The organism is Sutcliffiella horikoshii, assembly GCF_020524325.1.
GTDB lineage: Bacteria > Bacillota > Bacilli > Bacillales > Bacillaceae_I > Sutcliffiella_A > Sutcliffiella_A horikoshii_D.
On record NZ_JAIVKY010000007.1, the window covers coordinates 230,686 to 288,356 of the forward strand.

The 57,671-nt window shown below is 44.7% G+C and carries 51 protein-coding genes (1 of these 51 running past the window's edge); 44 read left to right on the top strand and 7 right to left on the bottom strand.

The features are described 5' to 3' along the window. From LC091_RS10075 to LC091_RS10215, 29 genes are all read left to right on the top strand, one after another. A protein-coding gene (locus LC091_RS10075; RefSeq protein WP_226681883.1) for a F0F1 ATP synthase subunit delta crosses the window boundary here: on the top strand, nt 1-45 show its end. The gene continues 498 nt to the left of window position 1, outside the view; only the last 45 of its 543 coding nucleotides appear in the window; its start codon lies beyond the left edge, outside the window; the stop codon is at nt 43-45. An 18-nt stretch (nt 46-63) separates the two neighbouring features. After that, nucleotides 64-1,575: a F0F1 ATP synthase subunit alpha gene (gene atpA, locus LC091_RS10080; protein WP_148987220.1), complete on the top strand. Its 1,512-nt coding sequence runs from the start codon at nt 64-66 to the stop codon at nt 1,573-1,575. A 113-nt stretch (nt 1,576-1,688) separates the two neighbouring features. Continuing rightward, nucleotides 1,689-2,549: a F0F1 ATP synthase subunit gamma gene (locus LC091_RS10085; RefSeq protein WP_060664611.1), complete on the top strand. Its 861-nt coding sequence runs from the start codon at nt 1,689-1,691 to the stop codon at nt 2,547-2,549. Nucleotides 2,550-2,597: 48 nt separating this feature from the next. Next, the gene (gene atpD / locus LC091_RS10090) at nt 2,598-4,016 is read left to right on the top strand and encodes a F0F1 ATP synthase subunit beta (RefSeq protein WP_226681884.1); all 1,419 of its coding nucleotides are present in this window, start codon (nt 2,598-2,600) and stop codon (nt 4,014-4,016) included. A 25-nt stretch (nt 4,017-4,041) separates the two neighbouring features. Then, complete coding sequence (locus LC091_RS10095) at nt 4,042-4,443, top strand: F0F1 ATP synthase subunit epsilon (RefSeq protein ID WP_060664609.1); 402 nt, start codon at nt 4,042-4,044, stop codon at nt 4,441-4,443. Between the two features lie 797 nt (nt 4,444-5,240). Further along, nucleotides 5,241-5,615 carry an NADH-quinone oxidoreductase subunit A gene (locus LC091_RS10100; protein WP_010200369.1) on the top strand — a complete coding sequence of 125 codons (375 nt, stop codon included), beginning with the start codon at nt 5,241-5,243 and terminating at the stop codon, nt 5,613-5,615. After that, nucleotides 5,606-6,118 carry a NuoB/complex I 20 kDa subunit family protein gene (locus LC091_RS10105; RefSeq protein WP_010200368.1) on the top strand — a complete coding sequence of 171 codons (513 nt, stop codon included), beginning with the start codon at nt 5,606-5,608 and terminating at the stop codon, nt 6,116-6,118. Before LC091_RS10100 ends, LC091_RS10105 begins: the two co-directional genes overlap by 10 nt. 2 nt (nt 6,119-6,120) lie before the next feature. Then, entirely contained in the window at nt 6,121-7,401 is a 1,281-nt protein-coding gene (locus LC091_RS10110; RefSeq protein WP_226681885.1) for an NADH-quinone oxidoreductase subunit C, read from the top strand. A 3-nt stretch (nt 7,402-7,404) separates the two neighbouring features. Next, nucleotides 7,405-8,505, top strand: a complete 1,101-nt coding sequence (locus LC091_RS10115) for an NADH-quinone oxidoreductase subunit D (protein ID WP_226681886.1) — start codon at nt 7,405-7,407, stop codon at nt 8,503-8,505. Next, nucleotides 8,505-9,512 (top strand): NADH-quinone oxidoreductase subunit NuoH, encoded by a 1,008-nt coding sequence (gene nuoH, locus LC091_RS10120; protein WP_226681887.1) that lies wholly within the window; start codon nt 8,505-8,507, stop codon nt 9,510-9,512. The genes LC091_RS10115 and nuoH overlap by 1 nt, the downstream gene beginning before the upstream one ends. A gap of 223 nt (nt 9,513-9,735) precedes the next feature. Next, nucleotides 9,736-10,155 carry an NADH-quinone oxidoreductase subunit NuoI gene (gene nuoI, locus LC091_RS10125; RefSeq protein ID WP_226681888.1) on the top strand — a complete coding sequence of 140 codons (420 nt, stop codon included), beginning with the start codon at nt 9,736-9,738 and terminating at the stop codon, nt 10,153-10,155. Then, nucleotides 10,152-10,691 carry an NADH-quinone oxidoreductase subunit J gene (locus LC091_RS10130; protein WP_226681889.1) on the top strand — a complete coding sequence of 180 codons (540 nt, stop codon included), beginning with the start codon at nt 10,152-10,154 and terminating at the stop codon, nt 10,689-10,691. The genes nuoI and LC091_RS10130 overlap by 4 nt, the downstream gene beginning before the upstream one ends. Beyond that, nucleotides 10,688-11,002: an NADH-quinone oxidoreductase subunit NuoK gene (gene nuoK / locus LC091_RS10135; RefSeq protein ID WP_010200357.1), complete on the top strand. Its 315-nt coding sequence runs from the start codon at nt 10,688-10,690 to the stop codon at nt 11,000-11,002. Before LC091_RS10130 ends, nuoK begins: the two co-directional genes overlap by 4 nt. Nucleotides 11,003-11,022: 20 nt before the next feature. Then, on the top strand, nt 11,023-12,891 hold the full coding sequence (nuoL, locus tag LC091_RS10140) for an NADH-quinone oxidoreductase subunit L (protein WP_226681890.1): 1,869 nt from the start codon (nt 11,023-11,025) through the stop codon (nt 12,889-12,891). Continuing rightward, nucleotides 12,888-14,426, top strand: a complete 1,539-nt coding sequence (locus LC091_RS10145) for a complex I subunit 4 family protein (RefSeq protein ID WP_226681891.1) — start codon at nt 12,888-12,890, stop codon at nt 14,424-14,426. The genes nuoL and LC091_RS10145 overlap by 4 nt, the downstream gene beginning before the upstream one ends. A gap of 7 nt (nt 14,427-14,433) precedes the next feature. Continuing rightward, a complete protein-coding gene (gene nuoN, locus LC091_RS10150; RefSeq protein WP_226681892.1) occupies nt 14,434-15,963 on the top strand; it encodes an NADH-quinone oxidoreductase subunit NuoN in 1,530 nt (509 codons plus the stop codon). Nucleotides 15,964-16,232: 269 nt separating this feature from the next. Further along, entirely contained in the window at nt 16,233-16,463 is a 231-nt protein-coding gene (locus tag LC091_RS10155) for a DUF1146 family protein (protein ID WP_226681893.1), read from the top strand. A 466-nt stretch (nt 16,464-16,929) separates the two neighbouring features. Continuing rightward, nucleotides 16,930-17,754 (top strand): YwmB family TATA-box binding protein, encoded by an 825-nt coding sequence (locus tag LC091_RS10160; RefSeq protein WP_226681894.1) that lies wholly within the window; start codon nt 16,930-16,932, stop codon nt 17,752-17,754. A gap of 32 nt (nt 17,755-17,786) precedes the next feature. Further along, on the top strand, nt 17,787-19,091 hold the full coding sequence (gene murA / locus LC091_RS10165; RefSeq protein ID WP_223491480.1) for a UDP-N-acetylglucosamine 1-carboxyvinyltransferase: 1,305 nt from the start codon (nt 17,787-17,789) through the stop codon (nt 19,089-19,091). Between the two features lie 422 nt (nt 19,092-19,513). After that, entirely contained in the window at nt 19,514-20,542 is a 1,029-nt protein-coding gene (gene spoIID / locus LC091_RS10170) for a stage II sporulation protein D (RefSeq protein ID WP_226681895.1), read from the top strand. 270 nt (nt 20,543-20,812) lie between these two features. Continuing rightward, a complete protein-coding gene (locus tag LC091_RS10175) occupies nt 20,813-21,661 on the top strand; it encodes a M23 family metallopeptidase (RefSeq protein ID WP_226681896.1) in 849 nt (282 codons plus the stop codon). 526 nt (nt 21,662-22,187) lie between these two features. Beyond that, a complete protein-coding gene (locus tag LC091_RS10180; RefSeq protein WP_226681897.1) occupies nt 22,188-23,153 on the top strand; it encodes a GNAT family N-acetyltransferase in 966 nt (321 codons plus the stop codon). A gap of 93 nt (nt 23,154-23,246) precedes the next feature. After that, on the top strand, nt 23,247-24,569 hold the full coding sequence (locus tag LC091_RS10185) for an ABC transporter substrate-binding protein (RefSeq protein WP_226681898.1): 1,323 nt from the start codon (nt 23,247-23,249) through the stop codon (nt 24,567-24,569). A 258-nt stretch (nt 24,570-24,827) separates the two neighbouring features. Continuing rightward, complete coding sequence (locus LC091_RS10190; RefSeq protein WP_226682390.1) at nt 24,828-29,159, top strand: phosphodiester glycosidase family protein; 4,332 nt, start codon at nt 24,828-24,830, stop codon at nt 29,157-29,159. A gap of 201 nt (nt 29,160-29,360) precedes the next feature. Next, nucleotides 29,361-29,957, top strand: a complete 597-nt coding sequence (locus LC091_RS10195) for a transposase (protein WP_226681899.1) — start codon at nt 29,361-29,363, stop codon at nt 29,955-29,957. 57 nt (nt 29,958-30,014) lie between these two features. Then, the gene (locus tag LC091_RS10200) at nt 30,015-31,631 is read left to right on the top strand and encodes a gamma-glutamyltransferase family protein (RefSeq protein ID WP_226681900.1); all 1,617 of its coding nucleotides are present in this window, start codon (nt 30,015-30,017) and stop codon (nt 31,629-31,631) included. A gap of 161 nt (nt 31,632-31,792) precedes the next feature. After that, nucleotides 31,793-32,356: a chromate transporter gene (locus LC091_RS10205; RefSeq protein WP_169291421.1), complete on the top strand. Its 564-nt coding sequence runs from the start codon at nt 31,793-31,795 to the stop codon at nt 32,354-32,356. Beyond that, nucleotides 32,356-32,883, top strand: a complete 528-nt coding sequence (locus LC091_RS10210; RefSeq protein ID WP_226682391.1) for a chromate transporter — start codon at nt 32,356-32,358, stop codon at nt 32,881-32,883. The genes LC091_RS10205 and LC091_RS10210 overlap by 1 nt, the downstream gene beginning before the upstream one ends. Nucleotides 32,884-32,984: 101 nt before the next feature. Further along, nucleotides 32,985-33,638, top strand: a complete 654-nt coding sequence (locus tag LC091_RS10215; RefSeq protein WP_226681901.1) for a pyroglutamyl-peptidase I — start codon at nt 32,985-32,987, stop codon at nt 33,636-33,638. Nucleotides 33,639-33,709: 71 nt separating this feature from the next. Here the strand turns inward: LC091_RS10215 and LC091_RS10220 are convergent, their stop codons facing one another. After that, the gene (locus LC091_RS10220; RefSeq protein ID WP_226681902.1) at nt 33,710-36,316 is read right to left on the bottom strand and encodes a calcium-translocating P-type ATPase, PMCA-type; all 2,607 of its coding nucleotides are present in this window, start codon (nt 36,314-36,316) and stop codon (nt 33,710-33,712) included. 313 nt (nt 36,317-36,629) lie between these two features. Here LC091_RS10220 and LC091_RS10225 point away from each other — a divergent pair, with 313 nt between their 5' ends. Continuing rightward, complete coding sequence (locus tag LC091_RS10225) at nt 36,630-37,037, top strand: hypothetical protein (protein ID WP_226681903.1); 408 nt, start codon at nt 36,630-36,632, stop codon at nt 37,035-37,037. Nucleotides 37,038-37,106: 69 nt separating this feature from the next. Here the strand turns inward: LC091_RS10225 and LC091_RS10230 are convergent, their stop codons facing one another. Beyond that, on the bottom strand, nt 37,107-37,805 hold the full coding sequence (locus LC091_RS10230) for a hypothetical protein (RefSeq protein WP_226681904.1): 699 nt from the start codon (nt 37,803-37,805) through the stop codon (nt 37,107-37,109). Between the two features lie 612 nt (nt 37,806-38,417). On the opposite strand from LC091_RS10230, the gene LC091_RS10235 reads away from it, so the two are divergent. The 4 genes from LC091_RS10235 (at nt 38,418) to LC091_RS10250 (ending at nt 43,247) form a co-directional block, all read left to right on the top strand. Further along, on the top strand, nt 38,418-38,720 hold the full coding sequence (locus LC091_RS10235) for a DUF4212 domain-containing protein (RefSeq protein WP_148987242.1): 303 nt from the start codon (nt 38,418-38,420) through the stop codon (nt 38,718-38,720). 164 nt (nt 38,721-38,884) lie between these two features. After that, nucleotides 38,885-40,537, top strand: coding sequence for a sodium:solute symporter family protein (locus tag LC091_RS10240; RefSeq protein ID WP_226681905.1), 1,653 nt, complete (start codon nt 38,885-38,887; stop codon nt 40,535-40,537). Nucleotides 40,538-40,607: 70 nt separating this feature from the next. Further along, a complete protein-coding gene (locus LC091_RS10245; RefSeq protein WP_226681906.1) occupies nt 40,608-42,563 on the top strand; it encodes a DUF294 nucleotidyltransferase-like domain-containing protein in 1,956 nt (651 codons plus the stop codon). A 39-nt stretch (nt 42,564-42,602) separates the two neighbouring features. Then, nucleotides 42,603-43,247, top strand: a complete 645-nt coding sequence (locus LC091_RS10250; protein WP_226681907.1) for a 3'-5' exonuclease — start codon at nt 42,603-42,605, stop codon at nt 43,245-43,247. A gap of 39 nt (nt 43,248-43,286) precedes the next feature. On the opposite strand, the gene LC091_RS10255 is transcribed toward LC091_RS10250, so the two are convergent. The 5 genes from LC091_RS10255 to LC091_RS10275 form a co-directional block, all read right to left on the bottom strand. After that, entirely contained in the window at nt 43,287-44,393 is a 1,107-nt protein-coding gene (locus LC091_RS10255) for a hypothetical protein (RefSeq protein ID WP_226681908.1), read from the bottom strand. After that, nucleotides 44,393-45,268, bottom strand: coding sequence for an ABC transporter ATP-binding protein (locus LC091_RS10260; RefSeq protein WP_226681909.1), 876 nt, complete (start codon nt 45,266-45,268; stop codon nt 44,393-44,395). Before LC091_RS10260 ends, LC091_RS10255 begins: the two co-directional genes overlap by 1 nt. Further along, entirely contained in the window at nt 45,252-46,064 is an 813-nt protein-coding gene (locus LC091_RS10265; protein WP_226681910.1) for a hypothetical protein, read from the bottom strand. Before LC091_RS10265 ends, LC091_RS10260 begins: the two co-directional genes overlap by 17 nt. Next, on the bottom strand, nt 46,039-46,608 hold the full coding sequence (locus LC091_RS10270) for an RNA polymerase sigma factor (RefSeq protein WP_226681911.1): 570 nt from the start codon (nt 46,606-46,608) through the stop codon (nt 46,039-46,041). Before LC091_RS10270 ends, LC091_RS10265 begins: the two co-directional genes overlap by 26 nt. Nucleotides 46,609-46,698: 90 nt before the next feature. Further along, the gene (locus tag LC091_RS10275) at nt 46,699-47,037 is read right to left on the bottom strand and encodes a BsuPI-related putative proteinase inhibitor (protein ID WP_226681912.1); all 339 of its coding nucleotides are present in this window, start codon (nt 47,035-47,037) and stop codon (nt 46,699-46,701) included. Between the two features lie 217 nt (nt 47,038-47,254). Between LC091_RS10275 and LC091_RS10280 the strand changes: the two genes are divergently transcribed. From LC091_RS10280 to spoIIID, 10 genes are all read left to right on the top strand, one after another. After that, nucleotides 47,255-48,418, top strand: a complete 1,164-nt coding sequence (locus tag LC091_RS10280) for a Gfo/Idh/MocA family protein (RefSeq protein WP_226681913.1) — start codon at nt 47,255-47,257, stop codon at nt 48,416-48,418. Nucleotides 48,419-48,433: 15 nt separating this feature from the next. Continuing rightward, entirely contained in the window at nt 48,434-49,522 is a 1,089-nt protein-coding gene (locus LC091_RS10285; RefSeq protein WP_226681914.1) for a Gfo/Idh/MocA family protein, read from the top strand. A gap of 97 nt (nt 49,523-49,619) precedes the next feature. Next, nucleotides 49,620-50,525, top strand: coding sequence for a carbohydrate ABC transporter permease (locus tag LC091_RS10290; protein WP_226682392.1), 906 nt, complete (start codon nt 49,620-49,622; stop codon nt 50,523-50,525). Next, nucleotides 50,525-51,361, top strand: a complete 837-nt coding sequence (locus tag LC091_RS10295) for a carbohydrate ABC transporter permease (protein ID WP_226681915.1) — start codon at nt 50,525-50,527, stop codon at nt 51,359-51,361. The genes LC091_RS10290 and LC091_RS10295 overlap by 1 nt, the downstream gene beginning before the upstream one ends. An 86-nt stretch (nt 51,362-51,447) precedes the next feature. Continuing rightward, nucleotides 51,448-53,211: a cache domain-containing sensor histidine kinase gene (locus LC091_RS10300; RefSeq protein WP_226681916.1), complete on the top strand. Its 1,764-nt coding sequence runs from the start codon at nt 51,448-51,450 to the stop codon at nt 53,209-53,211. Then, nucleotides 53,189-54,400: a response regulator gene (locus LC091_RS10305; protein ID WP_226681917.1), complete on the top strand. Its 1,212-nt coding sequence runs from the start codon at nt 53,189-53,191 to the stop codon at nt 54,398-54,400. The genes LC091_RS10300 and LC091_RS10305 overlap by 23 nt, the downstream gene beginning before the upstream one ends. A gap of 109 nt (nt 54,401-54,509) precedes the next feature. After that, nucleotides 54,510-55,796, top strand: coding sequence for an ABC transporter substrate-binding protein (locus LC091_RS10310; protein WP_226681918.1), 1,287 nt, complete (start codon nt 54,510-54,512; stop codon nt 55,794-55,796). Nucleotides 55,797-55,844: 48 nt separating this feature from the next. Then, nucleotides 55,845-56,339, top strand: a complete 495-nt coding sequence (locus tag LC091_RS10315; RefSeq protein WP_226681919.1) for a hypothetical protein — start codon at nt 55,845-55,847, stop codon at nt 56,337-56,339. After that, nucleotides 56,340-56,975 (top strand): YesL family protein, encoded by a 636-nt coding sequence (locus LC091_RS10320; protein ID WP_226681920.1) that lies wholly within the window; start codon nt 56,340-56,342, stop codon nt 56,973-56,975. A gap of 321 nt (nt 56,976-57,296) precedes the next feature. After that, nucleotides 57,297-57,560: a sporulation transcriptional regulator SpoIIID gene (gene spoIIID / locus LC091_RS10325; RefSeq protein WP_010200304.1), complete on the top strand. Its 264-nt coding sequence runs from the start codon at nt 57,297-57,299 to the stop codon at nt 57,558-57,560. Nucleotides 57,561-57,671 lie beyond the last annotated feature (111 nt).

A 57,671-nucleotide genomic window follows, 5' to 3' on the forward strand; every position in this document is an offset into this window, starting at 1 on the left:
GGAAAATTAGAACGTCTTGGACGTCAACTTACAACGAATAGATAGTAGATAGGGGTGAAATTCATGAGCATCAAAGCTGAAGAAATTAGTGCGCTGATAAAAAAGCAAATCGAAAACTATCAGTCTGAAATCGAAGTTAGCGATGTAGGTACTGTTATCCAAGTTGGGGATGGTATCGCTCGTGCTCATGGTCTCGACAACGTCATGGCTGGAGAGCTAGTTGAATTTTCTAACGGAGTTATGGGTCTTGCCCAAAACTTAGAGGAAAACAACGTCGGTATAGTAATCTTAGGACCTTATACTGAAATCCGCGAAGGCGATGCAGTTCGTCGTACAGGCCGTATCATGGAGGTACCGGTAGGTGAACAACTTATCGGCCGTGTAGTAAACGCATTAGGACAACCAGTTGATGGTTTAGGTCCAATCGAAACAAACAGAACTCGTCCAATTGAAGCACAAGCTCCTGGTGTTATGGATCGTAAATCCGTTCATGAGCCACTTCAAACAGGTATCAAAGCGATCGATGCGCTTGTACCAATCGGACGTGGACAACGTGAGTTAATTATCGGAGACCGTCAAACAGGTAAAACATCTGTTGCGATCGATACGATTCTTAACCAAAAAGACCAAGACATGGTGTGTATCTATGTTGCCATTGGTCAAAAAGAATCTACAGTTCGTGGAGTAGTTGAAACTCTACGTAAGCACGGTGCACTTGATTACACAATCGTTGTAACTGCATCTGCATCTGCACCAGCTCCAATGCTATTCTTAGCACCTTACACTGGAGTAACAATGGGTGAAGAATTCATGTACAACGGCAAGCACGTTTTAGTTATCTATGATGACTTAACAAAGCAAGCTGCTGCATACCGTGAACTTTCCCTACTTTTAAAACGTCCTCCAGGTCGTGAAGCATATCCTGGTGACGTATTCTACCTTCACTCCCGCTTACTTGAGCGTGCAGCGAAGCTTAGTGATGCAAAAGGCGCTGGATCTTTAACAGCTTTACCGTTCATCGAAACACAAGCTGGTGACGTATCTGCCTACATCCCGACAAACGTTATCTCCATCACTGATGGACAAATTTTCTTACAATCAGACCTATTCTTCTCCGGTGTTCGTCCTGCGATCAACGCTGGTCTTTCCGTATCTCGTGTTGGAGGATCCGCTCAAATCAAAGCGATGAAAAAGGTATCAGGTACATTGCGTCTTGACCTTGCATCTTACCGTGAGCTAGAAGCGTTCGCGCAATTCGGTTCTGACTTAGATAAAGCGACTCAAGCAAAACTTAACCGTGGAGCTCGTACGGTTGAAGTACTTAAGCAAGGCTTGAACAAGCCACTTAAAGTAGAAAAGCAAGTTGCGATTCTTTACGCTCTTACAAAAGGTTTCATCGATGATGTTCCTGTACAAGATGTAACTCGTTTCGAAGACGAAATGCTTACTTGGTTAGAGCACAACCGTAAAGAACTTTTAGAAGAAATCCGTACAACTAAAGGATTACCAAGCGACGAAGCAATGGCTGAAGCACTTAATGCATTCAAAAAGACTTTCGTAGCTACTGAAAAGTAATAGATCGACATAGTGAGTTACACCATGCGATGGAGGAACCCGAACCAACCTTCGATTCCTCCTTTCCATGTGTCTAACCACTCTGAATAGGGTTAAAAAGGTGGTGAAATCCTTTGGCATCATTACGCGACATAAAAACGAGAATTACCTCGACGAAGAAGACTAGTCAAATCACAAAAGCCATGCAGATGGTTTCCGCATCGAAACTAAATCGTGCTGAAACGAATGCAAAAGCTTTCAATCCTTATATGGATAAAATCCAAGAGGTTGTAGCAAGTATCGCACTAGGAAGTACAGATGTATCGCATCCAATGCTAGAAAGCCGTCCGGTAAAACGTACAGGCTACATCGTAATCTCCTCTGACCGTGGTCTTGCAGGTGCCTATAACAGTAACATCTTACGTACGGTTCATCAGACGGTTCAAAAACGTCATAAGTCTCAAGATGAATACGCAGTAATTGCCATCGGACGAATCGGCCGCGACTTTTTCAGAAAGCGTAACGTCCCTGTATTCTCCGAAATTACTGGTCTAGGCGACCAAGTATCCTTCTCAGACATCAAGGACATTGCGAATCGTGCAGTCAGCATGTACGCGGATGGAACGTTTGATGAGTTATACGTGTATTACAACCACTTTGTAAGTGCAATCTCCCAAGAAGTAACAGAGAAGAAACTTCTTCCTCTTACTGACATTGCACCTACATCCAACAAGATTACATCCTATGAGTTCGAACCTTCCCAAGAAGGTATCTTAGAAGTATTGCTACCGCAATATGCGGAAAGCCTGATCTACGGTGCATTACTAGATGCAAAAGCAAGTGAGCACGCTGCTCGTATGACAGCGATGCAAAGTGCAACAGATAACGCAAAAGAGCTTATCCAAGGCCTTACACTTTCTTACAACCGTGCCCGTCAAGCAGCAATCACTCAAGAGATCACTGAAATCACTGCGGGAGCTTCGGCTTTAGAATAGAACGTTTTTGAACTAAAATTTTGTAAAAGTAAGTTAGGAGGGAATACGATGAAAGGTCGCGTTACTCAAATCATGGGTCCGGTTGTCGACGTAAAATTCGACAGTGGACATCTTCCTGAAATATACAACGCTCTTCATATTAATCATAAAGCTCGTAGCGCTAACGAAGTAGATATTACTTTAACGCTTGAGGTTGCTCTTCACCTAGGAGACAACACAGTGCGTACAATCGCTATGGCTTCTACAGACGGTGTCGTTCGCGGCATGGAAGTAGAAGATGCTGGTCACCCTATTTCTGTACCAGTAGGTGACGTAACACTTGGTCGTGTTTTCAACGTACTAGGAGAAAACATTGACTTAGATGCTCCAATCCCAGCAGGTTCTCGTCGTGATCCAATTCACAGACAAGCTCCTACATTCGAACAACTTTCAACAGCTGTTGAAATCCTTGAAACTGGTATCAAAGTTGTAGACTTACTTGCTCCTTACATCAAGGGTGGTAAGATCGGTCTATTCGGTGGTGCCGGTGTAGGTAAAACGGTTCTTATCCAAGAATTAATCAACAACATCGCACAAGAGCACGGTGGTATCTCCGTATTCGCAGGTGTTGGTGAGCGGACTCGTGAAGGAAATGACCTTTACCACGAGATGACAGATTCTGGCGTTATCAAGAAAACTGCCATGGTATTCGGACAAATGAACGAGCCGCCTGGAGCACGTATGCGTGTTGCACTAACAGGTCTTACAATGGCTGAGTTCTTCCGTGATGACCAAGGACAAGACGTTCTATTCTTCATGGACAACATCTTCCGTTTCACACAAGCAGGTTCTGAGGTTTCTGCCCTACTAGGCCGTATGCCATCTGCCGTTGGTTACCAACCGACACTTGCTACTGAAATGGGTCAATTACAAGAGCGTATCACGTCTACATCTGTAGGTTCTGTAACGTCTATCCAAGCGATCTACGTTCCTGCCGATGACTACACGGATCCGGCTCCAGCAACAACTTTCGCTCACTTGGATGCAACAACTAACCTTGAGCGTAAACTTTCCGAGATGGGTATCTACCCAGCGGTTGATCCTCTAGCTTCCACTTCCCGTGCATTGGCACCAGAAGTAGTTGGAGACGACCACTATGCAGTAGCGCGTGAAGTGCAATCCACTTTACAACGTTACAAAGAACTACAAGATATCATTGCTATCTTAGGTATGGATGAGTTAACGGATGAGGATAAATTAACCGTTCACCGTGCTCGTCGTATCCAGTTCTTCTTATCTCAAAACTTCCACGTAGCCGAGCAGTTCACTGGACAAAAAGGTTCTTACGTTCCTGTTCAGGAAACAGTTAAAGGATTCAGAGAAATCCTTGACGGCAAATACGACCACCTTCCTGAAGATGCATTCCGTCTAGTTGGACGCATCGAAGAAGTAGTGGAAAAAGCGAAGCAAATGGGTGTAGAAGTTTAATTAAAGGGACCTAGGAGGGAATGAAATGAAGACATTAAAAGTCAGCGTAGTTACTCCCGATGGCCCGGTTTATGAATCAGACGTAGAAATGGTAGTAGCCCGTGCTCAAAGCGGTGAGCTGGGAGTTCTACCAGGACATATCCCGATGGTTGCTCCACTTCAAATCGGCGGCGTCCGTATGAAAAAAGACGGCAAAACCGAACAAGTGGCAGTAAACGGAGGCTTCCTAGAAGTGCGTCCTGATAAAGTAACGATCCTTGCCCAAACTGCAGAAGCAGCAGAGCAAATCGATCTTACACGTGCAGAAGAAGCAAAAAAACGCGCCGAGCAACGACTTCAGTCCAAAAAAGACGACGTCGACTACCGCCGCGCTGAACTTGCCCTTCAACGCGCAATCAACCGCATCAACGTAGCCAAAAGAGGGTAACAATACCCTGTGCATATAAGATTTTTAGAATGGAACCCCCTTTCCCCAGAGCAGACGTGCTTTGGGGAGAGGGGGTTTTTGTGTTGTTGTCGAATTAACAAGGTGTCTGTCGATTTCTTGATATATCTCTGAATTTATTGATATATTTTAATTTTTCTTGATAACCGCTCCTAATTTCTCGATATATCCAAGTTTTTCATGATATATCCTGATTTTTATTGATATACGCAAATCTATAAAGAGGGGTCTGACCCGCTGCGCGGTGATGCACTAAAGGATTTATGCTGTGAAACCTTTATAATGGATATATTGGTTTTACAATGGATATAAGTCTGTTAACAATGGATAAACCGGATTTACAATGGATAAAACCACTTTAACAATGGATAAGTGGTTTTACGAAATAGATCTCGGCTGAAATGCCCGCTTAGTAATCCAATTTTAAACGCGTATATGTACCACGCACCCAAAAAACCAACCCAAAATTACCTACTTTCAACTAAAACCCCTCATAATAACCACATACTTCTTTGGTTCCACCACTCACCAAACACGCTCTTTTCAAAACAAGGTAATTATCCCTTCAACGTTAAGTAAAACGTCTCGCATTGGTAGAACAAAACACAAAACTTCACCCTCCAGCAAAAACAATTCCCTTCGTCTCCCTAAAAACAATAGCCATAATAAGGATATCTCCTGTCGACACCGATATGGGTATTTGATATAATTGTTATCGGTTACATTTTTAAATATTGTGAGCAGTCTGAAAATGAAGAGAGACTTCGGAGGGGGCGGGCATGAATCTACTAAACTTATATCAAAATAACTATTTGATAGTGGTTGTATTTTTAGCTCTAGGGGTATTGCTTCCGGTCGTGGCGCTTGCTATTGGACGTGTACTGCGTCCGAATAAGCCATCAGCAGCCAAGCAGACGACCTATGAAAGTGGAATTGATCCCTTTCATGATTCACGTGTTCAGTTCAATGTTCGTTATTACATATTTGCCCTGTTATTTGTCATTTTCGATGTGGAGACGGTGTTCCTGTATCCATGGGCGGTGGCATACGAAAAATTGGGGATTTTTGCACTGATTGAAATGCTTATTTTCGTAGTTTTATTACTAATCGGATTAATATACGCATGGAAGAAGAAGGTGTTGAAATGGATCTAAATCTAGAGAGTATCTCACCAGAGGAAATGGAAGAACTGAAACAAACAGTCTTCCTGACAACATTGGAGGAACTGAAAGCGTGGGCCCGCAGCAACTCCATGTGGCCGATGACATTCGGTCTAGCTTGCTGTGCCATTGAAATGATGGGAGTTGGCTCGTCCCACTATGATCTCGACCGTTTTGGGTCCTTCTTTCGTACATCACCGCGTCAGTCTGACTGTATGATCGTATCTGGTACCGTAACGAAAAAAATGGCACCAGTCTTAAAGCGCTTATATGACCAAATGCCTGAGCCGAAATGGGTCATTGCCATGGGTTCCTGTGCGACTGCAGGCGGTCCATATATCAAATCCTATGCCGTTGTAAAAGGTGTGGACCAAATTGTACCTGTAGACGTGTACATACCGGGATGCCCACCAAATCCAGCGGCTCTTATTTATGGAATCAACAAGCTACGCGAAAAAATTCGTTATGAAGCCAAGACAGGGAAGCAGGTGATCTAGCAGTGAGCGATGAGAAGAGCCTGGAAGAAAAAAAGAAAGAAGCCGCAGCCAAAGCAAAAGCTGCTGCACTTGCAAAATTAGAAGCGAAAAAAAGAATGGAAGCGCAGGCTTCAGAAAATATAGAAGAAACAACACCAGAACTACCGGCTAGCGACGACGCCAAAGAACTGGCGAAAAGGAAAGCAGCGGCCGCGGCAAAAGCGAAGGCCGCTGCACTCGCGAAACAAAAAGCGAAAGAACAGGCGTCAACCGAAGCCGAATCAACAGAGTCACCAGACGACGCCAAAGAACTAGCGAAAAAGAAGGCGGCAGCCGCCGCAAAAGCGAAGGCCGCTGCACTCGCGAAACAAAAAGCGAAAGAACAAGCGTCAACCGAAGCCGAATCAGCAGATACACCAGACGACGCCAAAGAACTAGCGAAAAAGAAAGCCGCCGCAGCAGCCAAAGCAAAAGCTGCCGCACTCGCAAAACAAAAACGTGATGCAGACGAAACATCTGCACCAGCATCCGATGGTGACGATGCAAAAGCAAAGGCCATTGCAGCCGCAAAAGCCAAAGCTGCAGCAGCCAAGGCCAAAGTTGCAGCACTAGCCAAACAACAACGTGACGGAGGAGCGGCTGGAACCGCGGGCGACTCAGACATTGGCTCCCCTGACCTCCAAAACGAAAAAGCAAAAGCTATCGCCGCTGCGAAAGCCAAAGCAAAGGCCGCCGCCGCAGCCAAGGCTAAAGCCGCAACCGCTGCAAAAGCCAAAGGAACAGCAGCCGGAACAAGCGATGACGCAACAACACCAGCAACACCATCACCAAACCAAAAATACCTCGATAAATATGTAAAAGTAATCAACGACAACCTTGGGGAAAACACCCTGGAAGACGCGTACATCAACCAGCTTTCCAAAGATGTTCCGACGCTTGTCGCGAAACCGGAGAACTATTTTAAAGTGGCATCTTTCCTTCGTTACAATGAACAGTTGACGTTTGAATTCCTGTCAGAAATGCATGGCACGGATTTTGAAACGCATATGGAGATCTACAACCACTTATATTCTTATAAAAATAAGCAGTCTGTTGCGTTTAAGGTAAAAATAGATCGAGAAAATCCTGTCATCCCATCCATTCAGCCAATTTGGGAAGGGGCGAACTGGCCGGAGCGGGAGACATATGACCTGCTTGGCATTCAGTTTACAGGACACCCGAATTTGACGCGCATTATGATGCCGGATGATTGGGTAGGTTATCCGCTGCGCAAAGATTATGAGCCGTACGATGTGGAGGTGTAACAGATGATCCGCACAGAGGAAATGCTACTGAATGTCGGTCCACAGCATCCGAGTACCCACGGTGTGTTCCGACTTGTCATAAAAATCGATGGGGAAATCATCAAGGAAGCAACACCGGTCATTGGATACCTTCACCGCGGCACCGAAAAGCTCGCGGAGAATCTCCAATACACGCAAATCATCCCATACACCGACCGGATGGACTACTTGTCCGCCATGACCAACAACTACGTGCTATGTCATGCGGTGGAAACGATGATGGGCATAGAGATTCCAGACCGAGCCGAATACCTTCGCGTGCTTGCGATGGAACTTGGTCGTGTTGCGAGTCATCTAGTTTGGTATGGTACATATTTACTTGATATCGGGGCGGTGAGTCCTTTCCTATATGCGTTCCGAGAGCGCGAAATGATTATTAATCTATTAAATGAGCTGTCAGGGGCCCGCCTTACTTTCAATTACATGCGAGTTGGGGGCGTGAAGTGGGATGCGCCTGAGGGATGGATTGAAAAAGTAGAAGAATTTGTTCCATATATGAGGGAGCAGCTGAAAGGCTACCACGACCTTGTAACAGGCAATGAAATTTTCATGAGCCGTGTGAAGGGGGTTGGCCGTTACACGAAGGAGGATGCCTTTGCGTACTCCCTGAGTGGTGCGAACCTCAGATGTACCGGAGTGAAGTGGGATCTTCGTAAAGATGAGCCATACTCCATTTATGATCGCTTTGATTTTGACGTTCCAACACGTGAAGGCGGGGACGCATGGGCGCGTTACCACTGCCGCATGGAGGAAATTGAGGAATCCCTAAAGATCATTGAACAAGCCGTCGAGCAATTCCCGAAAGAAGGCGCAATCATGGCAAAAGTGCCAAAGATTATCAAGGCGCCGAAGGGAGAAGCATATGTACGCATTGAATCCCCTCGTGGTGAGATCGGCTGCTACATTGCCAGTGACGGAAAAAAAGAACCGTACAGACTTAAATTCCGCCGTCCGTCTTTTTACAACCTGCAGATCTTACCGAAGCTTTTGAAAGGCGAAAACATGGCAAACCTGATCGCCATTTTAGGGGCAATTGATATTGTCCTCGGGGAGGTGGATGGCTAATGATGGAAAGCTTGTTGCACTCCTCACCATCCTGGACGAACTTTTTCATTTTTTTCGGATTGGCCACGGCCTTGCTGCTTGCTGTCCTTGGCTTCGTAACGTACGGAATTCTTGCTGAGCGTAAAGTAATGGGCTTCATGCAAGGACGTATGGGACCAAATCAGGTCGGTGGCTCATGGGGCTTGCTCCAAACCGTAGCCGACGTATTAAAGCTTCTTATAAAAGAGGACACGATCCCAAAACTTGCGGATCGACCATTATACATTATCGCACCAGTAATCGCCTTCACACCGGCGTTCATGGTGCTTGCCACTATCCCCTTCACAGACCGTTTTCAATTTGCGGACATCGGGGTCGGCTTGCTTTACTACATCGCCATTTCCGGTATCACAACGGTCGGCGTCGTAGCGGCAGGCTGGGCATCTAACAACAAGTACTCGTTACTTGGGGGCATGCGTGCAGCGGCCCAAATGATTTCCTATGAAGTGCCGCTTGTCATGTCCGTAATCGGGGTTGTCCTTTTAGCAGGAAGCCTCAACCTAAACGAAATCGTTGCCGCTCAAGGCGAAACATTCTGGTTCATCATTCTGCAGCCAGTCGGGTTCCTTATTTTCGTCATCGCATCTGTTGCAGAGTTAAACCGTACACCATTTGACCTGCCGGAAGCAGAATCCGAGCTTGTCGCAGGATATCATGTGGAATACTCCGGTTTCCGCTGGGCATTTTTCATGCTAGCAGAATATGTGTACCTGTTTGCAATGGCTTCCCTGACGACCGTCCTGTTTCTGGGCGGATGGCTGCCACCATTCGAGTTCCTTGGATTCATCCCGGGTGCCGTCTGGTTCGCGTTAAAATTCAGCGTCGTCGTATTCGTGCTCATCTGGATCCGTGTCACTTTCCCGCGTCTGCGCGCAGACCAGCTCATGGAATTTGGCTGGAAGGTACTGCTGCCAGTAGCACTAGCGAATATCTTTTTCTCAGCGATTATGAAGGAATTGTTTTTTTAATGATTTGAAATATAGAGAGTATCATATCTGTTAATTGGAGCAAAAGGCGAAGACACAAGCGGAGGAGTAGCGACATTGTTGAGACCCTGCAGTGCAGCGAGGAGGCTCAAGGTTGCCCCGCGGAAAGCGGAGCCATTTGCGAAAATTAACAGCGGTGTAGAAAGCAATAAAAAACTCACTTTCATTACTAAAAGGGGTAACGGAAGAATAGGGGTGAAGCGAAATGCTCGGTCTTGCAAAAGGTTTAAAATATACCCTACAAAACTTAACGAAGAAAAAAGTAACCTATGATTACCCAAACGAACCGCTTCCACTACCGGATCGGTTCCGCGGCATCCAAAAATTTTACCCGGAAAAATGCATAGTCTGCAACCAGTGTTCCAACATCTGCCCGACAGACTGCATCCAACTTACCGGGAAAAAACATCCGGATCCAACGAAAAAAGGGAAAATCATCGACACATACGATATCAACTTTGAAATTTGCATCCTCTGCGACCTCTGTACAGAAGTCTGCCCTACAGAGGCCATCATCATGACTAACAACTTTGAGCTTGCCGAATACAGCCGTGATCGACTTTTCAAAGACCTTCAGTGGCTCGATGAAAATGATACGAACATCAGAAAGGAGAATAAAGCATGACGATAACCGGTGAATTCATCGCATTTCTTTTCCTAGCAATCGCTGCGATCGCCGGTGGAGTACTCATGCTGAACCTGACAAAGGTCGTCCACATGGTGGTAGCCCTGGTGTTCACCTTTATCAGCATCGCCGGCATCTATGTCATGCTCTCCGCTGAATTCGTAGCGGCTGTCCAGATTCTCATCTATTCTGGGGCCATCACCATCATCATGCTTTTCGGAATCATGCTGACCCGTCACAACGACGAATCCGAAACATCTGGCTTGGCCCGTAAATTACTCGTCGGCGCAGGTGTCCTCGGCTTTGCAGCAGTCATGTACTTCGGACTCTACAGCCTTGACCTTGGCTCCCAGGAATCAGCCGACCTGCATGTGAACAACACCGAACAGATTGGTGTAGCCATCTATTCAAAATACGTGATTCCATTTGAATTGACCTCCGTGATCCTGCTCGTGGCACTTGTCGGAGCGATCATCCTGGCAAGAAGAGATGACGAAGACGCGGAAGTTGTAAAAGAGGAGGCGACCAAGGAATGAGCGGAGTTCCATTATCAGCCTACCTGGTACTAGCACTTATTTTATTCTGTATCGGACTATACGGGGCCCTGACAAAACGCAACACCGTCATCGTCCTGATCTGTATCGAGCTCATGCTGAACGCCGTCAACATCAATCTTGTCGCATTCAGCAAATTCGGCATCGCACCATCCATCACAGGGCAAGTATTCTCCCTGTTCACCATTACCGTCGCAGCAGCAGAAGCCGCAGTAGGCCTGGCTATCCTCATAGCCCTCTACCGCAACCGCCGCACCGTTAACATCGACGAAATGAATACACTGAAGAACTAAAAAAAAGGGGACTTGATACGATGATGGAAAATGCCTGGATCATCCCGCTTTTTCCGCTGATCTCCTTTATCCTGTTACTGCTTGTCGGCAAAAGATTGAAAGAATCGAGTGCATTCCTCGGAATCGCACTCATCGCTCTATCACTCATCTTTTCCCTCACAGCACTATGGGAGCGGTTTTCAGCACCAACCTTCAAAGCCACATTCGACTGGCTCCAAATAGGAGACGTCGTACTGACGGCGGGATATGAAGTCAATCAATTAAACGCCTTGATGCTTGTCGTAGTATCACTTGTCAGCTTACTCGTACATATTTATTCCAAAGGATACATGCAAGGGGACGACCGTTTCCACGTGTTCTACGCCTACCTGGGCCTGTTTACCTTTGCCATGCTGGCACTTGTCATGTCACCAAACCTGCTTCAACTCTATATTTTCTGGGAGCTTGTCGGAGTGGGATCATTCTTGCTCATCGGGTTCTACTTTTATAAAAATGAAGCAAAAGCCGCTGCCAAAAAAGCGTTCATCATGACGCGTATTGGCGATGTCGGGTTATTCATCGGGATCATCCTATTATTCTGGCAGGTTGGCAGTTTCGAATATGATGTGATTTTTGAAGCAGTCAATGCAGGCGCAATCTCAGCCGGCATGCTGACACTCATTGCCATCCTTATTTTTATCGGAGCAATGGGGAAATCAGGTCAATTCCCGCTACACTCCTGGTTACCTGATGCGATGGAAGGTCCAACGCCTGTTTCTGCGCTAATCCACGCCGCAACAATGGTTGCAGCAGGGGTGTATTTGGTGGCAAGCCTGTTTCCGCTGTTCAACGCCAGCGAAACTGCGCTTATGACGGTCGCCATCGTCGGTGCATTCACCGCTATTTTTGCGGCATCCATCGGCCTTGTTCAAAAAGATATTAAGAGAGTGCTAGCTTACTCCACCGTCAGTCAGCTCGGCTTCATGATGCTTGCCCTCGGTTCTGCAGGCTATGTGGCAGGGGTCTTCCACCTCACCACACACGCATTCTTCAAAGCCTTGCTGTTCCTTGCAGCAGGAAGCGTCATCCATGCCGTCCACACGCAAAACATCGACGAAATGGGCGGTCTTTGGAAAAAAATGCGCACTACAGGAATCTTATTTTTAATCGGAACCCTTGCCATCACAGGTGTTCCTTTGTTCTCCGGGTTCTTCAGTAAAGAGGAAATCCTCCTTGCTGCCTGGGTGAACGGAAATCCTTTTCTTTTCTTACTGGCACTGATTGCCGCATTTTTCACGGCATTCTATATGTTCCGCTTGTTCTTCCTTGTTTTCACAGGTGAAGCACGCGGAGACCAGCGACATGTCCATGAATCACCTTCTGTCATGACCATTCCTATGATTGTGCTTGGTGTGTTGGCCGTTGTGGCAGGTTACATGAACACACCATGGTTCGGCCATTTTCTAGGTGACTGGCTGACAGAAGGGACTATCTCTTACGGACCATCCCATATTGAGGGACCAAAATGGATCATGGCTGCTGCCATCCTTGTTTCATTTGCCGGCCTCGGTTTCGCCTACCTGATTTATTTCCGCCGCTCGATCGCGCGCGAAACATTCAGCCAAGGTGCACCGCATCTTTACAGCATTTTACGCAACAAATACTTTGTCGATGAAATCTACAATATGACGTTCGTCTACGGGACTCGTGTAATCAGCCTGTTCTTGAAATACATCGACGAGTTCCTTGTCCAAGGGACGATGAAGGGAATTGCCGCGGCATCCCAACAAATCGGTAGACTTGGAGCCAAAGTGCAGAACGGCCAAACCCAGACATACGGCGCAGTCGCGTTTGTCGGACTCGCCATTCTCATCATCATTTTCGTCTTCACAGGGGGGTACATCGGATGAACAGCATATTTCTGACAGCGTTGATCTTCGCCCCTCTTTTAGGTATTTTAGTACTTCTTATTACACCAAAAACAAACGTGGAAGCCATCAAAATCGTTGGTTTCCTGGCAACCTTGCCGTCCTTAATACTCGCACTTATCGCTTTCTGGCAATACAAAGCAGGAGCGGGTCTTGAGCAGTATGCGGTAAAACTTGAATGGATCACATTCGGCAACAAAGATTTGACCGATGAAATGTATGGAGCACAAGTATACCAGCCGATCTCCTACGAGCTTGGCATCAACGGCTTCTCGCTCGTTATGATTTTATTGACGGCCGTGCTTTCCACCCTTGCAGCCATCGCAAGCATCCATGTAAAAAAAGAATGGAAAGGCTATTTCATTCTCTTCCTTCTTTTACAAATCGGAATGCTCGGCGTCTTTGCTGCGGAAAACCTGCTCTTATTCTTCTTTTTCTTTGAGCTCACCTTGATCCCGATGTTCTTCCTCATCGGTAAGTGGGGCTATTTTGAAAAAGAAAGTGCGGCATACCGTTTCCTTATCTATAACGGTCTCGGTTCTGCCATTCTATTAATTGTTTTCGTGGTTCTTTTCACCAAAACAGGAACGATGAATATCGCCGAAATCACAGCCATGTTCAACGGCAACAGTGACGCCATGTTCCTTGGCGAAGTGTCAGACGACCTGCGCATGGGACTGTTGATTGCATTGCTTGTGGCATTCGGTATTAAGCTGCCGATTGTGCCGCTCCACAGCTGGATGCTGAAAGTGCACGTGCAAGCACCGCCATCGATCGTCATGCTGCATGCCGGCGTTCTTTTGAAAATAGGGGCATTCGGACTTATCCGTTTCGGAGTTGGTATCTTCCCGGAACAATTCGACCAGCTCGCTTTCATTCTAGCAATCTTAGGAGTCGTGAATCTCCTTTATGGAGCGTTCCTCGCACTCATCCAGACTGATTTCAAAATGGTGCTGGCCTATTCCAGTATCTCGCATATGGGGATTGTCCTAATCGGACTTGCGGCTTTGAACGAAGCGGGAATCCAAGGCGCAATCTTCCAGGTTGTCTCCCACGGATTTATCGCGGCACTCCTGTTCTTTTTAATCGGAGTGATGTACGAACGCACAGGAACGACAGACATCGGCAAGCTTGGGGGACTCGCAAAAGCGATGCCGCTCACAGCCGGATTCTTCCTTGTCGGCGCCATGGCCTCACTCGGTCTGCCCGGCATGTCTGGATTTGTCAGCGAGTTCCTTGCCTTCATGGGACTTTTCAAGGAAATGCCTGTGGTTGCGGCAGTAGGGACGCTCGGAATCATTTTAACAGCGGCATACTTATTGCGCGCGGTGCTTGGCATGACTTTTGGAACGAAAGCAGCAGGCTATAGCGAGAAAGTGGTGGACCTGCGCGGAATCGAATATGTTCCCGTGTTCGCCATGCTGTTCTTCATCGTCCTGATCGGGGTATACCCTAGCATTCTCGCACAACCGCTGCAAGACACCATCAACGCCATCATTTTAGGGATAGGGGGGTGAACAGGAGATGGATTTAGAAACCTTACTCAGCTTTGATTGGAGTGTCATGGCACCGGAATTCATCATCCTTGGTGTAGCAACCCTTCTTTCACTACTAGACTTATTTTTATCGAAAAAAATAGACCGGAGACTGCTTGGCTGGCTCGGATTCACCAGCATCCTGGTAGCCCTGGGATTCTTGGTGGGCATGTACGATAAGGGTCCGGAAGAAGTCACCACTATTTTATATGAAACATACCGACTCGACAGCTTCGCCATGGCCTTCAAAACGTTGATTCTAGTCGGAGCAGCCTTCGTGATGCTCATGGCCATCAGCTACGAGCCGAAGGAAGGCTTGCGCGAGTACAGAGGGGAGTTCTTCTACCTCTTGCTACTAGGCGTCCTAGGGGCCATGATCATGTCCTCAAGCGGCGACTTAATTACGTTATTTGTCGGACTTGAATTATTGTCCCTGGCTTCCTATGTATTAGCAGGCCTGCGCAAAAAGAACCTGCAATCCAACGAAGCGGCCATGAAATACGTCATCAACGGCGGAATCGCCACCGCCATCACCCTGTTCGGGATGAGTTACGTGTACGGCCTGACCGGCACCACCAACCTGCAGGAAATGTGGATGACACTATCCCAAATCAACGCACGCGACATGCAATACTTACTGGTCATCGCCTTCATGATGATGTTTGTCGGCTTGTCCTTCAAGCTCGCGACCGCCCCATTCCACATGTGGGCACCAGACGTCTACCAAGGCGCGCCAACACCGGTAACAGCATTCCTTGCAGTCGTATCCAAAACAGCAGGCTTCATCATCGTCCTGCGCCTGTTTGTGACACTGTTCTTTCCAACGCGATCGGCAGAAGGAGCATCCATGCTGTTCTCGATGGGGGAATTCATCGCAGTGTTGGCAGTGGCCTCTATGATCATCGGTAACTTCGTTGCTTTGCGTCAGCGCAACGTCAAGCGGATGTTTGCTTACTCTGGAGTCGCACACGCCGGGTATCTTTTAGTGCCACTGGCAACCGTTAACTTCATCTTTATTTTTGAAGCAATGTGGTTTTACCTTGTCGCATACCTGTTCATGAACATCGGGGCACTAGCGGTACTGCAAGTCGTCACCGCACGTGATGACTCCGAGGATCTGAGCCGATTCGCCGGACTCTACCAGCGCTCACCATTGCTTGCTGTGTTGATGTCTGTGTTCCTGCTCTCCTTGGCAGGTATCCCGGGAACAGCCGGATTCATCGGGAAATTATCGATCTTTGTCGGTGCCATTTCCGAACCAACCAACGCCTACGTCCTGGCATCGGTATTGATTCTGACCACCGTCGTCTCATACTTTTACTATTTCGGAATTATGACACAAATGTTTTTCCGACCGGCGGCAAGCCAAGAGAAAATTCATGTTCCCATTGGAATCTGGATCACCGTCTTTGTTTGCGCGATCGGAACCCTAGTGCTCGGAATCCTGCCAGGCCTTGCCCTAGACATGTTTGGAAACAATTTTGATATTTTAAGAGATATCTTGGTACCAGGCAACTAACCAATTGTCACGGTCAAGGAGTATATGATTTAATAAGAAAGAAGGAGTTCACACGCTCCTTCTTTTTTGTGGATTACTATAGGAAGAAACTAATGAAGCAAAGTATATCAAGCTGGTGATTGGAGCGAAAGGCTGAGACTCCAGCGGGGGAGAAACGGTCGGTTGAGACCCGCAGGCTTGCCGGGGAGGCTCAAGCATCGTCCCGCGGAAATCAACAGCGGCGTATACACAAAGCTTTAATTTAAAATAAAGAGGAGGCTGATTTCACAATGATTGATTTCGGAGTACAAGCACTCGTCAGCATCATCTCCCACCTACTATTTATCAGCATCACCTGGTGGGCACTCCAAGCCGTAAATTACGAAAAATGGATGAAGCCAAACAAAGTCGTCCAAATCAGACTACTACTAATCCTAATCACCATCGCCATCGGATCCACAGTCAGCAACTTCTTCTTGGACTACCTGTTCCTATCACAAAGACTGCCGATGATTTGGTGAAGATAAGTGCAATTCTGAATGCCAGGGGGTTCCTTCCCCTGGTTTTTTAGTGGTAATTTAGTAAACTCTTGATTTTAGATTGCCTCAAACGCTCTAAATTACAGCCCAATATAAAATACAAGCGGAAATCCTCTAAATACTGTCCAAACCGACGCAATTACAAGCGAAAAAACCAAAAATACTGTCCAACGAAGCTAGAATACTGTCCAAAACACACTAAATACATGCCAATCGACAAACCACAACAAAAACCGACAACCCACCTAAACCTGCCCCAACCCACCACTAACCTTAAATGCCGCCTTCTAGATAAAAGGTGAAATTCCTGCGGGGGTCTGACCCCTTCTCCACAAAAAAAAATAAAAACAACAAAAATTTTGACGAACATTTCTATGTATCTCTTACTTCCACATTGGCGACACTGTTTAGTAACAATCAAAGGGGCGTGGGGGATATGTTTAACAAGATGGGGAACACAGATGAGGGCTTGATTACTAATACTAAATATACAGAAAAAACGTGGAAACTTTATATTAATAGATTGCTAGGACTATTTTTTATTTTCGTAATATGTTTTACGGGGGTAATTCTTGGGAATGAAAGAAGCAGAGCTCAATTACCAAACGATATCAGTACTGAGATACTTGAAATCGCAGAAGTTTTTCAAAAGGAGAAAATTAATGTTCAGGAATGGAAACTTTATGGGCGGAAGAACGTCTATAAAATTAGGGATTTAGTCACTTTTCAAAAAGAGGTAAATCGTTTAAAACAGAATATGGGCCATCTTAGTTGGAATGTGATGGAAGAAGAGGATCAATGGAAGGCAGTTGGGACTCATTATAATGACTTATTAAAGCAAGAGGAGACTCTTCAGCTCATCACCACCCACACAAACTCATCCCAAACATCGTATGTATTATATGAGGTAACTGGGTATGGTTGGGAAAAGCCTATAGCAACAGACATAATAAACAACTTCCATTCGAATCTTTCCAAAATTTCTCACGAAGACTTTGAAATATTTAGTTGTATGACTGGCGATTTCAGTGCTAAAATTGAAGGTGGTTTGCAAAATACGACAAATATTTTGCTAGACGCATTTTCAGCACAAATAGTTGAAGAGATTCAGGAAGAGACCTTTGTATCAATTTCAGCATATACTGATGCATGGAATAATGTTCTTCCGACACATCAGGGAAAGATGAACTTACAAATTGGGTTACGAACACAAGGAATGGGCGATAAGACTACCGTGATTGTAGGCACGCCAATTATTACTGTTGAATATTAATATATAGAATAAAAGACGCGGAGGGGAACGTTTTGGAAAAAATCATCGTCCGCGGCGGACAAAGGTTAAAGGGTACTGTTAAAGTAGAGGGAGCAAAAAACGCAGTACTACCTGTCATCGCCGCAACTTTATTAGCTAGCAAAGGCAAATGCGAAATCTTAGATGTACCTGAGCTCTCCGACGTTTATACGATTAACGAGGTTTTGCGTTATTTGAATGCCGATGTTGATTTTGAAAATAATCGTATAATTGTCGATGCAACAAGAGAGCTTCACACAGAAGCACCGTTTGAATATGTACGAAAAATGCGCGCATCTGTTCTTGTAATGGGATCATTGCTTGCACGTAACGGAAAAGCACAAATTGCTCTACCTGGAGGCTGTGCCATCGGTTCTAGACCAATCGATCAACATTTAAAAGGATTCGAAGCAATGGGTGCGAAAGTGAAAGTTGGAAATGGTTATATCGATGCCGAAGTAGACGGAAGATTACAAGGCGCGAAAATATATCTTGATTTCCCAAGCGTGGGAGCAACAGAAAACATCATGATGGCTGCAACTCTTGCTGAAGGTACAACTATCATGGAAAACGTTGCAAAAGAACCAGAAATCGTGGACTTGGCGAACTTCTTGAACTCAATGGGAGCAAAAGTTCGTGGAGCAGGTACAGGTACCATCAGAATCGAAGGTGTTTCCGAATTACACGGATGCCAACACAACATCATCCCTGACCGCATTGAAGCAGGTACTTTCATGGTAGCAGCTGCAATCACAGGCGGAGACGTTATTGTTGAAGGCGCAGTGCCGGAACATTCCAGCTCTTTAATCGCCAAAATGGAAGAAATGGGCGTTAAGTTTGAAGAAGTCGAAAACGGATTACGCGTTATCGGACCTGAAAAACTGAAATCAATTGACATTAAAACAATGCCTCACCCAGGATTCCCAACAGATATGCAATCCCAAATGATGTCTCTATTATTGGCGGCTGAAGGCACGAGCATGATTACCGAAACAGTATTCGAAAATCGCTTCATGCATGTTGAAGAGTTCCGTCGTATGAACGGCGACATTAAGATCGAAGGACGTTCCGTTGTTATCAATGGACCTTCCAAACTACAAGGTGCAGAAGTGGCGGCAACAGACCTTCGTGCAGCAGCAGCATTAACCCTAGCAGGATTAATTGCAGACGGATACACTCGTGTAACCGAGCTAAAACACTTAGATCGTGGATACGTAAACTTCCACAACAAACTAGCAGCACTAGGCGCAGACATCGAACGCGTAAGCTCCATGGAACAAGAACAAACAGTTATCCTAGAGCAAATCAAAGAAGCCTAAACACACCAAAATAGCCAATCATATATCTATATTCTACATTGAGGGTCAGACTCCTTTAGGGGTCTGACCCTTTTTCTAACTTTTTTGCAGGCATTCGACGTGAAGCGCGAAATTCCTGCTGGGGTCTGACCCCAACACAGGATTTTTTCCACTTCTTATTAATATTCCAACTTTTTTTCTGTCAGACCATTTTTTTGATGTGATATTGAATCATTTTCTGATAGTTGTGGGTTATGTCTATATAATATAGAAGTTTTTAGGAGTTTTTTAGGGTTTGAGGCTTCTGTTCGAAGTCGATAAACCTGCCCATATTTTAGTCATAATTGCTTGTCCACTTCCATAAGAATGAAGAGTAAAGGTATCCAACCATTACAGCCATCAACAAACAACTACTACTTTATTGTTATCGGAGGCTCGGCGCTATGAGAAACTTGAAACCAATCATCGTACTCACTTCTATTCTATTTGTCATGGTATTAATGGTACCAACGTTATTAGTCATGCCGTTTGTCGATAAGGAAAACGGCCAATTAGCAGAGGAACTCCAACCGAATCAGCAAATCCAAAACCAAGTGGAACCAATCGATTCTCCGATTGATGTAGCGGTGTATCGTCACAAGCAAGAAATGATTGAAAAGATTCCACTTGAGGATTACATTGTGGGCGTGGTCGCTTCAGAAATGCCAGCTGACTTTGAACTGGAAGCGCTAAAGGCACAGGCACTGGCGGCGAGGACGTATATTTTAAGGCAGCTGATGGCGGAAGAAAAGCTTGGCACACCAGAAGGCGCGGATGTCACAGACACCGAACAACACCAAGTCTATAAAAGCCCAGAAGAACTAAAAGCAATTTGGGCGGCGGAAGACTTTAATTGGAAGATGGAAAAAATAAAACAGGCGGTCGCGGAAACAGCGGGATCCGTCCTTACCTATAATAATGCACCGATTGATGCGAGTTATTTTTCCACCAGCAATGGCTATACCGAAAACTCAGAAGAATACTGGCCCAATGAAATTCCATATTTACGAAGTGTAGAAAGCCCATGGGACGTAGATTCAGAAAAGTACTTAAGCCAAGTAACTTTACCAGTGCAAGATTTTCAATCCAAGCTAGGGGTAACCCTGGGAAGTGACGGCTCGGTAGGGAAGATTATTGCACGTACAACAGGGAACCGCGTGGAGGCGGTAGATATTAATGGGAAGACACTGAGTGGCAGGGAAGTGCGTGACATCCTTAAGCTGCGCTCGAGCGACTTTAATTGGGAGCGTAAAGGAGACAACATTGTCATCACCACCAAAGGCTTTGGGCATGGAGTAGGAATGAGCCAATACGGAGCCAACGGAATGGCCCTAGAAGGCAAAAATTACACCCAAATCATTTCCCACTACTACAAAGACGTCCAAATCGTCAGCGCGGAACAATACCTTAACAAGGTAACGGCAAAGAGATAGAGTGAGAGGTAAGGGAGAACTATAAAAAATGAAAAAAATAACCCTTTGGGGGTCAGACCCCCAAAGGATTTTTATTCTTCATGTCGAATAAAGGTTCACCCGTCAGACCCCGGCTCCTGCCGGGGTCTGACCCCTTTTCAAAAATTTTTTTCAATCTCCATGCATAAAACCCCCGCCATTGAAGAAAAATAAGCATTTCAAAAAAATTTTCACCGCGGATGTATATTATTCTGTGAATCTGTTCAGAATGATTGCTGAGGTGATGATACAATGAGAGAGGAAGAAAAGAAACGGACTTCTCAAAATTCAAATTGGCAACGCTTAATGAAAAAGCGTTGGGTGTTCCCAGCAATCTATCTTGGGTGCGCGGCAATCATTTTGACAGCGGTTTTAGTATCCCAAACAGGTAATGAATCAGAAGGTAATCCAGGAAATCCAGAAGGGCAAGGAACTAACATTTCTTACGGAGATCAAGATTCCATGGAAGTAAACAGCCCGGTAGAAAACTTTGTAATGCCGGTAACAGACGTTAACTCTTCTGTCATCCAAAGACCATTCTGGGATGCAAACGCATCTAAAGAAGAGCAAGAAGCAGCTTTCATTGAGTACAATGGCATTTACCAACCAAATACAGGTATCGACATTGCAATGAAAGACGGCGAAGCATTCGAAGTAGTGGCTTCTTTAAGTGGAACTGTAACGCATGTTGAAAATGATCCGTTACTAGGAAACGTCGTAGAAATTGAACATTTGGATGGTGTAAAAACAATCTATCAATCATTGACTGACGTTCAAGTCAAAGTCAACGATTTCGTAGATCAAGGTGAAACAATCGCCAAAGCACACACAAACCAACTGAACAAAGACGCAGTACACGTTCATTTTGAAATCCGCAAGGACAATGTAGCAGTGAATCCGAGCAGCTTTTTTAACAAACCAGTCACTTCCCTACTAGAGGAAGAAGGACAAGCTTCTGAAGAAGGAAGCGAGCCAGCTGGTGAACAAGAAAAAGAAGAAACTCCAGCAGAGGGCGAAGACAAGCCTGAAGACGGAGAAGACAAAGACGGCGACGAGGGATCTTCTGAGGAAGAAGAAGAATCCGTTAGCTATCTAACATAATCTAAAGTCTTGTTTATAAAATAAATGCTAGAACGATAAACTCTATTGAGCCAAAGAGCAGCTTACAAACGGGAAACATAACTCCGGAAAGCTGCTCTTTTTCTATGCAAATTTTTCACTACTTCCACCCTAAACAGGAATAAAACCAAGCCAACCTGGGTATACTAACAATACCGATACACAAACAACACAACAGCGCACAAACAAGAGAATGTCAAAACCGCCAAACGCAGGTACCGTTTGGCGGTATTTTTTTGTCTCCAAACAGCTACCCTCAAAATTTTCCACCCATGTCTTAACTCCTGTTTTTAAAATCCCCTAACCCAAAAACTAGATAATACTTCTTTCCAACCGCCAAATTTCATAAGTAAAACGTCACAATAATTACGATAATCCATCATTTCCTAGTCTTTTTCCCTAGTCCCATTCATTTCCTTTTTTAAAAACAGAAAAAGGAAATCAAGAACAAATGGAGAATTTGGTAGGCATACTAAATAAATAGTTTAGAAGGGAGAGAAGTTGCAAGGTGAATTCAACAATTAAAACGGTAACATTTTTACCAGAGCATACAGACGTCATTCTACCAGCGTGGAACCATTCGATGGGATCAATATTGCCAATTCCAACTAGGTTATTTAAACAAAACACGACCCATGAGCGTAGCTTTTGTCCACATAGCAGTTTTGCAGCTATCGAGAATGGTGAGGTGGTCGGTGCGGTGATAGCCAAAAAGTGGCCAGGGGAAACGGTTGGGTATCATCCGGGTGAGGACGTTGGATGGATCAATTTTCTTTTTGTAAAAGAAGGATGGCGCGGCAAAGGGATTGGCGGTCAATTACTGAAAGAGGCGGAAGATAGTCTCAGAGAGCAAGGGTGCGCAAGGATTCATCTTGGAAGAGATGTGCAGCACTTTTTTCCGGGCGTTCCGCTTGAATTAACGGAGTCAATCGATTGGTTTAAAGACAAGGGCTATCAAGCTGGTGAAGTCGTCTTTGATATGATTCAAATGGTCGAAGATTGCCAAACCGACTTATCCGTGCCCCAAGCAGAGAATTTTCACTTCAGAAGAGGGCAAAACGGGGATGAATCAGCAATCATTCTATTTTTACAAGAAGCATTTCCAGGTCGTTGGGAGTATGAGGCGCGTAGTCTGTTTGAGCGAGGGGGAACGGCCAAGCAATTTGTACTGATCTGGCAAGCTGAAAGAGTCAGAGGGTTCTGCAGGATAAATCGTCCGGAAGATGCTGTGATTGGCTCCAATGTCTACTGGAGTGAGCTATATAAGGGGAAATCCGTAGGAGGAATAGGACCGCTTGGCGTTTCTACTCAGGTTAGGAAAAGCGGACATGGCTTGAAAATTGTCAAACAGGCAATGAAGGAGTTGAAAGAAGACGGAGTTGAGGTTTGGATGATTGATTGGACCACGCTCGAATTCTTTTATAATAAGCTTGGATTTGAAAAGTGGAAGCAATATCTTCAAATGTCTAAGTGAAATTTTTTTTGGTTGTGTTGAAATTTAATTTCAGATAAATGAAGTAAAAATGATACTTAATAACGTTCTATCATGATTAAGGGGGAATGGAAAGTGAGAAAGGGTATAATTTTCGGGATAATCATGCTGCTAGTGGCATCGGTCGTTGTCGGCTGTTCGAGTGATCAATCGGCATCAGGCGGCGGGAAAGATGTGGTAAAAGTATGGACGTTTCCTGTGCATGCTGAGTATGAAGCAGAACTGCAGGAGTTAATTGAGTCATTTGAAAAAGAAAATGAAAACATCAAGGTAGAATATGAGGTGCTGAGTTGGGCGGAAGGGCCGCAAAAGTTTGATATTGCTTTAAACTCAGGCAGTCCGCCGGATATTTTTTTCGGAAAGCCGCTGGGAAAATACGTGGATTCTGGTTTAGCGGTAAATCTTGATGGAAAGTTAAATGTTTCTACAGACGATTATAATGACATTGCCTTAGAGTATATGAAAGTGGAGGGCGGCCTGTATGGACTGCCAATCTATATGTTCCTGCACGTCTGGGGGGGAAATAAGCAGATGCTTGAAGCGGCAGGCATCGATTACGAAAAGATCCAGACAGAGGGATGGACATGGGATGAATTCCGTGAGCTTGCTGCCAAAGGTGTCGGGAAAAATGCCTCTGGAGATGATACGTACGGTCTTGTTTTCCAAGGGGTGAACGAAGAATTGTTAGTGCACCTTGCGATGAACAACGGACTTCCATACCGCTTTACAGAGGAAGGAACAACTTGGAACGATGAAAAAATCCTTGAAACGATGGAATTCATTCGTGAGCTTGTAGATACAGGCATCATGCCGAAAGAAACAGCTGCCATCGACCCTGCTAAGCGGATGGAGCTATTCTATAATCATCAGGCGCTATTCTTCGGCCGGGGAATCCCATATTTTGATCCGGTAGTAGAAGCACATAATGAGGAAATCAAAGCAGGGAAAATAGAAGGCGAAGAAGTGAATTTTGTGCTCCTGCCACCGCCTCATAATGAAGGAGAAAAACCGGTAACACTCGGAGGATCTGAGGGGTATATGCTGTTTACCCAGAAAGGTGCTAAAGAAGAACATGTGGCAAACAGTGTAAAAGTACTAGAGCATCTGACAGGTGCAGAAGCTGGAGCGGCAGCATCCGCGCTTGCTTACGGCCAAGTTCATCAAGACGCAATCGGCAAGTTTGAAGTACCTCTGGCATCTTATAATGAAGCGGCAGCAGAGGTCTTGACCTCCCATATCCTGCCTCCAAATGGAGCAAGTGCCGAAGCAACGGCAAAAGACGATCGCTTCCAATCAGAAGTGCTCGCACCGACCTTTCAAGGGCTGATTAGCGGAGAACTCACGCCGGAAGAAGCGTTGGAAACATTTAAAAAGAAGGGGAAGGAAATTTTTAAGTGAAAAAAGAAAAAATGGGGTTAGACCCCTAAAGGTATTTCTAAACGCTTGGAGTACACACACTCCTCCAAGCGTTTTTTCCACGCGGGTGCAAGCCGTAATACTATTTACCTATCTTTCCTCAATTTACAATTTCTTTAATAAACGTTCACATCGGGTTAACCAATGACAAGTAGTGTTAACGTTGATGGCGGATTTTAGCTAGTTTGCAAGAATCTTGTCAAAACAAAGTTACATAGGGGGAATAAGACAGTGGGTAGGATGAAAAAGCCATTTTTAACATTATTCATTTGGATGTTAGCGCTTCAGACAATGCTAGTACCGGTTGGAACAGGCACCATCCAACAGCCGGCAGTACAAACCTTTGCGGCAGAACAACAGTCGCAGGAATTTTCACTTGGACAAGTAATCGAGCAGGAGAGGCTCCAGATTGCTTCCGGTGTGGCAAAGGAAACGATGACCTTTATCAGTGACCGGGGCAGGCAGGAGGCATTCTTGATGGACATTAATCTTGCGGACCCTGCAATCAGCATCCAGGCAGGACTGCCAAACGGAAGCGTAGCAGCCATGACGACTGTACGTGAGCAGGCAGAGGCAGCATCAACAGACGGCCACCGTGTTGTAGGTGCAGTGAATGGAGACTTTTTTAACACTTCCACCGGCGTCCCTATCGGAAACTTCATTCACAACGGAAACATTCTTAAATCCTCAACAAGAGAAACATTCGGGATTACAGAAGACGGGCAGGCGATCATCGGTTACCCTAACCCGAGCTTTACCCTTCAAATCGGTGATGCCACTCATCAGATCCATCACCTAAATGATGTTCGTCAGTCGAATCAGCTGGCATTATACTCACCAGAAAAAAATGAAACCAGAACAAACGAACATGGCACAGAAGTGGTGCTTTCTAATATTGAAGGAAACGTACACCAACCCGGCACAGCCAAGGCTACGGTGGAAAAAGTAATCAAGAACGTAGGAAACGAAAAAATACCTCAGGGCAAGCTCGTACTATCTGGCCACGGAACAATGGCTACTGTCCTGAATAACCTTCAGGCAGGACAAGAAATTCAAATCACCACGGCAGTGGCAGAACAATGGCAGACGGTAAAAGAAGCGATCGGCGGTCAATATGTACTTGTAAAAGAAGGCCAAAAAACGAACCTTGTTTCCAATGCCTTCACAACAGCTGTGGCACCAAGAACAGCTGCTGGAATTAAAGCGGACGGCTCTGTCTTTTTCATCATCATGGATGGCAGACAGCCCGGCTACTCGGAAGGAATCACTGTATTTGAACTTCAGGACTTAATGTTTGAACTAGGTGCAGTGGAGGCTCTTAACTTTGACGGAGGAGGCTCGTCCACATTCGTCGCGCGAGAGCAGGGGGAAGAGGAACTGTCGGTAGCGAACGTCCCATCTGACGGAAGCGAACGCGGTGTAGCCAATAGTTTGCTAGTTGTCTCGACTGTCGAAACAGGCTCACTCGAACAGCTTGCGATCAAACCTAGCTCCGTCCTGATGCTTGCGGAATCTGCATACAATTTCGGTGCAAAAGGAATGGATGCAAACTACAACCCTGTCAATCTCGACGAAACGGTTGCCTGGACGGTCTCTGATTCTTCTTTAGGAGCAGTGAACGAAGAAGGCACCCTAACTGCAGGTCCAGCCGCAGCAAGCGGTAAAATTATCGGAACTTCGGCAAGCGGCGCTCTTGGTGAAGCAAATGTAACCATCGTCGACGAACTTTCAAGCCTTACTTTTAACCAACAGGCCCTGACTGTAAAAAGAGGGGAAACGGCTGAGCTAAAAGTGATGGCACTATCTGGCGGTCGTCATGTTCATCATGATCCTGCCAATCTATCATGGGAAGTGGAAGGAAACATCGGACATGTGGACGAGCAGGGCGTATTCCATGCAACAGAGGAATCTGCTCAGGGGAAAATCACAGTAAGCTATAAAAATGTTTCCGATACGATGGACGTTCAAGTAGGCAAACTGCCGGTTATCCTGGAAACATTCGAGGATGGGATTGACCATTGGACATTCAGCGGCGCGCGCTATAACTCTATCTCTATTAAACAGACAACCTATCCGGAGCCGGTCCGCTTCGGAAACCACGCGCTCCAATTAAATTATGACTTTACCGGCACAATCGGAACATCCGGAGCCTATGCGCATCCTAGAACACCAATCGAGCTGGAAGACTATCCGGAAGCAATCGGAATGTGGGTGTATGGGGATAGAAAAGGACATTGGTTGAGAGCGCAGTTAAGGGACGGAAATAACAGCGCCATCGCACTCGACTTTGCCAGAAATATGGACTGGACTGGCTGGAAATACGTTGAAGCGCCAGTACCTCCAGGCAGAGTCCTTCCTTTAAAAATGGACCTGCCAGTTCGCCTCATGGAAACAGACAATAATAATAAAAATGCTGGTACTATTTATGTGGACAATATCCGGGCAGTTTACGGGGAAACGAATGATGACTTACAGAATCCAATTATTTCAGAATTCACCCCTGCACCTGACAGTGTGGTAGATTCTACCGATTATACCATCAGCGCCATTCTTGCCGATGAGCAAACAGGCATCAATCCTGAGCGAGTGTGGATGCACGTGGACGGAGTAGAAGTGGCCGCAAGCTACCAAGAGGAAACAGGGAAACTACTATTTTCACCTGCAAAGCCATTTTTAGACGGTACACATCAAGTGAAAATCACCGTACAAGACAACTTTGGTAATGAAACAACAGAAATCTGGCAATACGAGCAACAGGCAGGGCAGCCAGGCGTTACGCTTGCCTATGAAGAAAATGCATTAATCGGAAAAGATTACCCAATCACCATCCAAGCTACACAAACAGGAGAGATTAGTGGGATCAAACTCAAACTGTCCGCGAACATTCCTGTAAAAGAAATCGTCTTAGATCCATCCATCACAGAAGATCAGATTGTAAAAAAAGAAACAAATGAAAACGGAGAAATTTTAATAGAATTAAAGAATCTAACAACATCCGCCACGGAAATCGGAAAAATAATGTTCTCCATTCCGAAAGATGCAAATGGGAATGTAGAGATGAGCTTTCTCGAAGGTTCCGTTACATTGAAAATTGAAGAAGTGGCCACTCCACTGTTTCTTCCAAACGTAAAGCAGGCGCTTAAAGCAGCACTTACTATTTCTGTCGACCGCGCATCTGTAGGCTTCCCGGCTGTCATCCAAGTTAAAGGTCAAGATGGCCAACCAGTTGGAGATGCAGATGTAAAAGCATGGGATTCCGAAATGAAAGAAGAAGTGTCACTTGGAAAAACAAACAACGATGGTAAGCTACAAACAGAAATGCTCACAACTGAAGCGGGTATTCGTCACATTCAAGCTGAAAAAGAGACACAATACAGTTTTGTAAAAGAAGTGAATGTTTTAAAACATTTAGGCGGCATCACCCCTAAAAAAGTAAACGTCACGTTCAACGGCAACAAAAATCAACGTAACGTGAACTGGACTACCTCACCACTGGTCACAGAATCCGTTCTGGAAATGGTGGAATACTCCAAGTTTGAAAAGAGTGGCTGGGAAGGAAGCAAGCCTAGAACAATCAAAGGAGACAGCAATCCCCATCCAATGAATGAAGGCGAGCTGCAGGTCCACTCCGTTACAGCGAAAGGCCTAAAGCCAGGCACTTTATATGCATATCGAGTCGGTGATGGGACAGAAGAAGGTTGGAGTGAGACAGCAACCATTTCCTTACCTGCACCTGGGAAAGGTTCTGACGACTTCAATTTCATCCTTATGGGTGACATCCAGGCATCACCAAACCAATCAGAAACAGGGTTTGGTCCATTCACAGACGTTTATAAAAAAGCAAAAGCAGACTTCCCGGACGCAAGTTTCATGATGCAAGTAGGGGACCTGATTGATGACGGAAACCTTTACAACCATTGGTCCGAATTTTTTAAATCCATGGAAGATCCGTCCCTATCTGCTTCCACACCAATCGTAACAGCGGTGGGAAATCATGAAAACATCGGAAACGGCGTAGATTCATTTAAACAATTCTTCCGCATGCCGCAAAACGGACCAGAAGAATTTAAAGGGACTGTCTACTCCTTTGATTACGGTGATGCACATATCGCGGTCCTGAATACAGAAACGGATAAAGAAGGATTAATCAGACAAACAGAATGGCTGAAAGAAGACATGGCCGACACCGAGAAAAAATGGAAAATTGTCATGTACCACCGCTCTCCATACTTCTCCAACCCACAAGGGGGAAGCAGCAACGTACAAGAAGTTTTCCCGAAAGCATTTGATGAAATCGGCGTGGACCTTGCAATATCCGGACATGACCATGCATACGTAAGAACACAACCGATGAAAAATGGAGAAGCACAAGACGGAGGCACCACCTACGTCATCGCAGGATCTGCAGGCGGCAAATTCTACGCAGCCGTCCCGCAACCTTACATGGACGTCATATTCGAAGAAAAAACCCAAGTCTACTCCAACATCGCCATCACCAAAAACGGCATCACCATCACAGCCAAAACCAGAGACGGACGCACCATCGATGAACACACGATAGAAAAGAAATAAAGATGTAAAGAAAAAAAGAAAAAAACACCTTTAGGGGTCAGACCCCTAAAGGTGTTTTGCACTTCATGTCGAATACTATATAAGTTGGCCCATTGCATGCCAATCCTCCACGCAAAGACTCCGTAATTTCCACACACATGCACATGCCAACAACCAATCTAATAAATCCAAATCTCATCCCCGAAAGGAGCACCAACCACTATGCCAAGAAAGCCAAGAATCTGGTTCCACGGAGCCATGTACCACGTCACCACACGAGGAAACCGCCGCAGCATCATCTTCTTTGAACCAAAAGACTTCCACACCTACAAGCGCATCCTCCTTGAAATCAAACACAAATACCCGTTCAAACTTCACGCTTACTGCCTCATGACCAATCACACCCACCTGCTCATCGAAACCGAAACCACCAACATCAGTCTGATCATGCAAAAAATCAACACCAAATATGCCCAGTACATCAACCGCAAATACAAACTCACCGGCCACCTTTTAGAAGGCAGGTTTAAATCCAGCATCATCCACGACATCGACTACCTCATCGACGTCAGCAAATACATCCACCTGAACCCGGTAGCCGCTCAAATGGTCCGCAACCCCGAAGACTACTCATTCAGCAGCTACAAGCAATACCTCTACAACAACCAACACGACCCACTCGTCACCACAACCGACATCCTGAAATACTTTTCCACCACTCACCACGAAGGCTCTTACCCACAATACGTCAACACCCCCAACACCCGAATCCATTTCACCCCCAACAACAAAGCAAAATTTCTTATTTTGAAAAAATAAAGAAAATTACGTATAATAGAAATAATTCGCATAACGAAATAATAGGGGGATCAACAAATGACACTCAAGCTCGACTATCTCAACAACCCATATCCATCCCAGCGCAACACTGTGTTCGCGCAAAACGGCATGGTTGCCACATCGCAACCACTTGCCGCACAAGCTGGCCTCGACATTCTGAAAAAAGGAGGCAATGCCATTGATGCGGCTATCGCAACCGCAGCCTGCCTGACTGTCGTGGAACCAACATCCAACGGAATTGGCGGCGACGCATTCGCCCTCGTCTGGACAAAAGGGGAGCTTCACGGCCTGAATGCAAGCGGGCCAGCACCACAATCCATCTCGATCGAAGCGGTAAAAGAAAAAGGCCACGACACGATGCCAAAAATGGGCCTCATCCCAGTCACCGTTCCTGGCGCACCATCCGCCTGGGCAGAGCTATCCAAGAAATTTGGCAAACTACCACTCTCAGAAGTGCTGCAACCTGCCATCGACTACGCGGAAAAAGGCTACCCAATCTCACCAACACTCGGCAAGTACTGGAAGGGAGCCTACAACTCCTATAAAAAATTCTGCACGACAGAAGAATTCACACACTGGTTCGAAACTTTCGCACCAGACGGCCGTGCCCCAGAAATCGGCGAAATTTGGTCCTCCCATGGCCATGCGGACACCTTAAGACAAATTGGTGAAACAAACGGAGAAGCTTTCTACCGCGGCGAACTAGCCCACAAGATTGCCGACTTCTCCAAGCAACACAACGGCTTCCTTACATACGAAGATTTAGCAGCCTATCAACCGGAATGGGTGCAGCCGATCAAGGTCAACTACAGAGGCTACGACGTCTGGGAGATTCCGCCTAACGGTCAAGGAATTGTCGCCCTTATGGCACTCAATATGCTAAAAGAGGATACCTTCACCGAACGCGACAGTCTCGAAACCTATCACAAACAAATCGAAGCAATGAAACTCGCATTTGCTGACGCCAAGAAATACGTTTCAGACACAACAGCCATGACCCACACTGCAGAAGAATTGCTATCCTATTCCTTTGCCAAAGAAAGAAGGGGTCTCATCACCGACACAGCCCTTACTCCAGAGCCAGGAACTCCACCAAAAGGAGGAACCGTCTATTTGGCCACTGCCGATGGAGAAGGGAATATGGTATCCTTTATCCAGAGCAACTACATGGGCTTCGGATCAGGAGTCGTTGTACCAGGAACAGGCATCGGTCTGCAAAACAGGGGACATGATTTCTCCCTTGACCCAGAACACGAAAACGCACTGGCACCAGGGAAGAAAACATACCACACCATCATCCCTGGCTTCCTGACAAAAGATAACGAAGCAGTCGGACCGTTCGGCGTCATGGGAGGCTACATGCAGCCACAAGGTCACATGCAAGTCGTCATGAACACGGTCGACTTCCACCTGAACCCGCAAGCAGCCCTAGACGCACCAAGGTGGCAGTGGATGGAAGGCAAAACCGTACACGTCGAGCACCACTTCCCGCAACACCTGGCCCAAGCGCTCCAACGCAAAGGCCACAACATCCAAGTCACCCTCGACGGAGGCAGCTTCGGCCGCGGCCAAATCATCTGGCGCGACCCACAAACCGGCACCCTCACAGGAGGAACCGAACCAAGAACCGACGGCTGCATCGCATCGTGGTAGAGGGATAAAGAGGTAAAGTGATAAACAACTAAAGGGGGGTCTGACCCGCTCTCCGTTAAAGCAGTAAAGAACTAAAGAGGGGTCTGACCCTCACTCCACTAAAGCACCAAAGCATCGTAGAGTCAGTCAGCCCCTCCTCAAAAGGAGGAAACCACCACACCATGAAGCAATGGGACTTATTTATCGCATTCTTCCGTGTAGGGATGCTCGGTTACGGCGGCGGTCCGTCCAGCATTCCGCTTGTACATAAAGAGGTTGTAGGCAAGTACAAATGGCTCTCAGACGATGATTTCTCTGACATCCTGGCACTCGCCAACACATTGCCCGGACCAATCAACACCAAAATGGCCGGTTACATCGGGTACAGAGTCGGCGGCTACACAGGCATGATGAACGCCATCCTAGCCTCAACCATCCCGACCATCATTCTCATGATCGTCCTGCTCACCACGCTTACAAGCTTCAAAGACCAAGCGTGGGTACAAGGCATGACCAAAGCAGTCCTGCCAGTTGTCGGCGTCTTACTTGCGGTGCTGACATGGGACTTTCTATCAAAATCACAAAAAGGACTAGGTTGGCCGATCGCCATCTTCCTAATCCTTGCTAGTTTCCTATTCATTGAGATTCTCGGGATCCACCCAGGAATCGTCATTGCACTATTACTGGCTGCGGCAGTTCTGAAAAAAGACAAACCAAAACCTGAAAAAGGAGGGACCCAACCATGATGATATATTGGGAGATTTTCCTCGCCTTTTTCATACCGGGCATCCTGGGGTACGGCGGAGGCCCCGCATCCATTCCGCTGGTGGAAAACGAAGTCGTCCACCGCTACGGCTGGCTATCCGTCTCCGAATTCAGTGAAGTACTAGCACTCGGAAACGCCCTGCCCGGACCGATCGCAACCAAAATGGCCGGCTATATTGGCTACGAACAAGCAGGAATCCTTGGCGCAGCAGTCGGTGTATTCGCCACCGTCGCACCATCACTCATCCTGATGATTGCACTCATGAGCCTCCTGTACAAATTCCGAGACTCGCCAAAAGTAAAACGGATGTCCAACTACGTGCGACCAACCATCGCGCTACTACTCGGAGTCATGGCCTACCGCTTCTTCGCCGAATCCTATCAAGCAAGCGGGACCATCCAGACATTGTTTCTCATTATCGCAAGCTACCTACTTCTTGAAAAATGGAAAGTGCACCCCGCCTACGTCATTGGGGGAGCATTAATTTACGGAGCAATATTACTTTGAAAAAGCAGGTAGGACGGTGCACTAGCTCCTTTGAAAATTGATCTAGACGGCCAAAAGCCAAAACCGTCCGTCCGCTACCCAAATTAAGGAGGTCTTCAACCATGACCAAAACCCTACTTCTAACAGGCTTTGAACCGTTTTTGAATTTTAAGATCAATCCAACAGAGGAGATTGTCAGGGAATTGGACCAGCAGATAGTTGGTCAATACCAAGTCATAAGCCGGGTGCTGCCTGTTGATTTTACCGAATCAGAAAAGTTGTTATTGGAGTATATGGAGGAGCTACAACCAGATGCCGTGGTTTCCCTTGGGCTTGCAGCGGGTCGGGCGCACATAACACCGGAGCGAATTGCAATCAATTGTAAGGATGCTGGTGGTGCGCCTGATAACAATGGAGTAGTGCTTCAGGATGCACCAATCAACCCAGATGGACCTGACGGCTATTTTTCCACCTTGCCGATCCGCGCGATGTTAACCCATTTAAATGAAAATAACTTTCCTGCAAAAATATCTAATACAGCAGGGACTTACCTTTGTAACAATGTCATGTACGCAGCCTTGCACAAGCTAGCGCAACAGGAAGCAGGTGGTACGGCTAACCTTACTGATACAGAAGAACCGAACACAGCCCAAATCCCGGCAGGATTCATCCACATTCCAGCCTCACACCAGCTCGCGACACAGCTAAACAACACACCAAGCTGGTCCCAGGCCGACCTAACTGCAGCCATCAAACTGACAATAGAAACAATGTAAGTGAAGGGACCAATCAAAGTAAAAAAACCTGTATTCCATATGGAGTACAGGTCAAATTACACATTCCTCTTTCAATCCTTCACAAAAATCAATTTATAAAGTTGAATCAGCACAAGCGGCATAAGTGCCAGACCATAAACATAGCCGAACTGGGCAGCAGTTAGGGTGGCAACTTCGAAAAGCCCTTTTAAAGGATCAACCATCAGAACAAGCTGCAAGAGCGCGATTCCTATGACGACAGCCCCTATTAAGTAGAGGTTTGAAAACAATCCGACTTTGAATATCGACTGTCTGGAACGTGCGTTGAAGCCATGAAAAAGTCGGGCAAGACACAGTGTGGAAAAAGCCATGGTACTGGCTGTCAAAGGATCATCCATCGTTAGTCCGATATGAAAAGCAATCAAGGTAGCCACGGCAATCAGGAAACCTTCACTTAGGAGCCGGGCTGCAAACACTTTATTTAAAAGCGGGGTTTCCACATCCCTCGGTTTTTCATCCATCACTTTTTTATTATGAGGTTCAAGTCCAATTGCAATCGCCGGCAGGCTATCTGTCAGCAAATTGATGAACAGCAAATGCACTGGCGCAAATGGAACAGGTAATCCGCCTATGGCAGCATAAAGAACAGATAAAATTCCTGCTGTGTTACCCGCAAGCAGGAAGCGGATGGAATTTTTGATGTTGGCATAGATGCTTCTTCCATTGGCAATCGCCTTAACGATGGTGGAAAAGTTATCATCTGTTAAAACCATGGACGAGGCATCCTTGGCCACTTCCGTTCCTGTGATTCCCATGGCGATTCCAATGTTCGCCTGTTTCAATGCAGGACCATCGTTGACTCCGTCGCCGGTCATGGCAACGATATTCCCTTTTTCCTGCCAGGCTCGGACTATGCGTATTTTATGCTCTGGGGATACTCGTGCATAGACGGAAATATCCTCCACCATGCCTTTTAAGTCCTCGTCATTTATCTTTTCGAGCTCAAATCCTTCCACCGCTTTATCGCTATCTCTGAAAATCCCGATTTCCTTTGCAATCGCAGAAGCGGTTATTTTATGGTCTCCAGTGATCATCACCGGTTTGATGCCTGCTGAAATGCATTGTTCAACCGCTTCCTTAGACTCGGCACGGGGAGGATCCATCATGGCAGTCAATCCGACAAAGATTAAGTCATGTTCATCTTCTGTCGAGATATTCTCATGATTCTCCACCTCTTTATAAGCAAAGGCTAGCACACGCAGTCCGCTTTCGGAAAAGGAATGATTTACTTCATCGATTTTCTTTCTGTCCTCATCTGAAAAATTGGATATGCCATCTGAAGTTTCTATTTTTACCACCCTATCCATTAAAACATCAACGGCACCTTTAGTAATCAGTACCTGTTTGGAATCTAGGGTATGGACAGTGCTCATCAGCTTTCTGTCAGAATCAAATGGGACTTCCTTCAGTCTAGGATATGATTTCCTTGTTTCCATTTCGTCCATTTCATAAATTTCTTCCCCAAAATCCACCAAGGCAATCTCAGTAGGGTCTCCAATCTCCTTATCCTTGGTGGTCTCAGCATCATTACACAAAATCTGCATCAGAAGGAATTTTTCATGAAGCTCCTGGTCCATCTCCAATTTGTCATGCTCATGGATTTCTGAATCCAAGAACACTTTCTGCACGGTCATTTTATTTTGTGTAAGGGTACCAGTTTTATCTGAACAAATGACAGAGATGCTGCCGAGGCTTTCTACTGCGTGAAGTTTTCGAATAATGGCATTTTCCTTTGCCATCTTTTGTGTGCCAAACGCAAGCACGATGGTCACGATGGAACTTAATGCTTCGGGTATGGCCGCGACTGCCAGGGCAACGGCAAACATGAATGAGTCAATCAATGTTCGTCCGCGAATGATATCGACCATAAAGATAAGAACAGCAATGATGATAATTGCAATGGCGAGCTTCTTTCCGAAATTATCAAGATTCATCTGAAGTGGCGTTTTCTTCTCTTTAGCACTTTCCATCAAGTTGGCGATTTTACCGATTTCCGTTTTCTCGCCAATTTGTGTAACCACAATGATAGCTCTCCCATATGTAACAAAGCTCCCGGAGAATACCATATTCGTCTTATCACCAATGGAAACATCGTCCTCATTAATCGGATCAACGGTTTTATCCACACTGACAGATTCACCCGTCAAGGAGCTTTCATTTACCTGAAGGCTGTGGGCTTCGATGATTCTGCCATCCGCACTTATGTAATCCCCTGCATCCAGGTAGAGTATATCTCCAACCACTACTTCCTTGGATGGTATTTCAATTTTATCTCCATTTCTTAGAACTTTGGCAGTGGGAGAGGACAGGCTTTTCAGACTCTTTAGCGATTGCTCCGCTTTTACATGCTGAACGGTTCCGAGAATCGCATTGAGGATAACCACGAACATGATGACGATGGTGCTTTCAAATTTTCCTAAAAAGGCAGACAGCAAAGCTGCTACGATAAGAATAATGACAAGAAAATCCTTGAACTGCTCCATAAAGACTTGAAAGGTGCTTTTTCGTTGCTCTTCCCCAAGTTCATTAAAGCCATACTGTTCCTGCCTTTTCTTTACTTCTGAATCAGTAAGGCCATCCTTTGTAACCTCAATATTCTTCAACACTTCTTCAAAGGGTAACTTATAAAATCTATCCATATATAGCTCCTTTCTTAACAGATTTATAATGTCTATACCCGAACTTTATTCACTACATACTATTCCTAAAAAAAATACTGTTATACAAGTATGAAAATGGTGTTAACGAGACACTTTCGACCTCTCAAAAAGTACAACATCTCCACGTGCTAAATAACGTCCATCCCGAATACCATAAAAAAGTGTCAAAAACCAACACCCATGGAGGACCACCATGACAAAACCAACGATGAAAAAACTCCTGTGCTTCCTGGCAATCCTGTCCCTTTTAGCACTTTCAGCCTGTAGCGCCGACCCCGTCCAAGAAGATCTGATGACCTACGCAAACGAAGACCTGATGAGCATCTTTGAACTCGAAGCAGAAGCAGTTGATTCCTACTCCAGCGTTTCCGGCAACAACTACACCGACGACTGGACCATGTACGAAACAATGGATACCGTCACCATCCCAGCCTACACCGAATTCATTGAAAAACTAGAAAGCATCCGACCAGAAACAAAAGAAGTACGCGCAGTCCACGAAATCTACATCGACGCCAGCAACACTCAATTTCGTGCCATGAAAATGATTCTAATCGCACTCGAACTCCAAAGCTACGACAAAATCCTAGAAGCAAACGAACTCCTCGACGAAGGCCGCGCCAAACTCCGCCAATTCCAAGACGAACTAGAAGAACTGATGAAAGAACACGAAGTTGAATGGGAAGAGGAAATGTTATAAAAACAAAAAGGTCCGGAGCGCCCGATATTCCAAAGCGCTCCAGACCATATCGCTAACCGATACACCGAATTATTCTGTTTCAACAGCGTCTAAATACTCCTCAACAGCTTCCCGCATCGAACTATAGGTTGCTCCAGTCACCTGAGGCTCTTCATCCAGAAATCTCGCCAATTCACTCAACTGAGACTTAGATAAATGATCCAATTCAATGACTTCCTTATCATTTTCCGCATAATACCTCAATAGATCATATAGAACAGGAATATATAAAACATCAAACTCATGTTTCCATTTAGAAAGCACTTCTCCATAATCACTGATGAAAAACTCCTCGACTTCTTCAGCTACCACAACCGGGGCACTTTCCTCCACCGGGGGAGCAGCAGGGGAAGGAGGAGTTACACGATCCTCTTGATCAATAGTACTATCATTTTGTTTCTCTTTATCAGTTATATCAACTATATCCTCATCTTTTTCCTCTTGATTAGTAGGGGAAGAATCATTTTCTTCCGTATTTTCAGGGGCAGTTTCATTTTCCTGTTCTATATTTTCTTCAGAATCTACTACAGGTTCTTCCTCAACAGGTTTCTCTGTTTCTGGTTTTGTATCAGGCTTGTCCGTCTCTTCCGTTTCAGGTTGGACATTTTCTTTCTCCTCATTAGTGGTAGTAATAACAGACGTCTCCAATTCCTCTGACACTGCAACATTCACACCACCAAGCCCAACTACCAAAATAAATCCTAAACAAACAGCAAAAAGATTTTTCACGAAAATTCCCTCCAAACAATTTACGGACAATTAAATATAATTCAATTATACCGATAGTCCGAAGTAATTTACATAATTTTTCAAAAACACACCACTATTAAACCAATTTTCTATTGTACTAATACACACTAAAAAATAATCCTCGAAAAATGTAGATTTCTATTCTAAAACAAACAGTTGACTTGAAACCACCCTTATACCATAATCTAATTATTAGAATTATTATAAAATTCTGTCTTAATACAGAATGAAACACGCAAAAGAAGGAGGGGGATTCGACACAAAAAACTAAAGCGCTTACAAAAAAGGAGACAAACACAACATGCTATTATTCTATCTATTTCTAATCATCGCAGTCACCAGCATCTTTCTGGCAATCAAAAAACAAAAACCAATCCTACTAACAGTCCCAATAGCAACCCTAATCACCTACGCCGTCGTGGAAATCGCCCTAGTACCCGCACCCTTCCTCGACACCATCAAATTCATCTTCAGCCTAAGATAACGATAAGAACGAGTGCTAAAAAATTTTAACCCAAAAGGGGTCAGACCCCGGCAGGAATTTCGCCAACCACGTCGAACCTCATTCCAAAACTTAAAGGAGGCTAACCTTTGAAAAAAATCGAAAAGTCCGTTGCTGATGCTTATTTTCGAGAGAAGAACAAGTTTATCTTAATCTACTTAGCTATCTGGCTTGGTGTTTCATTTGGCATTGTTCTATTTGCCGAGTCCCTGCAATTCACCATTTTCGGAGGCTTCCCATTCCATTACTTCATGGGCGCACAAGGATCAATAATTGTCTTTATCATTCTATTATTCGTCAACGCCAAAGTCAGCGACAAAATTGACGCAAAATACGGCATCGACGAAAAGGCCAACGAAGTCCTAAGCGCAGGCAAAACACTAGATCACTAATTCCGACAAACCTGCCCAACCCACACCTAGAAACCCACAAAAACCAAATCAATTCTACACCCGAAAGTCTCACATCCAAGAATCTCACACAACATGAATCTCACAAAACCACACACAAGCACTCATAAAAAGAAATCTCACTAAACCCAAAGGGGGCCCAACGTTTGGATAATCAGTTTATCGTCTCACTCACACTAATCCTGATCACATTCGGACTCTATATCGGAATTGCCATCTATAACAAAGCACGCCAAACCTCCGACTTCTACGTAGCAGGCCGCGGCGTTCCACCAATCTTCAACGGAATGGCCATCGGCGCCGACTGGATGAGTGCAGCATCATTCATCGGACTAGCCGGAACCATCATGCTACTAGGCTACGACGGACTTGCATACATAATGGGTTGGACAGGCGGGTACCTGCTCTTGACCTTCCTGCTGGCACCTCAACTTAGAAAATACGGCCGCTACACCGTACCGGAATTCATCGGAGACCGATTCAATAGCCACACCGCACGCGTCATCGCGGCCATCTGTACCATCATCATCAGTTTCACTTACTCCATCGGGCAACTTTCCGGCTCGGGAGTAGTAATTGGCCGCATACTAGAAGTGGACGCAAGAATTGGAACCATGATCGGAGTAGTCCTAATCGCATTCTACGCAGCATTCGGTGGAATGAAGGGGATCACCTGGACACAGGTTGCCCAGTACATCATCCTGATTATCGCATACCTGGTTCCTGTCATTTTCATGTCCCTGCAACTCACAAACAACCCATTACCATGGGTATCTTACGGCCAGATTGTCCAAACCATGGGCGAACTTGACCGAGAACTTGGCGTTTCCGAATATTTCGCGCCATTCACCAACGGCACCAAATGGCAGTTCCTAGCCCTCATGTTCACCCTGATGGCCGGAACCGCAGGTCTGCCACACGTAATCGTACGTTTCTACACGGTTTCCACCATGAAAGCAGCTCGCTGGTCAGGCGCATGGGCCTTACTTTTCATCGGCCTCCTGTACTTATCTGCACCTGCATACGCAGCATTTTCTCGCTTCATTCTAATGAGGCGTGTTGCCGGCCAACCAATTGATCAATTACCAGCTTGGACCGAACCATGGATCAATACAGGAAAATTACAAGTAGCTGACACCAACGGCGACGGCACCCTGCAATGGAGCGAACTTATCATCGCAAACGATATCGTCGTTATGGCCACACCGGAAATCGCCAACCTTGGCGTTTTCGTCATCGGACTCGTAGCGGCAGGCGCTATGGCCGCTGCACTATCGACAGCAGGCGGACTGATGATCGCCATCTCGTCCTCATTCGCCCATGACATCTACTACCGTGTAATGAGACCGAATGCAACCGACAAAAACCGTCTCTTGGTTGGCCGTCTCACCATCGTCACGGCAACCGTCCTTGCAGGTATTGTAGCGCTTAACCCACCAGGTGCCATCACGCAGATCGTTGCATGGGCCTTCGCGCTCGCATCCGGAACCTTCTTCCCGGCTCTTCTCCTAGGAGTGTGGTGGAAACGTGCCAACGCACAAGGGGTCATCGCTGGAATGCTCGTAGGACTCGGGGTCACCCTGGCCTACATCTTTGCAGCAAAATATGGCGGCTTCACCGTCCTAGGAATCATCGATACAGGAGCAGGGGTCTTTGGCGCAGCAGCCGCCATCATTACGATCATCGTCGTATCGCTTAGAACCAAAGCACCATCACAAAAAATTCAAGACGAAGTGGTCGACCTTCGTTATCCAGAACAAATGTCATACAAAGATGGAAACGTCTGGATGGATAAATAAAACAAATAGCAGGGAGGAGCAGCGTCCAACCACGTTGCTCCTCTTTCCTGTTAAAAAAGGAGCCTCTAACATGAAGCACATCCTAACAAAAAACCTTTCACAAACCGAAGCTACCGATCTTCTAAATCGTTGCCAAACCGTTCACTACAACCAAGACGATATCATCCTTCATGCCGCCGACAATCGTGAAGGCATCTTTCTCGTGCTCTCCGGAATGGCTGAAGTCTATATCCCATCCAAAAAGTCACGTGAAGAAGTCCTAGAAATCATCAAGCCGAACGAACTGATCGGCCTGTCCAATATCCATCACTTTATCTCCACCAACTACCCACAAAATCAACAACCAGACCCGAAGACACCCCTGTACCCGGACCAGGTCTCAAAGCCCCAGACCCAACCTCAATCATCCCTCATCCAAGTCCGCGCCATCGACGACCTAGAGGCCCTCTTCATTCCCTATATCGTGCTAAAAGAAAGATGGACAGAGCCTGCCGTCCGCGACTATATTCTCGACCAGGTAAGTTCCAGACTGCACGACGTCTACCACTCCCTTGCCGAACAAATCAACATGAACTCCAGCATCGACCCAACAAGCAATCCGACCATTCTCAGAGTCCAAGACATCATGCAGCCAACAACGGCCATCATACTAGCCAAAACAACCGATACGATAAAATCTGTCGCAGAAAAGCTCGCCCAACATAACACAAAAACCACCGCCGTAATACTAAACAACAACCAAATCCAAGGCATCGTCACAAAAAGCGACTTCGTCCATCGCGTCATCACCAGTGGCATAAACACTCAAGAAAAAATCCAAACCATCATGACAAAAGAACCAATCACCATCCCAACAACCGCCTATTACTATGAAGCGCTCACCACCATGCTTCTAAACGGCATCAAACACCTGCCAGTCACCACCGAAAATAATCAGCCGTCAGGACTCGTCACCATGACAGACCTACTCCAAGCCAAGCAACCAACAGCAATCCTTCATAATACAGAAACATTAAAAAACACTACCAAAGAGCAACTCCCACATATCAAACAAGAACTATATGCAACACTCAACACCATCCTCCAACAACAAGTCCCGATCCTTCACACCCTTGAAGTCATGAACACCCTGTACGATCAACTGATTCAACGATGTATCGAGCTTTCCATAAAAGAAATGCCAACCGATCCACCGAGAAAATTCTGTTTCTACCTTATGGGCAGCGGGGCAAGGAAAGAACAGTTCCTCCTAACCGACCAGGACCATTTCCTTGTTTACGAGGACAAGGGCGATACGCACGACCAACATAATGACCATATCGCCACCCGATACTTCGAGGATTTATCACAAAAAATCGTCACAAACCTAGAACTTGCCGGCTACAAACGATGCAAAGGCGATATGATGGCGTCCAACCCAGTCTGGCGTGGTACCCTCCAAAAATGGGATTCCCGCATCCACGAATGGACACTTAACGCCACAAACGATCGCTTGCTCCTGGCTCAGAACTTTTTCTCCTACCGCCATATAGCGGGGGACGATACGCTGCACCAGCAATTCCAACAAACGATATCGAATTCACTGGACCGAGCCAAAATATTTCTATACCGGTTATCCCAACTCGAACGGGAAAATCCGATCCCAACACTGGAACAACCGATCCGATCCATATTTCGCCGCAATAAAAAACAAATCGACCTAAAAAAAGAAGTCCTGTTTCCATACCATCACAGCCTGCAAATACTTTCACTCATGCACGGCATCACATACGGAACACCAATCGAAAAAATAGACCAGCTGTACGAAAAAAAAATCCTCTCAGAAAACTTCCAGAAGGATCTTAAAGCATCAATCAGTACCATACTAGACTATTACGTCCACAACCGATACAAGCAACACCAAGACGGAGAAGAACTCACATCAACCTTAACGTTGACCACACTCTCTACCCGCGAAAAGGAAGAGCTAATGTTAAGCATCCGTCTCATCAAAGAACTCCAAAACCACATGCTTTCCTACTACTAAATAGTAGCGAAACCGTAAAAAAGGAGGTACCTACAAAATATGTTTCCATTCGCAAAAAAGCATTATTTCCCGAGCAATTTAGTAGAAAATATACCGCTTTCCACACCTGTCGACAAACTTGAATTCACCGTATTCGATACGGAAACGACGGGGTTTAACGTGGCCAAGGATGACAGACTGATAGAACTTGGCGCTGTGAAAATAAAGAATCTCCAAGTCATCGAGGACAGTGCCTACCAAACATACATCAACCCAAATCGACAAATTCCTCGGGAAATTACCGAGCTAACAGGAATCACACACGAACAAACAGACGAAGCACCGCAAGCACTTGAAGCCATCACCAAACTGACCAACATCGCCAACCAAACATCTGTCTGCTATGTCGGCCACTATGTCGCATTTGATATGCTGGCGATACAAGCAGAACTAAAACGCAAAAATTTGAAATGGAAAAACCCTAAATTCCTTGATACACTCGACCTTATCGGCTATATCGCCCCTAGCTACGACATGCGCGACCTTGAGAAATACGCCAGAGATTTTGGCACAAGAATCTACCAACGTCATTCTGCCTTGGGTGACGCAATGACCACTGCCTACCTATTTACAGAACTGCTACAGATCTGTAAAGACCGCGGAGTAAAGACATGGGGGGAGTTGTTGAACATAGGGATTAAGTAGAAAATGAGGCTACTGCAATCCCTGAAATATTCTATAGCACTAAACCGACAATTCCTTCCTCTTCATATAACGCAAGTTCATCCAAACAGCAACACCAGAAACAACAATCATCACCGCAGCCGCCACAAATGGAAAGAGGATTGGGGTCCCAAACAAATTCACCGTCTTAAAAAAGTCGAAAAGCCGTTCCACATTCATCGAAAAAATATGGGTAAAGCTGAAAAGATCCTCGACCCACTGTGGCAGCATCAACATTTCCACCACCAAATACGGCACCCCAAACAACGCGCTGCAAACAAAAAATGAAATCAGCGCATTTTTACTAAAACTAGACACGAGCACAATTACCAACGAAAAACTCACTGCAGCCAGCAAATGAAACGCCATCTGAACAACATGGTATTCCAGCATAGTAAAATCATAAGGGGAGAAGTAATATTTAAAATAATGCTGAAATGGCGTTCCCCAGCCCTCACTGCCAAACTGCACAGTGTTCCAAGCTAAGTTAAACACTTCCCATGCAATCACTACTACCACCGTATAAACAGCCGCCGCCCCAACCTTCGCCCATAAAAGTTGCTTGCGACCTTTCCTGGCACTCAACATATAATTCTCCACACCAGAGCTGTACTCTTGCGAATAAATAGCAGACAATCCGATCAACAACATCGCCCCAGTAAAAAATATCGAGAACACACTCGCAAAATCAATCACCTTCCCAGGACCGACATTATATTCAAAGTACGACGTATCTAACTTCTTAAGCATCGCCACCTCAAGCTTATCAGCTGCACTGGCGCCTGGACGATCAAGCTCCTTTATATACTCCGCAGTATTTCGTTCCACTCCCGCAGCCCAAGAAACACTTTCATATACAGCCATTTCGGCATTTTCTCGATCCGAAAAGAAAAACGGTTCGTCATCCGGCGCCTCTTCTGATTTTTTCATCAGCTCCGCATTTTTCTCCTCTGCCAGCTTCACTTTCTCCGCCGTAATTGGCCCTTCCCATTCTTTATACAAATCTTTCTCCCACTGTTCGGTCAGCTGAAAAGTAAACCCTGTCGAGAAAACAATCAACAGCAAAAACGTGATATATACCGTTTTCTGCTTAAAAATCTTATAAAGCTCAAACTTCAACAGTTCCATTAGGAGGCCACCTCTTCATCAAAATAATAAAGATATAAATCTTCCAAATTAGGCGCTTCGTTCACAGCATCCTCGTGTGGCTTGCTGTCACTTAAAATGCGCAAGTCAAACACACCATCGCCAACCCGGCCAATATTCCCGACCTTAAATTCAGCTTGAAACCTTGGAATCTCAGACTCTGCAACCTTCACTGACCAAACCTTATCCGCAATGCCGTCCAATAAGTCCTGAGGAGAATCCTTCCGTAACAGCTGCCCGTCTTTTAAAATAACAACTTCTCTCGCAATAAACTCAATGTCAGAAACGATGTGAGTGGACAAAAGCACAATCCGGTTAATCGCAATCTTCGCTAACAAGTTCCGAAAACGAATCCGCTCCTTAGGATCCAACCCGGCAGTAGGTTCATCGACAATCAACACTTTCGGGTCATTCAATAATGCCTGTGCAATCCCGACACGCTGCTTCATCCCGCCGGAAAACCTGCCAACCTTGCCCTTTCGCTCAGCAGACAACCCAACCAGCTCCAGCACCTCGTCCACTTTTCCTTTTGCCTGCTCCTTTGGCAATCCTTTCAACGCCGCAATATATAATAGAAACTTCTCCGCCGTAAAATTTTTATAAAACCCGACATGCTGCGGCAAGTAGCCAATCACATCACGATACGCCTCATCCATCCCGACAATATCCTGATTATTAAAATAAACCTGGCCAGCACTAGGCTTTAACACACTTGCTAAGATACGCATCAAGGTCGTTTTCCCCGAACCATTGGCCCCAAGAATGCCATAAACACCCGCCGAAAACTCAATGCTCACATCATCCAACACTTTCTTCTCACCAAATGATTTACTCAAATTTTTAATGGTTAAGTTCATAGGAAATCCCCCTTTTATAGATCCACATCACCTTGCCCAAGCTAAATATTGACGCGGCAACAATCACCAATACAAACACGTACAACGGAACATCGCTAATCCTTTCAAAAAGCTTCGTCTGACTCATGACCATCCCTACTCCAACCCAACTCACTAGTGCCACCGTCACAATATGAAACCTCCTGAAACGAGAAACAATCAAAAGCCACACCGCCATCAAAATAGTAAACGGCGTTAACCAGTACAACGTCATCTTGGCAAACCACACATCTGCGACCACAAACGAAAGCACAACCGTAAACGCGATATTAACCAGCACATTAAATCCACCAATAACCAACATTCGAGACAACAGCAACTCCTGCCAGCTATACTTCAGCGATAATTCCAGCTCCAGCATTCCGCTGTTTTTACTCCGCATCAGCTCCAACACACCTGCGATAGTGGGGAGGGGGGCAAGAATCATTATCGTAAAATAGGGGTCCAACTGCTCCACGGTGAAAAAGGCAACCAACGAAACTAGCACAAGAAGTCCATTCAATCCCCAAAAGAGGGGGCTGATCCGGAAAATTTCTTGTCCCGAATGCTTCAATAAATCCACCAACGGTTGAAAAACATTCGTCCTCTTTGGAACATGAGGCCTAATGGCTTCAATGGTGGACATCATTTCTTCCTCACTCGGAAACTCCACATCATACTCTTTTAAATTGCCAAACACCTCATTCTCAAGCTCCAACAACTCCAAATCAAAATCATCATCCTCACGAATTTTATCTTCGCAGTCGTTTTTTCTCATCCTCTTCACCCTCCTTTAAAATAGCCGCAAGCTTCGTCAAGCCCTGTCTCAGTCGGGATTTCACCGTTGAAACATTTGCATGGGTCACATCGGCAATTTCTTGTATTTTCATAAAATGAAAGTATTTCAATATAACAGCTTCCCGCTGCATATCCGGCAACGAGTGCAACGCCTTCTTCACTTGTTCACGCGTTTCTTTTCGCTCAAATATGTAAGGCACTTCACTGCCGTCACTTTTCATCTGCTCCGGGATCTCGACCTGCTTACTTCCCTGCTTGTGAGCGGCACTTCGCCAATAATCCCGGCAATGGTTCACCGCAATCTGATACAGCCAGCTCTTAAATGCAGTCTTATCTTTCAAACTGCCAACCCGCTGCACCATTTTGATAAAAATCTCCTGGGTCAAATCATAGGCTAGATCGCGATTACCAACCTTCCGATATACAAACGCGAAAATGCCCCGATAATACCGGCGCGTCAGCACTTCCATCGCCGCCTCACTGCCCCGGATGATCTCCTCGACCAACTCAAAATTCTCCGCCATCCCTTATCACCTCACCTATTAAGACGAAACAGTTGCAAAAAAGACTTAAACAAAAATAAAAAACCCGTCCTCATGACGGGTCCCATAAACTCAGATATCAAATTCCAACCGGTCTCGTACCCCCGGCCAATCCGAGTCAGCCAGCCACACAATCACCTTGTGGCGGCCAGGCTGCAGATTTTTCAGTGGAATGTCAAAACTCAATTCCTGCCCGGGTTCTACCATTATTTCCTCATAGATCATCGTGAACATTTTGCCTTCTGAAAATTGCTCCACGCGCGCGCCATCTCGATACAAAATATAATCATAGCGTTGCCCGCTGCGGAAGGTTACTTTTTCGGCAGCACCGCTATTATTTTCTACGACAAAATGCAACATTACCGAATCCGGGCCACTTTCTGAATAGGTCAACTTTGCTTCCAAAGTCATGCTACAACACTCCCATCGCAATCTAATCCATTACTAAACTATTCTACAAAACGAAGGCTATACCTCTAATTACGTTAAAACCTCTTTTGCAAATACTTCTTTTACAGCTTTAATTAGATGAATATTAAAAATATTTGTGCATCTATCCTATACCCATAACAAAATGGAATTTCTATAATTAGTAAAAGACCAAATATCTAAACAGAGGTGAATAAAAGTGAATCTATTCAAAATAGGCGTAATTGGAATCGGAAACATGGGAACATCACATATTCAAACATTACTTAACAACGAAATCATCGGTGCGACCGTAACAGCTGTATGTGAATATAGAGATGAACGGTTGACTTGGCTCAAAAATTCAACAGATAAAGAGATAGACTATTACAATGATATAGAAAAATTCTTGAATGAAGCAGATATTGACGGTGTGATTATCGCAACACCGCACTATAGTCATCCTGAACTTGCTATTAAATCTTTCGCAAAAGGGTACCATGTCCTTCTGGAAAAACCAGCAGGTGTCTATACAAAAAATGTTTTAGAAATGAACGAAGCTGCAAAACAAAGTGGAAAGGTTTTCAGTTTGATGTACAACCAGCGTACTAATCCTCTTTATCAGAAACTGAAAAGCTTGATTGAGGCTGGGGAACTTGGGGAGATCAAACGGACAAATTGGATTGTGACAAATTGGTACCGCTCTCAAAGTTATTATGATTCAAGTGAATGGCGGGCTACTTGGTCTGGAGAGGGTGGTGGAGTACTTTTGAATCAAGCTCCACATCAGATTGACCTGTGGCAGTGGACCACTGGCTTGATGCCGGTGAAGGTTCAGGCATTTTGTATGGAAGGAAAGTACCATGATATTGAAGTAGAGGATGAAGTGACCGCTTTTGTGGAATATGAAAATGGTGCCACTGGTGTGTTTATTACTTCAACTGGCGAGGCGCCTGGAACAAATCGTTTTGAAATTGTTGGGGATCGCGGAAAGCTTGTTGTTGAGAATAATCAGTTGCACTTTTACCGATTAACCCAAAGCGAAAGAGAGTTTAATGCAACTTTTACAGGAGGCTTTGGGGAGCCGGAATGTTGGAAAATAGAGGTGCCAGTCCATGGAGAAAATACAGACCATAAGGGAATTATCCAAAACTGGACAGACGCGGTCCTTCATGGAGCTCCTTTAATTGCGCCAGGCGAAGAAGGGGTAAAGGGACTTGAAATTAGCAACGCCATTTATCTTTCCTCCTGGTTGAAAGAATCGGTATCACTGCCATTGGATTCGGATTTGTATTATGAAAAGCTGCAGGAGAAGATACAAGAATCCACTTTTACTAAGAAAACCGTGAAAAACGTAACACTTGATGTACAAGGGACACATTAAAAGGGAGTGGGGAAAATGATGAAGGATGGAATGACGTATGCGCCAAAAGGAAAGCCAAATCCGGTTGTGGATAAGGATGAATTTATTATTGCGGCAGTAGCGCTCGATCATGGGCATATCTATGGTATGTGTAACGGGTTAATAGAAGCAGGAGCAACGCTTAAGTGGGTATATGATCCGGATCAGGGCAAGGTAGAAACATTTAAAAAGGCCTTTCCAATGGTTCAAGTGGCACAATCGCTCGAGGAAGTTCTACATGATCAATCGGTGGCTTTGGTAGCTGCTGCAGCCATACCATCAGAAAGAAGTTCACTAGGCAACACGGTTATGGAAGCTGGGAAGGATTATTTTACTGATAAAACTGCGTTTACTACCTTAGCTCAATTAGAAGAGACAAAAGGGGTAGTGGCAAAGTCTAACAAGAAATATATGGTCTATTTCAGTGAGCGTCTGCATGTAGAAGGGGCAGTTTTCGCTGGAGACTTGATTAAACAGCAGGCTATTGGAAAGGTGATTCAGGTGACTGGCTTCGGTCCACACCGCTTGAATGCAGCAAGCAGGCCAGCTTGGTTCTTCAATAAAGATCAATATGGTGGCATTTTATGTGATATCGGTAGCCATCAGATTGAGCAGTTTCTCTTTTATGCAGGATGTGAAAGTGCCGAAGTGCTACATAGTAAAGTAGCAAACTACCATAATTCAGAGTACCCGGAGCTTGAAGATTATGGAGATGCGACTTTGAAAGGAGATAATGGGGCAACTCAGTACTTTCGTGTCGACTGGCTGACACCGGACGGCCTTAGCACATGGGGAGACGGTAGAACGTTCATCACCGGAACGGAAGGGACAATTGAAATCAGAAAGTATGTGGATGTTGCTAGGGCAAGAACGACTGACCATGTGTATCTCGTGAACAAACAGGGAGAACAATATTTTGACGTGGCAGGAAAAGTTGGTTTTCCTTTCTTTGGGCAGCTGATACTAGATTGTATCAACAGGACAGAAACGGCCATGACCCAGGAACATGTATTTAAAGCATCAGAATTATGTTTAAAGGCGCAGGAGCAAGCGATGGTCATAGCACCTGATGTATGTGAAATTTGATATGGAACACCCTGTTTATCACTACTAAACAGAAGGAGGATATATGAAAACTATAAATGAAAGCGTCGTCATTAAAAATCCCCATCAACCACATATAATGAAGTCAAAGAAAAGCAGAAGATGGGAAACGCCTTTTGCGGGCTATGCGTTTCTTTCGCCATGGCTAATCGGGTTCTTTCTTTTAACGCTTTATCCTATGGTTCAATCACTCTATTTTTCTTTTACAGACTATTCTTTATTAGAAGCTCCAAACTGGGTAGGCATGGAGAACTATGCAAAAATCTTTACAGAGGACAGGCTTTTCTATAAATCTCTAACCATCACTATTCTATTCGTGGTCATATCGGTCCCGCTTAAATTAATTACTGCCCTTCTAATGGCAATGTTCCTCAATCAAAAGATAAGAGGAATGTCGATTTACAGGACGATGATCTATCTACCTTCATTGATAGGAACGAGTGTTGCGGTTGCAATCCTTTGGAGAAACATCTTTGGAAGAGATGGGATGGTTAATGGTTTTCTTGCATTGTTTGGTATCAAGGGAGAGAACTGGATTGGCAATCCAGATACTGCTTTAAGTACCCTTATTCTGCTGGTGGTTTGGCAGTTTGGTTCCTCCATGGTTATCTTTCTCGCAGGATTAAAGCAAATATCTCCGGAACTTTATGAGGCATCTGCAATTGACGGGGCGTCTAAAGTGAAGCAGTTTTTTAAGATTACCCTGCCAATGCTCTCACCTGTTATTCTGTTTAACCTAGTACTGCAGACGATTGGATCTTTCCAAATGTTCACACAAGCATTTGTTATTACAAAAGGTGGGCCAATTCAGTCTACGTATATGTTTGCTCTCTACCTTTACCAAAAGGCTTTTGCTGGATTCGAGATGGGCTATGCGTCGGCACTGGCATGGATTCTATTAATTATCATCGCTATATTTACTGCGGTAATCTTTTTTACTTCTAGGTTCTGGGTGTTCTATCAGACGGAAGGAGGAAAAGGCTGATGAAAAAAAAGAGTTGGATTAGTCATCTGATATTAATTAGTATTGGTGGATTCATGGTATACCCAATTATTTGGTGGGTGGGAGCAGCGTTTAAATCTAATGAAGAGATGAACTCCATTAATATTTTTCCAGAAACCCCCGTCTTCTCTAATTTCACAGAAGGATGGATTGCGATTCCCGGCTTTACGTTTACTCATTTTTATATGAATACGTTCGTGCTAATCCTGGCTGTATTGTTTACGACCTTGATTTCTTGCAGCCTAGTAGCATTTGCTTTTGCTAGATTAGATTTTCCATTGCGCAACTTTTGGTTTGCAATTGTCTTGATAACCTTGATGTTACCAAGTCAAATTACACTCGTGCCACAATATGATTTATTTAATGCATTTGGTTGGGTCAATACGTATCTCCCATTTATCGTTCCACATTTATTGGCAGGTGGTATCGGAGGCTCGTTTTTCATCTTCTTGCTTGTCCAGTTTATTCGGGGAATTCCAAGAGAATTGGATGAAGCGGCGAAGATGGATGGATGTTCGTGGTTTGGAATCTATTGGAGAATCGTTCTGCCACTGATGAAACCGCCGTTGGTTACAGTAGGAATCTATTGCTTTCTATGGAACTGGGATGACTTCCTTGGCCATTTGATTTATTTAAACTCTGTCGATAAATACACAGTAGGACTAGCATTGAAAATGTTTGTAGATTCCAATTCAGCAGTACCTTGGGGGCAATTGTTTGCGATGTCCCTAGTATCCATTATACCGGCAATCATTATTTTCTTCTTCGCACAGCGTCATATCGTGGAAGGTGTCGCGACTACCGGGCTGAAAGGGTAAGGTTTAAAGGGAGAAAAGGCGATATGGCAGCCTTTTCTCTTTCTTATTATGGTATTCTTTTCTTGAGATAGAAAGAGAGGGAGACTATGAAAAATCCATTCAAACAATATCCTATACGTAAAACTTTTTTTATTACTTTTTCTATATTTATCGCACTTCTTCTATTTATTATAGCGTTTGTCAGCTATTCGGTTTCCCTAAATCAGATGAAAGAAAATACCACCTATTATCAGCAAAAGCTGTTAAGAGAGAAAAATGAAAAGATAACATTACAAAAGAAATCAATTGAAGAAGTGACACTGGCAATGTCTAGGAACAGTGATCTTCAAGCATATATCCGTGGTGAACAAAACGAATATGAAGCCTATCGAGATATTTCCTTAATCAATAAGTCATTTTTTAACATAGCTTTTAGTGTTCCCCTGATTGATTCCATACACGTCTTTCTTGAGCAACAGCCTTTAAAAGACAGGACCGGTCCTATTCATTATTTTTCAATGGAGGATTTTGCTTCCTCCAAACAGCTTGCACATTTGAAGGACGCGGATGCTTCCTGGGTGCCTAAGCACAAGATTGAATCTCTTCAAGGGGAGATTGATGTCGTAAGCTATGCGAGAAAGGTGTATGATGGGAACCAAAAAGCACGGTCTGTCATTGTAGTGAATATCAAGGCGGATAAATTTAAAGATATGATCATTGATGAGAAAACAAATGTAAACCGCCTCTTAATTGATTCAAGCAATACCCCTATAACTTATGTCGGGGAGCTTGGTGGTGGCACCCACATAGCGATGGAGAATCTTAAAGACAATTCCGAGGTCAATTTAAATACGGAAGGTTCTGTTAAATATGAGGACAATCTTGTAGTCTGGTCCAAGCTTTTTGGTTCAGAATGGATTTTGATTGAGATGACACCCTGGGAGGATGTCTCAATGGGCAGTATCCAGTTGTCTTTTATCCTAATTAGTATAGGTGTGTTTGCTCTCGGGATAGCAATTCTCATTAATTATCAAATTTCCAGGCAGTTTACAAATCCTCTTCACATTCTTTTAAACCGAATGGAGAACTTCTCTCTAGAAAAAAAGGATGCAAACCTGCCTGACGATTATCACAATGAATTCGGCTCCCTCTTTAAACGGTATCAGAGTTTAATACATAGAATTTATACGCTGTACGATAACTTGGAATCAGAATACAAAAAAAAGCGCAAGGCAGAAGTGGAAACCTTGCAAGCTAATATTAACCCACACTTTTTATATAACACGCTTGATCAGTTGAACTGGATGGCGATTGAAGCAGATCAACCGAAAATAAGCAAAGTATTGGAATTGACAGGGAAAATGTTGCGTATCGGCTTATCAAAAGGTGAAAGTTTTATTCCAATTAAAGATGAAATCTATCACATGGAATCCTATCTTCAAATTCAACAAATCAGATTAGGGAAGAGTCTGAAGTATTCCATTCAGGTAGAGGAAGCATACTTGAGTAGCTATATGCCTAAACTGACCCTTCAGCCATTTGTTGAGAACAGCATCATTCATGGATTTCACAACCGAGACTACGGGCACATAGATATTAGGATGTGTGACATACATGGCTACTTATATGTCATCATTAAGGATGATGGAAAAGGGTTTGACATGGAAGAAAACCAACAGGCAAAGAAGACCACGGGTGGCTATGGAATTAAGAATGTAAAAGATAGATTGGAAGTGTACTTTGGAGACAAATATTCTCTTAATATAAAAAGCAAACCAGATAACGGTACAATTGTCGTAATTAAAATACCTATCATACGTAATCCTGAAATGATTGGAGTGCTGAAAGATGTGGAAAGCAGTAATAATTGACGATGACAGACAAATCTTGCGCATTATGAAGAAAGCGGTCCCATGGGAACAGCTCTCCATATCCTGTTTAGGAGAAGCGGCGGACGGGGAAGAAGGACTGAGACTGATTGAGGAGTACCAGCCCGACATTGTCATCACCGATATCTACATGCCCATTATGAACGGGATAGAAATGTTGCAAAAATGCCGGGATATTGGTTTCAAAGGCAAAGTGATCATCCTGAGTGGGTTTTCAGATTTTGAATATGCACGAACAGCTCTGAGACTTAACGTCCATGACTATCTTTCCAAACCAGTAAGCATGGATACCATCAAAACCGTCTTGAATGGCGTTATTAAAGAACTGGAAGAAGAAAAAAGCACTGAGGCACTGAAACAGAATCTAACCAAACAGCTGGAGCAGTATCAGTTCCTTTTGAGGGAAATCAATGACTCCCCGGAAGCATTAAGAACTGCAAATGAAATAGAACCATCTCATAGGATTAGAGAATTCAGTAATAGGGAGGAATCGTTAGAAAACCCTATTGCTTATGAATTTGTTAGGCCGGTTTCCTTCTATCAAGAAATTTCGGAAGCAATTAAACATAATCAATATGAATCTGCCCTCGAAGTATTAAAGGAGTTCGTGAGAGCATGTCGGGAGAAAAAACCTTATTCCCTCTACCATTGGAAGCAAATAGGAAAAGAAACGTGGATCATTACCACGTTCAGTCTCCACGATAACGGAATCAATTACACGGAGCTATTTGAGGAAAAACAAATAGAAAGACAAATAGAGAGTCTGGAGAGTGCAGAGCAATTTGAAAAGTGGCTAAGCCAAATACTCTTAAATGTCCTAGAACACCTAGAATTAAACGACAAGGAAAATAGAAGGCATAAGCAAGCTGTGGATTATATGATTCAATACATCTATGAGAATTATGAGAAAAACATTACCCTGAATGATCTTAGTGAGCAAGTATTCATTTCAAGAAACTATTTAAGCCAAATATTCAAGAAAGCCACAGGGGATTCCTTTAATAATTATTTGACAAAGGTGCGGATGGAAAAAGCGAAGCAAATGATTTTAGAGGGAAATCTACTTATTTATGAGATTGCTGAAAAAGTAGGATTCAAAAACACACCATATTTCAGCTCCCTATTTAAAAAGTACATGGGGGTCAACCCGACAGATCTGCTTAAAAAATAGAAAATTGTTAATTTTTAAAAATAATTGTGCATTCCTCTTATATAAACTCCATTGAAAGCGCTTTATACTTGGTACAAGAATGAAAAACAACTAAGGGGGATGGATTGTCTTGAGGAAAAATACATGTAAAAAGTGGTTAGTATTGCTGATAGCTTCTGTATTAATGTTAAGTCTAGCAGCATGCAGTGCAAGCAGCAACAATGCAAATTCAGATGATAATGGTTCCAGCGGCAAGCTCCGAATTGTATGGTGGGGATCTCAAGAAAGGCATGACGCAACGGTTAAAGTTTTGGAGCTATACAAAGAAAAAAATCCTGATATTACATTTGAGATGGAATATTCAGGATGGGATGGATACTGGGACAAGCTTGCTACTCAATCTGCGGCAAAAAATGCACCAGATATCATCCAAATGGATGCACAATTCTTCCAGGAGTATGCCTCTAGAAATCAACTGGCAGAGCTAGATAAAGTCAATACAACGGATATTGATCAATCACTGGTGGATTCGGGCAAGTACAATGACAAGCTATACTCGATTGCTTTAGGAAACAATGCATATGGATTGGTATACAACAAATCCGTGTTTGAGAAATTGGGCGTTCCTCTTCCAGAAGCGGGATGGACATGGGATGATCTATTTAATATGGCGAAAGAGATACAGCCAAAGCTTGAAGAAGGAAAATATGTGCTTAGAGACTTTACGTACGATGCATCCATTTACGAAATGTATCAGCTAAGTAAAGGAAAAGGTCATCTTTCCAAAGAAGATGGTTCCTTTAATATTGATAAAGAAACATGGTTGGAATGGGTCAACATCTTCAGTGAGCTTCGCGAGCTTGGGGTAGTGACACCACCGGATGTAACCGTATCAGAACAGGAATATGATCCAAAGCAGGATTTACTTTTAAACAATACGGTCCTTATCAAACAATCTTTTGCAGCCCAGTTTCCGAGCTATGACAGTGTTCAGCCAGATACTTACGAGCTTGTAAAAGCACCTAGGAGCGAAGAAGCTGGCGGTTACTTAAAGCCTTCTATGTTCTGGGCAGTGAGTGAACATTCTAAGAACAAAGAAGAAGCGCAAAAGTTTATTGATTTCTTCATTAATGACCCAGAAGCAGCAGAAATTCTTGGAGTTACTCGTGGAATACCTGTATCCAATACCATCTTGGATTCCATGAAAGAAAACTTTGGACAATCCGAACTTTCCCAGCTAACTTTAATTGAAGAAACAGCGCCTGACGGACAAATCTTCAATGGAGGTCCAAAAGGATGGGGAGACTTCCAAAACAATGGTTACAGACAAGTCGGAGAGGAACTGTCCTTTGGCCAAATAGAACCGGAGGCTGCGTACGAACAACTGAAAAAAGTATTTGAAGATATGGTTAATTAGAGTGAAGAGAGGTGAATAACCTCTCTTTTTATGAAGCGGGGGGTAACAATGGCAGGTTACAGACATGTTTTACTTGGAATGCTGGTAATTCTTATATTGGCTGGATGCCAAGAGGAGATCAAAGATGATGCATTGAGCATCATGATATTCTCCAATATTCCCCCGGTTTATCAGGATGACGTGGAAAAAGAGTTGCAAAAAAGAACGGAAGATTATCCCATAAACGTAGAACTCCACCCGCTTTCCAAAGAGAAATTTGCTATTCTACTCTCTCAACAAGCTGGAGATCTATATGTGACTGAAAGAGAGTATGTAGAGGCTCTCGCAGGAAAAAGCGGCCTTGAGCCTTTAGAGATTAGCGTCGAGAATTCGGATGTAGAAATGTTGATGGATGAACAAAAGTTTTTCGGCGCCACCCTCCCCCCTGGGCTTATCCCCTATAACCAAACACAACAAACCTTAGTTGCCTTTATCCCAAGTTTCAGTGACAAAAAAGAGACGAGTATGGAAGTATTAAGAAATCTTTTGGACAAGGAGGAATAAATGATGCAAACAGTCACAGACAATGGACTTTACCGTATCATGGATTGGTTGGTAAAACTGGTCTATCTGAATCTGTTATGGATTTTCTTCACCAGTATAGGAGCCGTGATCTTCGGTTGGATTCCTGCTACCAAGGTGATGCACCTTATCATGAAAAGGTGGCTAGTGGAGCAGGAGACATTTAAAGTCTTCCCATATTTCTGGATAGAGTTTAAGAAAGAGTGGAAGAGCAATATTACCGCATCATTGTTTTTCCTAGTATTAGGGATAGTTTTATGGATGGACGTGAAATTCTTCTTTGCTAGTTATTCTGCTATACATACACTTGGGAAGTTCCTCACCATACAATTAATTGCAGGGGCCCTCATTCTCATCGTGAACTATGTGACAACGTCCTATCCTGAGGATTGGAGCCTCTTTCAGAAATTAAGGAATAGTTTGATACAAGGATTGAAAACACCATTTAAAACGTTAGTAGCAATTCTGACTTCCCTTTTAATGATAGTGCTTCTGCTGATCCTTCATCCTGGACTAGTCGTATTGCTTGGGGCAAGTTTGTTAGCAATAAACCATGTAACCTTATCTCGTGTGCTGAAAAAGAATGATGGATTATACCGTGAGAGGACCATGTCTTAAATTAGATTTTTGTCCCTTAAGCAACCCTGTAATTTACGTTTAGAAAACAATTATTGTGTTATTTTTCAAAAAAATCAAACAAAAGCCTTGTCCCTCTTGACATTGTTGGCATAAACAACCAACCAAGCTAATAAACTGATACAAACCAAACATACAAAGAGAGTGTTTGAGGTGAGGGATCGTAGATTGTCTCGAAGAATTACACCAGCCATCCTACTTTTGTTTCATATACAACTATAAATATATGCACTTCGTTACATCGGTATAAGCGAGTCTCATTTCACACTTCTCAACATCCACAATTTAGGGAGGGCGAGTGGTGTGCACGATTACATCAAAGAGAGAACTATCAAGATTGGAAAGTATATCGTGGAGACAAAGAAAACAGTTCGCGTGATAGCGAAAGAATTTGGCGTTTCCAAAAGTACTGTCCACAAGGACTTGACCGAAAGACTGCCAGAGATCAACCCAGACTTAGCAAACGAAGTCAAAACAATCCTTGATTACCATAAATCCATCAGGCATTTACGGGGCGGCGAAGCAACCAAGATGAAGTACAAGAAAGAGGAAGAAGCCGTAAAATAAACAGGAGATACCAGGGCGGATTGGATGCTCTGGTATTTTTGGTTTTTCGGGGCCGGATCCACGACTGGCGTTTACCCGGCTGCTCCAAGCGCCCCGCATACATGCTGATGA

Excerpts from the sequence above, each read along its gene's own strand:
- atpA (WP_148987220.1), top strand. The coding sequence starts at position 64 with ATGAGCATCAAAGCTGAAGAAATTAGTGCGCTGATAAAAAAGCAAATC.
- atpD (WP_226681884.1), top strand. The coding sequence starts at position 2,598 with ATGAAAGGTCGCGTTACTCAAATCATGGGTCCGGTTGTCGACGTAAAA.
- LC091_RS10095 (WP_060664609.1), top strand. The coding sequence starts at position 4,042 with ATGAAGACATTAAAAGTCAGCGTAGTTACTCCCGATGGCCCGGTTTAT.
- LC091_RS10100 (WP_010200369.1), top strand. The coding sequence starts at position 5,241 with ATGAATCTACTAAACTTATATCAAAATAACTATTTGATAGTGGTTGTA.
- LC091_RS10105 (WP_010200368.1), top strand. The coding sequence starts at position 5,606 with ATGGATCTAAATCTAGAGAGTATCTCACCAGAGGAAATGGAAGAACTG.
- LC091_RS10115 (WP_226681886.1), top strand. The coding sequence starts at position 7,405 with ATGATCCGCACAGAGGAAATGCTACTGAATGTCGGTCCACAGCATCCG.
- nuoH (WP_226681887.1), top strand. The coding sequence starts at position 8,505 with ATGATGGAAAGCTTGTTGCACTCCTCACCATCCTGGACGAACTTTTTC.
- nuoI (WP_226681888.1), top strand. The coding sequence starts at position 9,736 with ATGCTCGGTCTTGCAAAAGGTTTAAAATATACCCTACAAAACTTAACG.
- LC091_RS10130 (WP_226681889.1), top strand. The coding sequence starts at position 10,152 with ATGACGATAACCGGTGAATTCATCGCATTTCTTTTCCTAGCAATCGCT.
- nuoK (WP_010200357.1), top strand. The coding sequence starts at position 10,688 with ATGAGCGGAGTTCCATTATCAGCCTACCTGGTACTAGCACTTATTTTA.
- nuoL (WP_226681890.1), top strand. The coding sequence starts at position 11,023 with ATGATGGAAAATGCCTGGATCATCCCGCTTTTTCCGCTGATCTCCTTT.
- LC091_RS10145 (WP_226681891.1), top strand. The coding sequence starts at position 12,888 with ATGAACAGCATATTTCTGACAGCGTTGATCTTCGCCCCTCTTTTAGGT.
- nuoN (WP_226681892.1), top strand. The coding sequence starts at position 14,434 with ATGGATTTAGAAACCTTACTCAGCTTTGATTGGAGTGTCATGGCACCG.
- LC091_RS10155 (WP_226681893.1), top strand. The coding sequence starts at position 16,233 with ATGATTGATTTCGGAGTACAAGCACTCGTCAGCATCATCTCCCACCTA.
- LC091_RS10160 (WP_226681894.1), top strand. The coding sequence starts at position 16,930 with ATGGGGAACACAGATGAGGGCTTGATTACTAATACTAAATATACAGAA.
- spoIID (WP_226681895.1), top strand. The coding sequence starts at position 19,514 with ATGAGAAACTTGAAACCAATCATCGTACTCACTTCTATTCTATTTGTC.
- LC091_RS10175 (WP_226681896.1), top strand. The coding sequence starts at position 20,813 with ATGAGAGAGGAAGAAAAGAAACGGACTTCTCAAAATTCAAATTGGCAA.
- LC091_RS10190 (WP_226682390.1), top strand. The coding sequence starts at position 24,828 with ATGAAAAAGCCATTTTTAACATTATTCATTTGGATGTTAGCGCTTCAG.
- LC091_RS10195 (WP_226681899.1), top strand. The coding sequence starts at position 29,361 with ATGCCAAGAAAGCCAAGAATCTGGTTCCACGGAGCCATGTACCACGTC.
- LC091_RS10200 (WP_226681900.1), top strand. The coding sequence starts at position 30,015 with ATGACACTCAAGCTCGACTATCTCAACAACCCATATCCATCCCAGCGC.
- LC091_RS10205 (WP_169291421.1), top strand. The coding sequence starts at position 31,793 with ATGAAGCAATGGGACTTATTTATCGCATTCTTCCGTGTAGGGATGCTC.
- LC091_RS10210 (WP_226682391.1), top strand. The coding sequence starts at position 32,356 with ATGATATATTGGGAGATTTTCCTCGCCTTTTTCATACCGGGCATCCTG.
- LC091_RS10215 (WP_226681901.1), top strand. The coding sequence starts at position 32,985 with ATGACCAAAACCCTACTTCTAACAGGCTTTGAACCGTTTTTGAATTTT.
- LC091_RS10220 (WP_226681902.1), bottom strand. The coding sequence starts at position 36,316 with ATGGATAGATTTTATAAGTTACCCTTTGAAGAAGTGTTGAAGAATATT.
- LC091_RS10225 (WP_226681903.1), top strand. The coding sequence starts at position 36,630 with ATGACCTACGCAAACGAAGACCTGATGAGCATCTTTGAACTCGAAGCA.
- LC091_RS10245 (WP_226681906.1), top strand. The coding sequence starts at position 40,608 with ATGAAGCACATCCTAACAAAAAACCTTTCACAAACCGAAGCTACCGAT.
- LC091_RS10250 (WP_226681907.1), top strand. The coding sequence starts at position 42,603 with ATGTTTCCATTCGCAAAAAAGCATTATTTCCCGAGCAATTTAGTAGAA.
- LC091_RS10255 (WP_226681908.1), bottom strand. The coding sequence starts at position 44,393 with ATGGAACTGTTGAAGTTTGAGCTTTATAAGATTTTTAAGCAGAAAACG.
- LC091_RS10260 (WP_226681909.1), bottom strand. The coding sequence starts at position 45,268 with ATGAACTTAACCATTAAAAATTTGAGTAAATCATTTGGTGAGAAGAAA.
- LC091_RS10265 (WP_226681910.1), bottom strand. The coding sequence starts at position 46,064 with ATGAGAAAAAACGACTGCGAAGATAAAATTCGTGAGGATGATGATTTT.
- LC091_RS10270 (WP_226681911.1), bottom strand. The coding sequence starts at position 46,608 with ATGGCGGAGAATTTTGAGTTGGTCGAGGAGATCATCCGGGGCAGTGAG.
- LC091_RS10275 (WP_226681912.1), bottom strand. The coding sequence starts at position 47,037 with ATGACTTTGGAAGCAAAGTTGACCTATTCAGAAAGTGGCCCGGATTCG.
- LC091_RS10285 (WP_226681914.1), top strand. The coding sequence starts at position 48,434 with ATGATGAAGGATGGAATGACGTATGCGCCAAAAGGAAAGCCAAATCCG.
- LC091_RS10290 (WP_226682392.1), top strand. The coding sequence starts at position 49,620 with ATGAAGTCAAAGAAAAGCAGAAGATGGGAAACGCCTTTTGCGGGCTAT.
- LC091_RS10295 (WP_226681915.1), top strand. The coding sequence starts at position 50,525 with ATGAAAAAAAAGAGTTGGATTAGTCATCTGATATTAATTAGTATTGGT.
- LC091_RS10300 (WP_226681916.1), top strand. The coding sequence starts at position 51,448 with ATGAAAAATCCATTCAAACAATATCCTATACGTAAAACTTTTTTTATT.
- LC091_RS10305 (WP_226681917.1), top strand. The coding sequence starts at position 53,189 with ATGTGGAAAGCAGTAATAATTGACGATGACAGACAAATCTTGCGCATT.
- LC091_RS10315 (WP_226681919.1), top strand. The coding sequence starts at position 55,845 with ATGGCAGGTTACAGACATGTTTTACTTGGAATGCTGGTAATTCTTATA.
- LC091_RS10320 (WP_226681920.1), top strand. The coding sequence starts at position 56,340 with ATGATGCAAACAGTCACAGACAATGGACTTTACCGTATCATGGATTGG.